This window comes from Nocardia brasiliensis NBRC 14402 (assembly GCF_000308475.2).
Lineage (GTDB): Bacteria > Actinomycetota > Actinomycetes > Mycobacteriales > Mycobacteriaceae > Nocardia > Nocardia brasiliensis.
The window spans coordinates 1-56900 of record NZ_BAFT02000057.1 but is presented as its reverse complement, the minus strand read 5'-3'; the positions used below and the strand labels follow the sequence as shown (position 1 = coordinate 56900).

Annotated in this window: 52 protein-coding genes, 2 pseudogenes and 1 riboswitch (1 of these 55 running past the window's edge); of the genes and pseudogenes, 24 read left to right on the top strand and 30 right to left on the bottom strand. The window is 68.2% G+C overall.

Features of this window, described 5'->3' with window-relative positions; all coding sequences use genetic code 11:
* From TY25_RS17455 to TY25_RS17435, 5 genes are all read right to left on the bottom strand, one after another.
* Positions 1-3613, bottom strand: partial view of a non-ribosomal peptide synthase/polyketide synthase gene (locus TY25_RS17455; RefSeq protein ID WP_042257582.1) — the 5' portion only. It extends 40166 nt beyond the left edge of the window; 3613 of the gene's 43779 nt are visible here — the first part of the coding sequence; the start codon lies at positions 3611-3613; its stop codon lies off the left edge, out of view.
* A 376-nt stretch (positions 3614-3989) separates the two neighbouring features.
* Entirely contained in the window at positions 3990-4739 is a 750-nt protein-coding gene (cobM, locus tag TY25_RS17450; protein ID WP_042257580.1) for a precorrin-4 C(11)-methyltransferase, read from the bottom strand.
* Positions 4740-4790: 51 nt separating this feature from the next.
* On the bottom strand, positions 4791-5216 hold the full coding sequence (locus TY25_RS17445; RefSeq protein WP_042257577.1) for a PPOX class F420-dependent oxidoreductase: 426 nt from the start codon (positions 5214-5216) through the stop codon (positions 4791-4793).
* A 71-nt stretch (positions 5217-5287) separates the two neighbouring features.
* Positions 5288-5905 (bottom strand): response regulator transcription factor, encoded by a 618-nt coding sequence (locus TY25_RS17440; protein ID WP_042257575.1) that lies wholly within the window; start codon positions 5903-5905, stop codon positions 5288-5290.
* On the bottom strand, positions 5902-7065 hold the full coding sequence (locus TY25_RS17435) for a sensor histidine kinase (RefSeq protein WP_042257574.1): 1164 nt from the start codon (positions 7063-7065) through the stop codon (positions 5902-5904). The genes TY25_RS17440 and TY25_RS17435 overlap by 4 nt, the downstream gene beginning before the upstream one ends.
* Positions 7066-7195: 130 nt before the next feature.
* Here TY25_RS17435 and TY25_RS17430 point away from each other — a divergent pair, with 130 nt between their 5' ends.
* From TY25_RS17430 to TY25_RS17420, 3 genes are read left to right on the top strand one after another with little or no spacing between them, the layout of a single operon-like run.
* Complete coding sequence (locus TY25_RS17430) at positions 7196-8254, top strand: ABC transporter permease (RefSeq protein WP_042257573.1); 1059 nt, start codon at positions 7196-7198, stop codon at positions 8252-8254.
* 21 nt (positions 8255-8275) lie between these two features.
* The gene (locus TY25_RS17425) at positions 8276-9037 is read left to right on the top strand and encodes an ABC transporter ATP-binding protein (RefSeq protein WP_042257572.1); all 762 of its coding nucleotides are present in this window, start codon (positions 8276-8278) and stop codon (positions 9035-9037) included.
* A 44-nt stretch (positions 9038-9081) separates the two neighbouring features.
* Positions 9082-9930, top strand: coding sequence for an RpnC/YadD family protein (locus tag TY25_RS17420; protein ID WP_042257571.1), 849 nt, complete (start codon positions 9082-9084; stop codon positions 9928-9930).
* A 28-nt stretch (positions 9931-9958) separates the two neighbouring features.
* Here the strand turns inward: TY25_RS17420 and TY25_RS17415 are convergent, their stop codons facing one another.
* Positions 9959-10873: a LysR family transcriptional regulator gene (locus tag TY25_RS17415; RefSeq protein ID WP_226887529.1), complete on the bottom strand. Its 915-nt coding sequence runs from the start codon at positions 10871-10873 to the stop codon at positions 9959-9961.
* Between the two features lie 214 nt (positions 10874-11087).
* Here TY25_RS17415 and TY25_RS17410 point away from each other — a divergent pair, with 214 nt between their 5' ends.
* Together TY25_RS17410 and TY25_RS17405 are read left to right on the top strand one after the other, a co-directional pair.
* Positions 11088-12479 (top strand): MFS transporter, encoded by a 1392-nt coding sequence (locus TY25_RS17410; protein WP_042257569.1) that lies wholly within the window; start codon positions 11088-11090, stop codon positions 12477-12479.
* A complete protein-coding gene (locus tag TY25_RS17405; RefSeq protein WP_042257567.1) occupies positions 12476-13222 on the top strand; it encodes a 3-hydroxybutyrate dehydrogenase in 747 nt (248 codons plus the stop codon). The genes TY25_RS17410 and TY25_RS17405 overlap by 4 nt, the downstream gene beginning before the upstream one ends.
* A 14-nt stretch (positions 13223-13236) precedes the next feature.
* On the opposite strand, the gene TY25_RS17400 is transcribed toward TY25_RS17405, so the two are convergent.
* Positions 13237-13845 carry an SACE_7040 family transcriptional regulator gene (locus TY25_RS17400; RefSeq protein WP_014988388.1) on the bottom strand — a complete coding sequence of 203 codons (609 nt, stop codon included), beginning with the start codon at positions 13843-13845 and terminating at the stop codon, positions 13237-13239.
* A 181-nt stretch (positions 13846-14026) separates the two neighbouring features.
* Here TY25_RS17400 and TY25_RS17395 point away from each other — a divergent pair, with 181 nt between their 5' ends.
* From TY25_RS17395 to TY25_RS17370, 6 genes are read left to right on the top strand one after another with little or no spacing between them, the layout of a single operon-like run.
* On the top strand, positions 14027-15625 hold the full coding sequence (locus TY25_RS17395; protein ID WP_042257564.1) for a carboxyl transferase domain-containing protein: 1599 nt from the start codon (positions 14027-14029) through the stop codon (positions 15623-15625).
* Between the two features lie 5 nt (positions 15626-15630).
* Positions 15631-17661 (top strand): ATP-binding protein, encoded by a 2031-nt coding sequence (locus TY25_RS17390; RefSeq protein WP_042257969.1) that lies wholly within the window; start codon positions 15631-15633, stop codon positions 17659-17661.
* The gene (locus TY25_RS17385; protein ID WP_042257562.1) at positions 17658-18818 is read left to right on the top strand and encodes an acyl-CoA dehydrogenase family protein; all 1161 of its coding nucleotides are present in this window, start codon (positions 17658-17660) and stop codon (positions 18816-18818) included. The genes TY25_RS17390 and TY25_RS17385 overlap by 4 nt, the downstream gene beginning before the upstream one ends.
* On the top strand, positions 18815-19315 hold the full coding sequence (locus TY25_RS17380; RefSeq protein WP_042257560.1) for a MaoC family dehydratase: 501 nt from the start codon (positions 18815-18817) through the stop codon (positions 19313-19315). The genes TY25_RS17385 and TY25_RS17380 overlap by 4 nt, the downstream gene beginning before the upstream one ends.
* Entirely contained in the window at positions 19312-20124 is an 813-nt protein-coding gene (locus TY25_RS17375; protein WP_042257559.1) for an HpcH/HpaI aldolase/citrate lyase family protein, read from the top strand. Before TY25_RS17380 ends, TY25_RS17375 begins: the two co-directional genes overlap by 4 nt.
* Before the next feature lie 30 nt (positions 20125-20154).
* Entirely contained in the window at positions 20155-22101 is a 1947-nt protein-coding gene (locus TY25_RS17370) for an acetoacetate--CoA ligase (RefSeq protein ID WP_042257558.1), read from the top strand.
* A 35-nt stretch (positions 22102-22136) separates the two neighbouring features.
* Here the strand turns inward: TY25_RS17370 and TY25_RS42735 are convergent, their stop codons facing one another.
* Positions 22137-22313: a hypothetical protein gene (locus TY25_RS42735; RefSeq protein WP_156055110.1), complete on the bottom strand. Its 177-nt coding sequence runs from the start codon at positions 22311-22313 to the stop codon at positions 22137-22139.
* Between the two features lie 233 nt (positions 22314-22546).
* A riboswitch (M-box (ykoK) riboswitch) is annotated at positions 22547-22716 on the bottom strand.
* A gap of 131 nt (positions 22717-22847) precedes the next feature.
* Here TY25_RS42735 and TY25_RS17365 point away from each other — a divergent pair.
* From TY25_RS17365 to TY25_RS17355, 3 genes are all read left to right on the top strand, one after another.
* Positions 22848-24188, top strand: a complete 1341-nt coding sequence (locus tag TY25_RS17365) for a cytochrome P450 (RefSeq protein ID WP_042257557.1) — start codon at positions 22848-22850, stop codon at positions 24186-24188.
* Positions 24189-24238: 50 nt separating this feature from the next.
* Positions 24239-25483 carry a TetR/AcrR family transcriptional regulator gene (locus TY25_RS17360; RefSeq protein ID WP_042257967.1) on the top strand — a complete coding sequence of 415 codons (1245 nt, stop codon included), beginning with the start codon at positions 24239-24241 and terminating at the stop codon, positions 25481-25483.
* Positions 25484-25630: 147 nt separating this feature from the next.
* Entirely contained in the window at positions 25631-26875 is a 1245-nt protein-coding gene (locus TY25_RS17355; protein WP_042257556.1) for a TetR/AcrR family transcriptional regulator, read from the top strand.
* Here the strand turns inward: TY25_RS17355 and TY25_RS17350 are convergent, their stop codons facing one another.
* Genes TY25_RS17350 through TY25_RS17300 form a run of 11 tightly spaced genes read right to left on the bottom strand, consistent with a single transcriptional unit; the run spans position 26876 to position 36427 of the window.
* A complete protein-coding gene (locus TY25_RS17350; protein ID WP_042257555.1) occupies positions 26876-27481 on the bottom strand; it encodes a hypothetical protein in 606 nt (201 codons plus the stop codon). It lies immediately after the preceding gene.
* An 11-nt stretch (positions 27482-27492) separates the two neighbouring features.
* Positions 27493-28671 (bottom strand): MCE family protein, encoded by a 1179-nt coding sequence (locus tag TY25_RS17345; RefSeq protein WP_042257552.1) that lies wholly within the window; start codon positions 28669-28671, stop codon positions 27493-27495.
* Complete coding sequence (locus TY25_RS17340; RefSeq protein WP_042257551.1) at positions 28668-29750, bottom strand: MCE family protein; 1083 nt, start codon at positions 29748-29750, stop codon at positions 28668-28670. The genes TY25_RS17345 and TY25_RS17340 overlap by 4 nt, the downstream gene beginning before the upstream one ends.
* Complete coding sequence (locus TY25_RS17335; protein WP_042257549.1) at positions 29747-30847, bottom strand: MCE family protein; 1101 nt, start codon at positions 30845-30847, stop codon at positions 29747-29749. The genes TY25_RS17340 and TY25_RS17335 overlap by 4 nt, the downstream gene beginning before the upstream one ends.
* Positions 30847-31872: an MCE family protein gene (locus TY25_RS17330; RefSeq protein ID WP_042257966.1), complete on the bottom strand. Its 1026-nt coding sequence runs from the start codon at positions 31870-31872 to the stop codon at positions 30847-30849. Before TY25_RS17330 ends, TY25_RS17335 begins: the two co-directional genes overlap by 1 nt.
* Positions 31869-32894, bottom strand: a complete 1026-nt coding sequence (locus TY25_RS17325) for an MCE family protein (protein ID WP_042257546.1) — start codon at positions 32892-32894, stop codon at positions 31869-31871. Before TY25_RS17325 ends, TY25_RS17330 begins: the two co-directional genes overlap by 4 nt.
* Complete coding sequence (locus TY25_RS17320) at positions 32894-34267, bottom strand: MlaD family protein (protein WP_042257543.1); 1374 nt, start codon at positions 34265-34267, stop codon at positions 32894-32896. The genes TY25_RS17325 and TY25_RS17320 overlap by 1 nt, the downstream gene beginning before the upstream one ends.
* Positions 34268-34275: 8 nt before the next feature.
* On the bottom strand, positions 34276-35139 hold the full coding sequence (locus tag TY25_RS17315) for an ABC transporter permease (protein ID WP_042257540.1): 864 nt from the start codon (positions 35137-35139) through the stop codon (positions 34276-34278).
* A gap of 1 nt (position 35140) precedes the next feature.
* Positions 35141-35995 carry an MlaE family ABC transporter permease gene (locus TY25_RS17310; protein WP_042257537.1) on the bottom strand — a complete coding sequence of 285 codons (855 nt, stop codon included), beginning with the start codon at positions 35993-35995 and terminating at the stop codon, positions 35141-35143.
* Between the two features lie 19 nt (positions 35996-36014).
* On the bottom strand, positions 36015-36203 hold the full coding sequence (locus TY25_RS17305; RefSeq protein ID WP_042257534.1) for a hypothetical protein: 189 nt from the start codon (positions 36201-36203) through the stop codon (positions 36015-36017).
* Positions 36203-36427 carry a hypothetical protein gene (locus TY25_RS17300; protein ID WP_042257531.1) on the bottom strand — a complete coding sequence of 75 codons (225 nt, stop codon included), beginning with the start codon at positions 36425-36427 and terminating at the stop codon, positions 36203-36205. The genes TY25_RS17305 and TY25_RS17300 overlap by 1 nt, the downstream gene beginning before the upstream one ends.
* Before the next feature lie 286 nt (positions 36428-36713).
* On the opposite strand from TY25_RS17300, the gene TY25_RS17295 reads away from it, so the two are divergent.
* Positions 36714-37622 (top strand): oxygenase MpaB family protein, encoded by a 909-nt coding sequence (locus tag TY25_RS17295; RefSeq protein ID WP_042257529.1) that lies wholly within the window; start codon positions 36714-36716, stop codon positions 37620-37622.
* A 64-nt stretch (positions 37623-37686) separates the two neighbouring features.
* On the opposite strand, the gene TY25_RS17290 is transcribed toward TY25_RS17295, so the two are convergent.
* On the bottom strand, positions 37687-38817 hold the full coding sequence (locus tag TY25_RS17290; protein WP_042257526.1) for a serine hydrolase domain-containing protein: 1131 nt from the start codon (positions 38815-38817) through the stop codon (positions 37687-37689).
* A 141-nt stretch (positions 38818-38958) separates the two neighbouring features.
* Between TY25_RS17290 and TY25_RS17285 the strand changes: the two genes are divergently transcribed.
* The 4 genes from TY25_RS17285 (at position 38959) to TY25_RS17270 (ending at position 43262) form a co-directional block, all read left to right on the top strand.
* Positions 38959-39780, top strand: coding sequence for a carboxymuconolactone decarboxylase family protein (locus TY25_RS17285; RefSeq protein ID WP_042257523.1), 822 nt, complete (start codon positions 38959-38961; stop codon positions 39778-39780).
* A 51-nt stretch (positions 39781-39831) separates the two neighbouring features.
* A complete protein-coding gene (locus TY25_RS17280; protein WP_042257520.1) occupies positions 39832-40527 on the top strand; it encodes a type 1 glutamine amidotransferase domain-containing protein in 696 nt (231 codons plus the stop codon).
* Positions 40528-40648: 121 nt separating this feature from the next.
* Positions 40649-41521: an aldo/keto reductase gene (locus tag TY25_RS17275; protein WP_042257517.1), complete on the top strand. Its 873-nt coding sequence runs from the start codon at positions 40649-40651 to the stop codon at positions 41519-41521.
* Positions 41522-41915: 394 nt separating this feature from the next.
* Positions 41916-43262 (top strand): helix-turn-helix domain-containing protein, encoded by a 1347-nt coding sequence (locus TY25_RS17270; RefSeq protein WP_042257515.1) that lies wholly within the window; start codon positions 41916-41918, stop codon positions 43260-43262.
* 17 nt (positions 43263-43279) lie between these two features.
* Here TY25_RS17270 and TY25_RS42730 read toward each other — a convergent pair whose 3' ends face one another.
* The 7 genes and pseudogenes from TY25_RS42730 to mftA form a co-directional block, all read right to left on the bottom strand.
* The gene (locus TY25_RS42730) at positions 43280-43441 is read right to left on the bottom strand and encodes a hypothetical protein (RefSeq protein ID WP_156055107.1); all 162 of its coding nucleotides are present in this window, start codon (positions 43439-43441) and stop codon (positions 43280-43282) included.
* 122 nt (positions 43442-43563) lie between these two features.
* Positions 43564-43782 (bottom strand): MbtH family protein, encoded by a 219-nt coding sequence (locus TY25_RS17265; protein ID WP_042257512.1) that lies wholly within the window; start codon positions 43780-43782, stop codon positions 43564-43566.
* Positions 43783-44445: 663 nt separating this feature from the next.
* Complete coding sequence (gene mftG / locus TY25_RS17260; RefSeq protein ID WP_042257508.1) at positions 44446-45912, bottom strand: mycofactocin dehydrogenase MftG; 1467 nt, start codon at positions 45910-45912, stop codon at positions 44446-44448.
* Between the two features lie 27 nt (positions 45913-45939).
* Positions 45940-47340, bottom strand: a complete 1401-nt coding sequence (gene mftF / locus TY25_RS17255; RefSeq protein ID WP_042257506.1) for a mycofactocin biosynthesis glycosyltransferase MftF — start codon at positions 47338-47340, stop codon at positions 45940-45942.
* Positions 47341-47570: 230 nt separating this feature from the next.
* A complete protein-coding gene (gene mftC, locus TY25_RS17250) occupies positions 47571-48881 on the bottom strand; it encodes a mycofactocin radical SAM maturase (RefSeq protein WP_370466210.1) in 1311 nt (436 codons plus the stop codon).
* A 48-nt stretch (positions 48882-48929) separates the two neighbouring features.
* Positions 48930-49127, bottom strand: a pseudogene (gene mftB, locus TY25_RS44085) (mycofactocin biosynthesis chaperone MftB); the annotation flags it as partial.
* Positions 49128-49141: 14 nt separating this feature from the next.
* Positions 49142-49216, bottom strand: a pseudogene (mftA, locus tag TY25_RS44675) (mycofactocin precursor MftA); the annotation flags it as partial.
* Between the two features lie 351 nt (positions 49217-49567).
* Here mftA and mftR2 point away from each other — a divergent pair.
* The gene (gene mftR2, locus TY25_RS17245; RefSeq protein ID WP_226887159.1) at positions 49568-50206 is read left to right on the top strand and encodes a mycofactocin system transcriptional regulator MftR2; all 639 of its coding nucleotides are present in this window, start codon (positions 49568-49570) and stop codon (positions 50204-50206) included.
* 58 nt (positions 50207-50264) lie between these two features.
* Positions 50265-51374 (top strand): ferredoxin--NADP reductase, encoded by a 1110-nt coding sequence (locus tag TY25_RS17240; protein WP_042257504.1) that lies wholly within the window; start codon positions 50265-50267, stop codon positions 51372-51374.
* Positions 51375-51378: 4 nt separating this feature from the next.
* Here TY25_RS17240 and TY25_RS17235 read toward each other — a convergent pair whose 3' ends face one another.
* The 3 genes from TY25_RS17235 to TY25_RS17225 form a co-directional block, all read right to left on the bottom strand.
* Complete coding sequence (locus TY25_RS17235; protein ID WP_042257959.1) at positions 51379-52128, bottom strand: DNA alkylation repair protein; 750 nt, start codon at positions 52126-52128, stop codon at positions 51379-51381.
* 16 nt (positions 52129-52144) lie between these two features.
* Positions 52145-52906, bottom strand: a complete 762-nt coding sequence (locus TY25_RS17230) for a glutamate racemase (protein WP_029901617.1) — start codon at positions 52904-52906, stop codon at positions 52145-52147.
* A 103-nt stretch (positions 52907-53009) separates the two neighbouring features.
* Positions 53010-54221 (bottom strand): NAD(P)/FAD-dependent oxidoreductase, encoded by a 1212-nt coding sequence (locus TY25_RS17225; protein WP_226887158.1) that lies wholly within the window; start codon positions 54219-54221, stop codon positions 53010-53012.
* A gap of 154 nt (positions 54222-54375) precedes the next feature.
* Between TY25_RS17225 and TY25_RS17220 the strand changes: the two genes are divergently transcribed.
* The 3 genes from TY25_RS17220 (at position 54376) to TY25_RS17210 (ending at position 56446) form a co-directional block, all read left to right on the top strand.
* A complete protein-coding gene (locus TY25_RS17220) occupies positions 54376-54735 on the top strand; it encodes an SPW repeat domain-containing protein (protein WP_042257498.1) in 360 nt (119 codons plus the stop codon).
* Positions 54736-54740: 5 nt separating this feature from the next.
* Positions 54741-55397 carry a TetR/AcrR family transcriptional regulator gene (locus TY25_RS17215; RefSeq protein ID WP_088607290.1) on the top strand — a complete coding sequence of 219 codons (657 nt, stop codon included), beginning with the start codon at positions 54741-54743 and terminating at the stop codon, positions 55395-55397.
* A 101-nt stretch (positions 55398-55498) separates the two neighbouring features.
* Positions 55499-56446: a hypothetical protein gene (locus tag TY25_RS17210; RefSeq protein WP_042257493.1), complete on the top strand. Its 948-nt coding sequence runs from the start codon at positions 55499-55501 to the stop codon at positions 56444-56446.
* Positions 56447-56900: the final 454 nt, after the last annotated feature.

Genomic DNA, 56900 nt, shown 5'->3' with positions numbered 1-56900 from the left:
CCGCGTAATCCGCGGCCCCGTTCTCGCGACCGCCGGTCACCGCGTACACCCGCACCCGGATCGGCAGCTCGCGCGAGACGTCGAAGCCGGTGGCGGCGAATCCGGTGAGCGCACCGTGCAATTCGGCTTCGTCGATCGGCTCGATCGCGATGCCGAGATCGACCTGGTCGACCGGCAGCACCTGCTGGTAGCCGCCGTCGCCGGACTCGGGGAAGATCGTGCGCAGCGACTGCTGGCGGTCCAGCACGTCGGTCAGCGCGGCGTGCAGCGCGTCCAGATCGACCTGGCCGCGCAACCGGACCACGAACGGCAGGTTGTAGGCCGGCACGGTCGAGTCGAACTGGTTGATGAACCACATCCGCTGCTGCGCCAGCGACAGCGGCACCCGGTCGGGCAGCTGCTGCGCGACCAGCGGCGGGCGCGCCCCCTCGGCGGGGGACGCGTTCTCCATGCGCAGCGCGATACCGGCGACGGTCGGGGTCTCGAACAGGGCGCGCACCCCGAGCTGGGTGCCGAACGCCGCGCCGATCCGCGACACCACCTGGGTCGCGACCAGCGAGTTGCCGCCCAGGTCGAAGAAGTTGTCGTCGATGCCGATGCGCTCCTGGCTGAGCACGTCGGCGAAGATGCCCGCGACGATCTGCTCGGCCTGGGTGCGCGGGGCCCGGAAGTCGGCAGCGTCGGCGCTGAACACCGGCTCCGGCAACGCTTTACGGTCCAGCTTGCCGCTGGTGTTGAGCGGGAAGGCGTCCAGCACCATGATCGAGGCGGGCACCATGTAACTGGGCAGCTTCTCGCCCGCGAACCGGGTGAGCTCGACCGGATCGATCGAATGTCCCGGCGCGGGAACGACATACGCGACCAGCTGCTGACCGGTGGCGGTGTCCATCACCAGCACGACGGCCTGGCTGACCGCGGGATGCGCGAGCAGATCGGTCTCGATCTCGCCGAGTTCGATGCGCTGGCCGCGGAACTTCACCTGGAAGTCGGTGCGGCCGATGTATTCCAGCGTGCCCGCGTCGTTCCAGCGCACCAGGTCACCGGTGCGGTACATGCGCTCACCGGTGGCCGAGAACGGGTTGGCGACGAAGCGGTCCGAGGTCAGGTCCGGGCGGCCGCGATACCCGCGCGCGAGCTGACGCCCGCCCAGGTACAGCTCGCCCGGCGCTCCGATGGCGGCCGGGCGCAGCCGCGAATCCAGCACGTAGACAGCGACATTCCACTCCGGGATGCCGATCGGCACGGTCACCGTGTCGGCGGCGGTCGCCTCCCAGTAGGTGACCGAAACCGCGGCCTCGGTCGGGCCGTACAGGTTGTGCAGCCCGGCGCGGGTGATCGCGCGGAAACCCGCGGCGGTTTCCGGCGGCAGCGCCTCGCCGATCACGAAAACCGCGCGCAGCGTGGCGCATTGCGCGGCGGTCGCGTGCGCGACGAACACGGTGAGCATGGACGGCACGAAGTCGGTCACGGTGACGCCGTGCCGCTCGATCATGTCCGCGACGTAAAGCGGATCACGATGCCCGTCCGGGCTCGCGATCACCAGCTTCGCGCCGACCAGCAGGGGCAGGAAGTACCCCCACAGCGACACGTCGAAGGTGGTGGCGGTCTTCTGCAGGTACACGTCGTCCGCGGTCAGCCGGTACTCGTCGAGCATCCACAGCTGCTGGTTGACGATCGCGTGATGGGTGACCGCGACGCCCTTCGGACGACCGGTCGAGCCCGAGGTGTAGATGACGTAGGCGGTGTTGCCGGGCCGCAGCGGGGCGAGCCGCTCCGCGTCGGTGATCGGCGCGGCCGAATACGCCGACACATCGAGGGTGTCGATCGGCACCTGCCGCACCGACTCCGGTAACTCGAGCTCGTCGGCGGTCAGCGTCAGCACACAGACCGGTGCCGCGCTGTCGAGGATGTAGGCGGTGCGATCGGCCGGATGATCCGGATCGATCGGCACGTACGCGCCACCGGCCTTCAGCACCGCGTGCATGCCGACGACCAGCTCCAGCGAGCGGCGCATACCCAGTGCGACAAGGGATTCCGGGCCGACGCCGTCGGCGATCAGGAAGCGCGCCAAACGGTTGACCCGCGCGTCGAACTCGGCGTAGGTCAGAGTGGCGCCCTCGAAATCGAGCGCGATGTTGTCCGGAGCCACCGGCATCTGTGCGTCGAGCAGCGCGGCCAGCGTGGTGTCGGGCACCTGTTGCTCGGCGTCGTTCCACTCGACGAGGGTCAGCTGCCGCTCGTCGTCGGTGGTCGACACCAGCGACCAGACCGGGGTGTCGGCCGCAGCGGCGAGGAACCGCTCGAAGAACTCGAGGAACCGCGAATGATGGCGGCGCGCTTCGGCTTCGGTGTAGAGGTTCGGGTTGGTCTCGAAGTCGATCCGCGCGCGGGCGCCCGCCTCGGACTGGTAGAAGTTGACGCCGAGATCCTCGATGCTGCCGGTGGACAGCACACTCATGGTGCCGACCATCGAGCCCATCCGGATCTGGTCCTGGAACAGCATGATGTTGACCCACGGACCGAAGAATTCCGTGGTCACCACGCCATCGCCCGCCGAATCACGGCGAATGTCCTCGTGCCGGTACCGCTGGTGGCGCAGCGTGCCCGCCACCGTCACGGCCACCTGCTGCAGCAGGTCGGCGACGGTGGTGTCGTAGCCGACCCGCAGGCGCAGCGGCACGATGTTGGACGACACACCACCGGAACGCCGCATCGCGGCGGTGGTGCGCGCGGTCACCGGCAGGCTCAGGATGACGTCCTCGGAGCCGGTCCACTGCGCGAGATAGGTGGCGAAACCGGCGAGCAACAGGCCTGCGGGCATCGAGTCATGGCGTGCCGCAGCGGCTTCGAACAGCGCGGTCTGCTCGTCCGAGAGCAGCGCGCTGGCGATGCCGTTGATCGCCGCGGGTTCGGCCGAGCGGCCGACCAGGCTGGTGCCTTCCTCCAGGCCCTTGACCTTCTCGGCCCAGTACTCCTTGTCCGAGACGAACCGGGTGCTGTCCCGGTACGCCATTTCCTGGTCGTAGAGCGTGCGCAGATCGGTGGCCTTGGCCGGCTTGATCTCCTCGCCGTTCACCATCGCCGTGTAGACCTCGGCGATGCGGTTCACGTTGGTCATGGCGGCGAAGCCGTCGAGCGAAATGTGGTGCGCGCGCAGGTACCAGTACCAGTGGTCGTCGGCCAGTTGCAGGCCGGCGATGCGCATCAACCGGTCCTCGGTGAGGTTCACCGGGCGGCTGTACTCGGCCCGCATCCACGCCATCGCGGCGGCGGCCGGATCTTCCTCGTCCCGCAGATCTACGTAGTAGACCTTGTCGTGGTCGGGAATGCTGTGGTCGACCCACTGGTACGGCTGACCGTCACGTTCGACGATGCGCAGGAAGCCGGACTCCAGCTCGGTCGAGGCGATGATCAGCGCTTCGCGCAACACCTCCAGATCGAGCACGCCGTGCAGATCGACGTACTGGGCGATGTTGATCGGCACCTGCGGGTCGACGTGCTGGGCATACCAGATACCCAGCTGCGCCGGGGACAGCGGGAAGTACTCGGCCGAACCAGCCTGGACCCGTTCGCCACCAGCTTCGCCGTTTCCGCCGAAATCCTGCCGGTCCAACCGTAACCTCGCTTCCGGAACACCACGCAAGCGCTCCCCGACGACACCCGGACAGGACGCACACCTATCCCAGCGTGGCGCCCGTGTCTCGGGGTTCAGTTCTCATATCAATCAGGCAAAAAAGCTCATTGGCACTATCTGTCGGCCAGGGTGACCTTGTTACATAGGCGCGACCGCGTCCTTTACCCACCCACCGGCACCGCCGGCAATCTCGCTGCAGATCACCGATCCAATCTACCGTCGTCACGCGCACCGAACCAACCAACCGCCATAGCCGACGAACATGATCACAGGCAGCGCCGTTGCGGCCGATCCGAGTACCTCGTGTTGTGGTCCTCACATCCTGCGCGACGCGTCGCGACCGGGCTGCGGCGGGTCAGCTCTGGCGGATCCGCGCCGGGTCGTAGAGGTGGGATTGCGCACATGACAGCGTCGCCGACAGCGCGCGCCCGACCAGGATCACCGCGGCCTGCCGCAGCCCCGCCGCCGCCACCTGATCGGCGATATCGGCGAGGGTGCCGCGCAGGACCAGTTGCTCAGGCTGACTGGCCCGGTAGACCACCGCGACCGGACAGTCCGCGCCGTAGTCGCCGACCAGCTCCGCGGCCAGCTCGCGAATCCGGGTGATGGCCAGGTGCAGCACAAGGGTGGCGCCCGTGGCGGCGAAACCGGACAGCGCCTCGGAAGCGGGCATCGCGGTCGACCGGGCCCGGGTACGGGTGAGCACCACCGACTGGACCACCTCGGGGACGGTGAGTTCGGCGCCGAGCAGGGCGGCCGCAGCGGCGTAGGCGGGCACGCCGGGCGTGACGTCCCAGGCGATACCGAGCTCGTCGAGGCGCCGGGTCTGCTCGGTCAGCGCCGAGTAGAGCGACGGGTCGCCCGAGCACAGCCGGGCCACGTCCTTGCCGGAATCGTTCGCCCGCACCAGGTGCGCGGTGATCTGGTCGAGGTCCAGGTGCTGGGTGTCGATCAGTTCCGCGCCGGGTGCGCAGTGGGTCAGCACTTCCGGATCCAGGTAGGTGCCCGCATAAAGGCACACCGGCGCGGCGCGCAGCAGGCCGACCGCGCGCACGGTGAGCAGATCGGCCGCGCCCGGCCCGGCGCCGATGAAGTGCACGGTCATGCCGGTGAGTTTAGGCAGGCGGCCGTGCGCCCGAGCCGGGGTGCCGGTGGGTCAGGCCGTGGCGTCGAAGTGGGCGATCACCTTGCTGGGCCGCAACCGGACGACGAGTTCGCCCGGCACGCCGTTGCGCTTGCCGAACTCCTCGGCCCGGTCCGCGCCCATGTACCGGCCGCCGATCTCGGTGGCGGTGCGCAGCAGTTCGTCCGGGTCTTCGGAGAGGGTGACGAAGCCGCGCAACTGCACCGACGGGTACGGCGGCGCCTCTGCGTCGACGACCACGGCGACCCGGCCGTCCCGCAGGAACGCCTTGCCCTTGCTCGTCGTCTTGCCGGTATTGAAGACCAGTTCGTCGCCCTCGAGCACGAACCAGACCGGTGTCACCATCGGGCTGCCGTCGGCGGCGACGAAGGCCACCTTGCCCGTCCGCGTGCCGTGCTGCAGGAACTCGCGCACCTCAGGATCGGAAAGTGATGCCATGGGCTCAGCCTATGGGCAGACCGCACCGGGCACGGCGCACCGCGGCGCGCATGTTGCCGACCGCCGCCGGATCAGATCGCCCCCTGTTCCCGGGCCCGCGCCACGGCCGAGGTCCGCGAGCGCACGCCGAGTTTGGCGTAGATGTGCACCAGATGGGATTTGACGGTGGTCTCGCTCAGGAACAGCTCCTTGGCGATCTCGCGGTTGGACCGGCCGTCGGCGACCAGGCGCAGCACCTCGATCTCGCGCGGGCTCAGTGTGGTGTCGGCGCGACGCACCCTGGTCATGAGCTTCGACGCCACCGCGGGCGACAGCACGCTCTCCCCCGCGGCGGCCGCGCGCACGGCGGCGAGCAGTTCCGCCGGCGGCGTGTCCTTCAGGATGTACCCGCAGGCACCCGCCTCGATGGCGCCCAGGATATCGGCGTCGGTGTCATAGTTGGTGACCACCAAGACATTCGGCGGCTGCGGGAGCGCGCGCAGTTCCGCGGTGGCGTCCGCGCCGGAACGGCCCTGGCCGAAGCTCAAGTCCATCAGCACCAGATCCACCGCGGTGGTCGCGCAGAACGCGACGGCCGCCTCGGCGGTGGGCACGTCGCCGACGACGGTGAGATCGTCGCCGCCGTCCAGCAGCGCGCGCAGGCCCGCGCGCACGATCGCGTGATCGTCGGCCAGCAGCAGGCGGATCATGGCCGGTCCGCCCAGAGCGGAAAGGCGACGGTCACCGCGGTGTGCCCCGGCTCCGACTCCACCGCCATGGTGCCGCCCTGCTGCTCCACGCGCGAGCGCATGGCGGCCAGGCCGAAGGAACCCGAGGGCGGCCGGTCGAGCACGTCGGCGGCGATGCCGACCCCGTCGTCCACGACGTCGAGCAGGACCTGCGCGTCGGCGTAGGTCAGCGTCAGGCGCAGCCGGGCCGCGTCGGCGTGGCGCACCACGTTCGCGACCGCGCCCTGCGCGATCCGCACCAGGGCCGCCTCGATCGGCATCGGCAGACGCTCGGGAGTGCCCTCCACCACCAGCCGGGCGGTGCGGGCCGGGGTGTTGGCGCGCAGGCAGATTCGCTCCAGAGCTTGGGCCAGTGACTGTCCCTCCAACGCGGCCGGGGTCAATTCGGCGATCAGCCTTCGGGTTTCGGCGAGGTTCTCGGCCGCGGTCTCGCGCGCCAAGACGATCTGTTGCAGCGCAGGGTGTTCCGGCGCCGCCTGCTCGGCGGCGTGCAGGAGCAACTGGATACTACTCAGCCCCTGCGCGACCGTGTCGTGGATTTCCTGGGCCAGCCGTTCCCGTTCGGCCAGCTTGCCCGCGGTGCGCTCCTGCTCCGCGAGAGTGACTCGGGTGCTGAGCAATTCGTCGATCAGGCGCTGCCGCTGCGCCGACTCGCGAAACAGTGCCTGATAACCCAGGCCGATACCGACCGCCACCGCCGCGCCGAAGATCGGACCGATCACCCCGGCCACCGACCAGCCGCGGTGCATACCGAAGCCGAGTACCGCGATCGCGGTCGACGCCGCGACGGCCACCAGACTCCACGGCCGGGGCAGCAGGTGCAGATAGAGGAAGAACAAGCCGAAAGCCAGGTAGCCCGCGTCGGGGGCGAGCACGACCAGGCCGAGCCACCACACGGTGAGCGCCGCCAGCCACAGCTGGATACCGCCCGGCCGTCCGTTCAACACCGCCCCCGCGAAGTAGGTCAGCAGGAACAGCGCGGTCAATGCCACCACGGGCAGCGGGTGCGAGGCGCCGGGCAGCAGCGCGCGGACCGCGACCACCACCGCCAGCGCCGTCACCAGCACATGCAGGCCGTACCGCAGCGCGGTGAAGACGGGCGTGAGCGGTGACGAGTGCACCCTGCCAGCTTATGTGCGGCTACCTCGGCGGCATCCATCGAAAGGTGTAAAACGGCACCCACCGTTCGATCGGGCGCCGTTCCTCCGCCGGTGCGATGGCGGCGGGCGCCGCGCGCGGAACAGTGAAATCATGTTCGTCGCACTCCGAGATCTGCGCGCCGCCCGCGGTCGCTTCCTGCTCATCACCCTGGTCGTCACGCTGGTGGCGTTGCTGGTGAGTTTCCTGAGCGGGCTCACCGCGGGGCTGGCGCACCAGAACATCTCGGCCGTGCAGTCGTTCCCCGGGGACATGGTGGTGTTCGCCGACACCGGCGGGCAGCCCTCGTTCGAAGCTTCGACGCTGAGCCGGGAACAGGTCGCGGCCTGGCAGTCCGCGGCGGGACCCGACGGCACGGTCGACCCCATCGGCATCAGTCACGGCAAGGTCGATCCCGGCGGGCGGCCAGCGACGCAGGTCGCGTTGTTCGGCACGCAGGGTACGGCTTTCGGCAATCGCTCCGCAACCGAAAACGGCAGCGTGGTGCTGAGCGCCGGCGCGGCCACGGAACTCGGTGCGGCGGCGGGCGATTCGGTCACCATCGATGGGCGCGCCTTCACCGTGCAGGCCGTCGCCGGGGACGACTGGTACAGCCACACGCCGGTGGTGTGGCTGACCCTCACCGATTGGCAGGCACTCGACCCGCGGGCGGGCGCGGCGACCGTGCTCGCGGTTTCCGGTGTGCCGGATATCGCGGCAGTGAACGCGGCCGCGCGCACCCAGACGACGAGTTCGTCCGGCGCGCTCTCGGCGCTCAGCGCCTACCAGGCCGAAAACGGTTCGCTGACATTGATGACGGTGCTGCTCTTCGTCATCTCGGCGCTGGTGATCGGCGCATTCTTCACCGTGTGGACGGTGCAGCGGATGCCCGACATCGCGACCCTGAAAGCACTCGGCGCGACCTCCGGTTCCCTCGTCCGCGACGCCCTCGCGCAAGCCGCGATCGTACTGAGCGCCGGAGTGGCGGTCGGTCTCGGAATCACGGTCACCGCAGCGGCTTTCCTCGGTGACGCGCTTCCGTTCGTCCTCAGCCCGGCCACCACGCTGCTGCCCGCGGCCGTGTTGATCGTGCTCGGTCTGCTCGGCGCCGCGTTCGCCCTGCGCTTCCTGTTCACCACCGACCCGTTGACCGCGCTCGGCGCGGCACGTTGAGCCACTGGAGTTTTCCCGATCATGAGTACCACCGCACTCACCGTCGACGACGTGACCCTCACCTACCCCGACGGCGCCGGTCGCCTCACCGCGCTGGACCGAGTGAGCCTGCACGTCGAAGGCGGCGACATCGCCGCGATCACCGGTCCCTCCGGCTCCGGAAAATCCAGCCTGCTCGCCGTCGTCTCCACCCTGATCCGTCCCGACTCCGGCCGCATCGAACTCCGAACCCACAGCGGCAGTGCTGATCTCGCCACCGCTGGCCGCCGCGAAGCCGCTGCGCTGCGCCGTTCGTCCATCGGCATCGTCTTCCAGCAGCCGAACCTGATCCCCGCCCTGACCGCCCTCGAACAACTAGAGGTGATGAGCCACCTAGGCCAACAGCTACACGTCTCCGCCCGTCGACGCCGCGAAACCCGATCCAGGGCAATGGAACTCCTTGATTCCGTCGGCCTCGCCGACCAGCACGCCAAACGCCCCGCCCAACTCTCCGGCGGTCAACGCCAACGCGTCAACATAGCCCGCGCCCTCATGAACACCCCCGCCCTCCTCGTGATCGACGAACCCACCAGCGCCCTCGACACCGAAAGAGGCTCCGCCATCATCGATCTCATCCTCGCCATCACGAAAACCCACAACACCGCAACCCTTCTCGTCACCCACGACCACACCCACCTCCCCCAAATGACCACCGTCCACCACATGACCGACGGCCACCTGACCCACACCCGGAACCGCGAAAACTGGAACGTTCCAAAGCAATTGGTTCCAAAAACAGCCTGAGACCAGCAGTTTTACAATCGTCGAATCAGTGATAGCTTTCGTGCATGCCCAGCCATCTGCACGAGCGCCTGGTCGACCTGTTCCGGCAACGCCCGCAACTGGCCGCCGAACTATTGACAACCGTGCTGGGCACCCAGCTACCCGAATACGACAATGCCCGTTTGGAATCCGGTGACTTTCCGGATATCAACCCCACCGAATATCGCGCGGATCTCGTGGTAGTGCTCGCGGAGGGAACCAGACCCTCCGTAGCGGTGGTTGTGGAAGTTCAGTTGCAACCCGACAAGGACAAGACGTGGAGTTGGCCGGTCTACCTGACGACGCTGCGTGCGCGACTCAAGTGCCCGACCGTCCTGCTCGTGCTCTGCCCGAACAAACGCACGGCAGCGTACTGCCGCAGACCCATCCCCGTCGCCCCGGACTTCACCCTCAAACCATTGGTGCTGAGCCCTGAAGACATCCCCGTGGTGACCGACCCGGCGACCGCGACGGCAAACCCCGAGTTGGCGGTTCTTTCCGCCATCGCGCATGGCGACCACCCCGACCATGAATCCATCCTTACCGTCCTGGCCACCTGCGTACTCCCCGCGGAGCGCGGGACGATGTACATTGACCTGGTAACGGGCCTTCTGCCCGCAGCCGCCCGACACTTCCTGGAGAGCGTCATGACCGCTGGCTACGAATACCAAAACGAGCTCATCCGGACCTATTTTTTCGAAGGCAAGGCCACCGGCGAGGCCAGTGCACTGCTGCGGATTCTGCGCCACCGCGGCTTCGAAATCAGCGACGCTCTAACTGCTCGAGTCGAGCAGCAGACCGACATCGCCCAACTCGACGTCTGGCTCGATCGTGCCCTCGATGCTGCCTCGCTCGACGAGGTATTCGCCGAGTAAGCCGTCGGCGGCGGCACGATGCCCCCGGCTATGCGCGCAGGCCGAGTAGGGCGTTGTGTTCGCGGTGGACCTTGGTGCGGAGGGTGTCGACGAAGGCGGCTACTTCGGGGCGGCGGAGAGTTTCGGGGCGGGCGACCAGCCAGTAGGCGAGGTTGACGGAGACGGTGTCGGCGAGGACACGGATCAGGTCGGGGTGGCGGTCGGCCATGAAACACGGGAGCAGGCCGAGGCCCGCGGCGGCCCGGGTGGCCTCGACGTGGACGAAAACGTTTGTAGAAGTGACGGATTCGCGCATGGCGGGGGCGAAGCTGGACGCCAGGTCCAGGTCGTCCACCTGCAGCATGGAATCGATGAAGTAGACGAGGGGGTGCGCGGCGAGGTCGTCGATGGTGGCCGGAGTGCCGTGCTCGCGCAGATAGTCCCGGGAACCATAGAGGCCCAGACAGTAGTCGGAGAGCCGAATGGCGGTGGCGCGATGCACCTGCGGCTCACCGACCACCACCTCGAGATCGAGCCCGGACCGCTGCGTCGAGGCCCGCCGGGTGGTCGCCACGATCTCGACGGTGATCTTGGGATGTTGCCGCTGCACCTCGGCGGCGGCCGGCGCGGCGAGATAGGCACTGAACCCATCGGTCGCCGAAATCCGCACCACCCCTTCCAACACTCGGACACCGCCCGCGTCCGCACCGAGTGACTTGACCGCCGACTCGACGACCTCGGCCGCCGCCAGTGCCTCCCGCCCGAGATCGGTGAGCTCCCAACCGCCCGCGGCCCGGGTCAGCACCCGCCCGCCCAGCGTGTGCTCGAGCGCGGCGATACGCCGGGAGATGGTGGTGTGGTTGATGCCGAGTTCCTCGGCAGCGGACACGAATCGCCCGGAGCGCCCGACCGCCAACAGCACCAGCAGGTCGTCGGCGCTGGGACGCCGTGCGGACCCGGCCATATTCACAGCCGCGCCTCGCCCACAAGCCACTGCGCCGCGCATGCGGCGGGCTGGAAGAAGATGCACGCGCCCATGTGTGCATTCTCGCAGATACGTACTGCACATCTAGTCATTGCGGACAAACCGATCTGCACTAATACTTCGTTGCAGCCGAGATTTGTGGGGGCCGTCACATCTAGATCCGAGTGTGGCCCCGGGCACGAAGGAGAGTTCGATGAGCGTGCGCAGTGCATTGTGGCCGACGGGCAACGACCCGGGCGGAGCACCGACCGGCCTGAGACGGGTGGTCGCCGCGTCCATGGCGGGCACGGTCGTCGAATGGTATGAGTTCTTCCTCTACGGCACCGCCGCGACACTGGTCTTCAGCAAGGTGTTCTTCGCGAAGGGCACCAGCGATCTGGACGCGATCCTCGCCGCGTTCGTCACCTACGCCGTCGGCTTCGCCGCTCGCCCGTTGGGCGGCATCGTCTTCGGGCATTTCGGCGACAAATACGGCCGCAAGAAACTGTTGCAGTTCAGCCTGATCCTGGTGGGCAGCGCGACCTTCCTGATGGGCTGTCTGCCGACCTTCGGCCAGATCGGCTACTGGGCCCCGGCGCTGCTGGTGATCCTGCGCTTCATCCAGGGTTTCGCGGTCGGCGGCGAATGGGGCGGCGCGGTGCTGCTTGTCGCCGAACACAGTCCGAGTCGCAGCCGCGGCTTCTGGGCGAGCTGGCCGCAGGCCGGGGTGCCGATGGGAAATCTGCTGGCGACCGTCGTGCTGCTGGCCTTGACCACCTGGCTGTCGGAGTCGGCGTTCCTGAGTTGGGGCTGGCGCGTGGCCTTCTGGCTGTCCGCGGTGGTGGTACTGGTCGGCTACTACATCCGCACCAAGGTCACCGACGCGCCCATTTTCGTTGCGGCACAGCAGGAAATGGAGCAGATCAAGGCCACCTCGCTGAGCGTGGTCGAGGTGCTGCAGCGGTATCCGCGCGGCGTGCTCACCGCGATGGGTCTGCGCTTCGGCGAGAACATCCTGTACTACCTGGTGGTCACCTTCACCATCACCTATCTCAAGGTGCAGGTGCACGTGGACACGAAGGTCATCCTGTGGTGGCTGCTCGCCGCGCACGCGATGCACTTCTTCGCCGTGCCGCTGGCGGGCCGGCTCTCGGACCACTTCGGCAGGCGCCCGGTGTATCTGGCCGGCGCGGTCACGGCGGGCACCTGGGGCTTCTTCGCCTTTCCGATGATGGACAGCGGGCACAACGCGGTCATCATGTCCGCGATCATCATCGGCCTGCTGTTCCACGCGCTGATGTACGCGGGCCAGCCCGCGATCATGGCCGAGATGTTTCCCACCCGGATGCGGTATTCCGGCGTCTCCCTGGGCTATCAGGTGACCTCGATCGTGGCGGGTTCGCTCGCGCCGATCATCGCGGTCCGGCTGCTCAACGAATACGACTCGGCGGTGCCGATCGCGATCTATCTGGCTGTCGCGGCGGCCATCACCGCGGTCGCCGTGTTCTTCGCCCGTGAAACGAAAGGATTGGACTTGGCCACCGTCGATCTCGCCGACGCCGAGTATCTGGCAACGCAGCCCACCGCCCCGGTGAACGCGAAATGACCGACCTGACAGGACGTTCCGCGCTGATCACGGGCGGCGCCAGCGGCATCGGCGCGGCCTGCGCCCGGGAGCTGGCCGCGCGGGGCGCCTTGGTCACCATCGCCGATATCGACGATGTCGGGGCCAAGTCGCTCGCCCGCGAGCTCGGCGGAAAACCTTGGGCCGTGGACCTACTCGACGTCGACGCCTTGACCTCGCTGACGCTCGAGGTGGACATCCTGGTGAACAACGCGGGCGTGCAGAGCATCAGCCCGATCGAGGATTTCGCGCCGCAGCAGTTCCGGAACCTGCTCACCTTGATGGTGGAGGCGCCGTTCCTGCTCATCCGGGCCGCGCTGCCGCACATGTACCGGCAGGGTTTCGGCCGGATCGTCAATATCTCGTCGGTGCACGGACTTCGAGCCTCGGAGTTCAAGTCCGCCTACGTGACGGCCAAGCACGGGCTGGAGGGCCTGTCCAAGGTCACCGCGCTCGAAGGCGGCAAACACGGCGTCACCAGCAACTGCGTCAACCCCGGCTATGTGCGAACTCCGCTGGTGGACAAGCAGATCGCCGATCAGGCCAAGGCGCACGGCATTCCGGAACAGCAGGTGCTGGAGAAGATCCTGCTCACCGAGAGCGCGATCAAACGCCTGGTGGAGCCGGCGGAGGTGGCCGCGCTGGTGGGCTGGCTCACCTCGGCGCACGCGGGCATGGTGACCGGCGCGTCCTACACCATGGACGGCGGGTGGAGCGCGCGATGACCGAGCGCCCCGCTCTAGCCCGGCTCGTCCTGCGTCAGGGCGGACAGCGCCATCCGGCGCAGGATGGGCCGGGCCCGGGCGGCGGTCGCCGTGCTCGCGCTGTGCGGGGTGGAGTTGATCAGGCCGAACGCGGCGTGCGCCTGTACGCGCGCCGTCTCTTCGGGTAGGCCGGGGTGCAGGTCACGCAGCACCGTGACCCAGATTTCCACGTACTGGCGCTGGGTGCGGCGCAGCTCGCGCCGGGCCGCGGCGGGCACGTTCTCCAGATCGCGATCCTGGATCCGGATGAGGTCGGCGTCGCCCAGCGCGAAGTCCAGGTGGAAGTCGACCAGGCCGGCCAGCGCGTCCGCCGCGGTCTCGGTGCGCGCCACCACCGCCTTGCCGCCGTCGAGCAGCCGCTGGCTGATCCCGACGAGCAGTTCCACCAGCAGCGCTTCTTTGTTGGGGAAATGGCGGTAGACGGCCGGACCGCTGATGCCGACCGCGGCGCCGAGGTCGTCCAGGCGCATGCCGAGGAAGCCGCGATCGGCGATGAGCCGGGCCCCGGCATCCAGCAGTTGTTGCCTGCGCTGCGCTTTCAGCTGTTCACGGCGGGTGAGCGTGCCATCGTCGATGCTGGTCACACGCACTCCTTTCGCCCTCTGTGCGGACACACGCGTGCGCGACTCGCAAGCGCTTCGGTGGACATCTCGGTTAACCAAGATTAACCTGGATTCCAGTTATCGGCGACTAACTGGCCCGCCCGTCACCCGACCACCGGCCGTCACCGAGTCGCTCCCAGACGCTGACCGACAGGATCACGTGATGACCGTTACCGAAGAGGCCGTCGACAACCGGGTCGCCCACAAGGCACTCGTCGACGACCTGGGCGCCCGGCTGGCGGCCGCCGCACTCGGCGGACCCGCCAAAGCGCGGGACCGCCATGTCGCGCGCGGCAAGCTGCTGCCGCGGCAACGGGTGGACCAGCTGCTCGACCCGGGCAGCCCGTTCCTGGAACTCTCGCCGCTCGCCGCGAGCGGGATGTACGGCGACGAGTCCCCGGGCGCGGGCATCATCACCGGGATCGGCCGGGTGTCCGGCCGCGAGTGCGTCATCGTGGCCAACGACGCCACCGTCAAGGGCGGCACCTACTACCCGATGACGGTGAAGAAGCACCTGCGCGCGCAGGAGATCGCGCTGCAGAACCAGCTGCCGTGCCTGTATCTGGTCGATTCCGGCGGCGCCTACCTGCCCGAACAGGACGAGGTGTTCCCCGACCGGGAGCATTTCGGGCGCATCTTCTACAACCAGGCGACCATGAGCGCCAAGGGCATTCCGCAGATCGCGGCGGTGCTCGGCTCGTGCACCGCGGGCGGCGCGTACGTGCCCGCGATGAGCGACGAGGCGGTGATCGTGCGCAACCAGGGCACGATCTTCCTCGGCGGTCCGCCGCTGGTGAAGGCCGCGACCGGCGAGGTGGTCACCGCGGAGGAACTCGGCGGCGGCGCACTGCATTCGCGCACCTCGGGGGTCACCGATCATCTGGCCGAGGACGATCAGGACGCGCTGCGCATCGTGCGCCGCATCGTCGCGACCCTCGGTCCGCGCCCCGCGAGTCCCTGGGCGGTGTTGCCGCCGGTGGAGCCCGCCGCGTCGCCGGAGGAGCTGTACGACGTGGTGCCGGTGGACCTGCGCACCCCGTACGACGTGCGCGAGGTGATCCACCGGCTCGTCGACGCGAATCCCGAGGGCGACAACGGCTTTCACGAGTTCAAGGCCGAATACGGCAAGACCTTGGTCACCGGCTTCGCGCACATTCACGGCCACCCGGTCGGCATCGTCGCCAACAACGGCGTGCTGTTCAGCGAATCCGCCATGAAGGGCGCGCATTTCATCGAACTGTGCGACAAGCGCAAGATCCCGCTGCTGTTCTTGCAGAACATCACCGGGTTCATGGTCGGCCGCGACTACGAGGCGGGCGGCATCGCCAAACACGGGGCCAAGATGGTCACCGCCGTCGCCTGTGCCCGGGTGCCGAAGCTGACGGTGGTGATCGGCGGTTCGTACGGCGCGGGCAACTATTCGATGTGCGGGCGGGCGTATTCGCCGCGCTTCCTGTGGATGTGGCCCAACGCCAGGATCTCGGTGATGGGTGGCGAGCAGGCCGCCTCGGTCCTGTCCACCGTGCGCGGCGACCAGCTCGACAGCTCGGGCCGGCCGTGGTCGGCGGCGGACGAGGAGGCGTTCAAGGCGCCGATCCGCGACCAATACGAACGACAGGGCAACCCCTACTACTCGACGGCCCGCCTCTGGGACGACGGCGTGATCGACCCCGCGGACACGAGAACCGTCCTCGGACTTGCCCTTTCGGTGTGCGCGCAAGCGCCGCTCGAACCCGTTTCCTACGGCGTATTCCGGATGTGACGACCATGCTGAACAAATCTCATCCCGTCGGATTCGACACCGTGCTCGTCGCCAACCGCGGCGAGATCGCGGTGCGGGTGATGCGCACGTTGCGCGCCATGGGCATTCGCTCGGTCGCGGTCTACAGCGATGCCGACGCCGACGCCAGGCACGTGCACGAGGCGGATACCGCGGTGCGCCTCGGCCCTGCCGCCGCGCGCGACAGCTACCTCGCGATCGACAAGGTGGTCGACGCCGCCGTCCGGACCGGCGCGCAAGCGGTGCATCCGGGCTACGGGTTCCTTTCCGAGAACGCGGCTTTCGCGGCGGCGCTCGCGCAGGCGGGCATCGTCTTCCTCGGTCCGCCCGCGCACGCGATCGAGGTGATGGGCGACAAGATCGCGGCCAAGAACACCGTGTCCGCGTTCAATGTCCCCGTCGTGCCCGGCATCGCCAGGCCGGGCCTGACCGACGCCGACCTGATCGAGGCGGCCGCCGAGATCGGTTACCCGGTGCTGGTGAAGCCGTCGGCCGGCGGCGGCGGCAAGGGCATGCGACTGGTGGAGGAACCCGCGCAGCTGCCCGACGCGCTGGTCAGCGCGCGCCGCGAAGCCGCGTCCGCGTTCGGCGACGACACGCTGTTCCTGGAGCGCTTCGTCACCCGCCCGCGCCATATCGAGGTGCAGGTCCTGGCCGACCAATTCGGCAACGTGCTGCACCTCGGCGAACGCGAATGCAGCCTGCAGCGCAGGCATCAGAAGGTGATCGAAGAGGCACCGTCCCCGCTGCTCGACGCGGCGACGCGGGCCAGAATCGGTGCTGCGGCATGCAATACCGCGCGCAGCGTCGACTATGTGGGCGCGGGCACCGTCGAATTCATCGTCTCCGCCGACCGGCCGGACGAGTTCTTCTTCATGGAGATGAACACCCGGCTGCAGGTGGAACACCCGGTGACCGAGCTGGTGACCGGTGTCGACCTGGTGGAATGTCAGGTGCGGGTGGCGGCCGGGCAGAAGCTCTCGGTCGAGCAGGACGAGATCCGGATGGTCGGGCACGCCATCGAGGCCAGGGTGTACGCCGAGGATCCCGCGCGCGGCTTTCTGCCCACCGGCGGCACGGTGCTCGACCTGTCCGAGCCCGAAGGGGCCGGGGTCCGGGTGGATTCGGGCCTGCGCACCGGGACGGTGGTCGGCAGCGACTACGACCCGATGCTCTCGAAGGTCATCGCGCACGGTGCCGATCGCGCTGCCGCCATCGCGAAACTCGATCGGGCACTGGGCGATACCGTGTTGCTCGGCGTCACCAGCAATATCGAGTTCCTGCGCTTCCTGCTCGCCGATCCGGATGTCGCGGCCGGGCAGCTGGATACCGGCCTGCTCGATCGCCGGGTGGCCGATTTCCGCGCCGCCGCAGTCGGCGACGAACTGTTCCTGGCCGCGGCGGCCTACCGCTGGCTGGGTCGCTGGCCGAGCGGTCCCAGCGATCCGTGGCAGGTACCGTCCGGCTGGCGGATCGGCACCGCCGCACCGACCGCGATCCGGCTGGCCGCCGGCGACCGGACCGAGCACGTGTATCTCTCCGGTCGTCCCGGTGCCGCGACCGGCCGCGTCGGTGAAGCCGAATCCGTCTCGGTGACAGCATCTTTCGCGGATTCGGTGCTGACACTCACCATGGCCGGGGTGCGGCACGAGTATCGCGTCGCGGAGCAGGACGGCCAGCTGTGGCTGGCGGGGCCCGCCGGCATCGCCGTGCTGCGCGAGGTGGCCGAGGCCAGTGTGCGGGGTGGCGCCGAACAGGTGGGCGACGCCGAAATACGCAGTCCCATGCCGGGTTCGGTGATCGCCGTGCCGGTCGCCGCCGGCGCCACCGTGGCCGCGGGCGCCACGGTGGTGATCGTCGAGGCGATGAAGATGGAGCACGCGCTCACCGCGCCGGTGGCGGGCACCGTCGAAATCCTGGTCGCGCCCGGCACTCAGGTGCGCCTCGATCAGCCGCTGGCCCGCATCCTCACAACTCCCGCGGAACTTCCCGCCGACCGAGAAGGAACCCGAGCATGACCGACTTCCTGTCCACCGGCGCCCTACCCGACGACTACCGCGACCTGGCCCTGACGGTGCGCGATTTCGCGCAGTCGGTGGTCGCGCCGGTGGCTGCCGAGCACGACGCGAACCACACCTTCCCCTACAAAGTGGTCGAGGGCATGGCCGAGATGGGCCTGTTCGGGCTGCCGTTCCCCGAGGAATACGGCGGCATGGGCGGCGACTACTTCGCGCTGTGCCTCGCCCTCGAGGAACTCGGCAAGATCGATCAGAGCGTCGCCATCACGCTGGAAGCCGGTGTGTCCCTGGGCGCGATGCCGATCTACCGCTTCGGTGACGACAAGCAGAAGCAGGAATGGTTGCCGCAGTTGACCAGTGGGCGCGCCCTCGCCGCGTTCGGGCTCACCGAGCCCGGCGCGGGCAGCGACGCGGGTGGCACCAGGACCACCGCGATCGCCGACGGCGGCGAATGGATCATCAACGGCAGCAAGCAGTTCATCACCAACTCCGGCACCGATATCACCCGCCTGGTGACCGTGACGGCGGTGACCGGGCAGACCGGCGGCAAGAAGGAGATCTCCACCATCCTCGTGCCCACCGACACCCCCGGATTCGTCGCCGAACCCGCGTACAACAAGGTCGGCTGGAACGCCTCGGACACCCATCCGCTGAGCTTCACCGACGTGCGGGTGCCGCAGGAGAACCTGCTCGGCGAGCGCGGCCGCGGCTACGCGAACTTCCTGCGCATCCTGGACGAGGGCCGCATCGCGATCGCGGCGCTCGCGGTCGGCGCGGCGCAGGGCTGCGTGGACGAGAGCGTGCGCTACGCCAAGGAGCGCGAGGCGTTCGGCCAGGCCATCGGCCGTAATCAGGCCATCGCGTTCAAGATCGGCCGGATGGAGGCCCGCGCACACACGGCGCGCACGGCCTACTATGACGCCGCGGCACTGATGCTGGCGGGCAAGCCGTTCAAGAAGGCGGCGTCCATCGCCAAACTGGTGGCCAGCGAGGCGGCCATGGACAACTCGCGCGACGCCACCCAGATCTTCGGCGGCTACGGCTTCATGAACGACTACCCGGTGGCCAGGCACTACCGGGACAGCAAGATCCTCGAAATCGGCGAGGGCACAACGGAGGTTCAGCTGATGCTGATCGGACGGGAGCTGGGACTGTGAGCGATGTCGACGGCCTGCGCCGGGTGGTCCAGACCGGCCTGTGGTTCGAGGAGCTCGAGACCGATGTGCGCTACGAGCACCGCCCCGGGCGCACCATGACCGAGACGGACAACGTCCTGTTCAGCACGCTGACCATGAATCCCCAAGGGCTGCACATCGATGCGGCCTACAGCGACGCCCAGGAGCCGTTCCATCAGCGCCTGGTGAACTCGCTGTTCACCCTCGGCACCATGGTCGGCCTCGCGGTGGCGCACCTGACCCAGGGCACCACCGTCGCCAATCTCGGCTTCTCCGAGGTGAAGTTCCCGGCGCCGCTGTTCCACGGCGACACCGTCTACGCCGAAACCATCGTGCTGGACAAGCGCCTGTCCAAGAGCAGGCCCGGCGAGGGCATCGTCACCTTCCGCCATATCGCGCGCAACCAGCACGGCACCGTCGTCGCCGAGGCCGTGCGCAACGCGATGATCCGCCTGCGTCCCGAGACGACCTCGGCATGAGCTGGCAGCTGCCCGGTCCCGCGTGGCTGTTCTGCCCGGCCGATCGCCCGGACCGATACGAAAAGGCCGCCGCGGCAGCCGATGTGGTGATCCTCGATCTCGAGGACGGCGTGGCCGCGGCGGACAAGACGGCGGCCCGCAAGGCTCTCGCCGAGACCTCGCTGGATCCCGAACGCACCGTCGTGCGGGTCAATGCCGCGGGCACCGACGATCTCGCGGCCGATCTCACGGCATTGGCAGGCACCGGGTATCGGCGCGTCATGCTGCCGAAATGCGAAGCCGCCGAACAGGTCACCGCGCTCGCCGAATACGAGGTGATCGTGCTGATCGAGTCGCCGCTCGGCGCGCTCACGGTCGAGCGTGCCGTCCAGGCGCCCAACGCGATCGGCGCGATGTGGGGCGCGGAGGACCTGGTCGCCGGGCTCGGCGGCAATTCGAGCAGGTACGCCGACGGCAGCTATCGCGAAGTGGCGCGCCATGTTCGATCGAGCACACTGCTCGCGGCCAAGGCGTACGGCAAGTTCGCGCTCGACTCGGTGTACCTGGATATCCGCGATCTCGACGGACTGCACGCAGAAGCGCTGGACGCGGTCGCGGTCGGCTTCGAGGCCAAGGTCGCCATCCATCCGAGCCAGCTCCCGGTGATCCGTGCGGCGTACACGCCGCCGGAGGCGGAATTGGCTTGGGCCCGGCGGGTACTCGACGAGGTGCCGAAGCACCGCGGGGTGTTCGCCTTCGAAGGCCGCATGGTCGATGCCCCCGTACTGCGGCACGCCGAACAGATCGTGCGGCGCGCCGGACGCGCCTGACCACCCGTTAGAACAGCCAGGAGGAATGCGGTGCAACCACAGTGGGTGCCGACCGAGCAGGACATCGCCGCGGCCAGGATCACCGACTTCGCGAAGTTCGCCGAGGGGCGCACCGATCGGAAGTTGCCGGACTACGCCACGCTGTGGCAGTGGTCGGTCGACGATCTGGCGGGCTTCTGGCACGCGGTGTGGGACTACTTCGAGCTCGGCCCGGTGGCGGGCGAGATCCTCGGTGACGCGGAAATGCCCGGTGCGCAATGGTTTCCGGGCACCCGGTTGAACTACGTGGACCAGGTGGTCCGTCAGTTCCGCACCGACCGGCCCGCCATCATCGCGGTCACCGAAGACGCACCTGCCCGCGAAGTCTCCTGGGTCGAGCTGATCGACGAGACCGCGGCGCTGGCGCGCACGCTGCGCGAACTCGGCGTCCAGCCCGGTGACCGGGTCGCGGGCTACCTCCCCAACATTCCGGAGGCGGTGATCGCGTTCCTGGCGACCGCCAGCATCGGCGCGGTGTGGAGCGCCTGCGGCCAGGACTACTCCCCCAAGGCGGCACTGGATCGGCTTGGCCAGCTCGAACCCACCGTCCTGATCACCGCGGACGGCTACCGATACGGCGGCAAGGCGCACGACAAGCGCGCCGACATCGCGGCGCTGCAAGCCGGTTTCGGCAAACTCAGCGCCACGATCGTGGTGTCCCGGCTCGGCCTCGACGTGCCCGACGCGACACCGTGGGACGCGGCCACCGCCGTCGACGAGTCGGTGCCCGCCGTGATCACCACGGAGCCGGTCGATTTCGAGCACCCGCTGTGGATCGTGTTCTCCTCCGGCACCACCGGCCTGCCCAAGGGCATCGTGCACGGGCACGGCGGGGTGCTGCTGGAACATCTGAAAGCCGTTGCGCTGCAATCCGATATCGGCCCCGACGACACCTTCTTCTGGTACACCAGCCCGAGCTGGATGATGTGGAACTTCCAGGTCGCGGGATTGCTGACGGGCGCGACCATCGTCTGCTACGACGGCAGTCCCACCGCCCCGGCGCCGGACGCGCTGTGGCGCATCGCCGCCGAGACCCGGACCACCGTGCTCGGTACCAGCCCGGGCTACGTGCTGGCCTGCATCAAGGCGGGGGCCACCCCCCGCACCGACCACGACCTGTCGGCATTGCGGTCGGTCGGCATCACCGGCGCCTCCCTGCCCACGTCCTCGGCGACCTGGCTGGGCGAGCACACCGGTGCGCACGTCCAGGTCAATTCGATCAGCGGTGGCACCGACGTGGTGTCGGCCTTCATCGGCGGCGTCCGGACCGTTCCGGCGTGGCCGGGTGAGCTGTCCGCGCGTTTCCTCGGCGTCGCGCTGGAGGCCTTCGACGGCCTCGGGCAACCGGTCCGCGACGAGGTCGGCGAGCTGGTCATCACCAAACCGATGCCGTCGATGCCGGTGCGCTTCTGGCACGACCCGGACGGAAAGCGTTATCACGACGCCTATTTCGACATGTATCCCGGGATCTGGCGACACGGCGACTGGATCACCATCACCGAGCGCGACAGCGTCGTGGTGCACGGCCGCTCCGATTCCACCCTCAATCGACACGGCATCCGGATGGGCAGCGCGGACATCTACCAGTCCGTCGAGCGGCTGCCCGAGATCGCCGAGGCGCTGGTGATCGGTGCCGAACAACCCGACGGCGGTTACTGGATGCCGTTGTTCGTGGTCCTCGCGCCCGGCGCGGAACTCACCGACGAGCTGAAGACCCGGATCAACAGCACCATCCGCACCGAGGTCTCGCCCCGGCATGTGCCCGACGAGATCCTGCTCGCCCCGGGCATTCCGCATACGCGCACCGGCAAGAAGCTCGAGGTGCCGATCAAGAAACTCTTCCAGGGCGCCGACGCCGCGCGGGTGGTGGAGCGCAGCGCGGTGGACGACCCGGCACTGCTCGACTGGTACGCGGCCGTCCGCCCCGCCACCGCGTAGCGGAGCGGACGGCCGGTGCCCCGTGGGCGCCCGTGCTACCGGTAGTACGGGTGCCCGCCCATGGAGGCGGTGAAGACGGCCGCGCGAAAGGCGCGCGCCTCGGCGAGGTTGCGTCGTTCTTCCGGGGTCAGGCGGTACTTGGCGCGCAGTCGCCCTGCGGCGTGCGCGACTGCGGTGAACGGGGTGAACTCACGGCGGAGCGCGATGGTCACGATGGTCTCTTTTCGTACGAGCGACCCACCGTCGCAACCGTTTTCGGGCGCGGCCGGGCCCTGCGCGAAAATGCTTGGGGCTCAGCCGATCACCCGGCGGCAGCGGGCCGGGAGCGAATGGGGTGCCGAAGTGGTACTCGGATACGGACTATCGCCGGACACTGTGTCGCTCACCTCCTTGCCGCCGTGACGCGCGCGCGTCGCTGATCTCGGGGTCAGGCACCACGCCGGAGGGGGCACCCCTCTCGTCAGAGCTTCGGCACTGCGCGACGTATCCCGATCCGGGAAGCCACCTGGGATCACCCCTTAGTCCGAAGCGATCTGTCCTGATCCTGGGCGTCTCTCGACGTCGTCGGATCAGTGGCCTGTGTTCGCGCAGGAGCCTCGCTTAACGAGGTGCTGACCAAGCCAGAATGGCCCTTCGGCGCAGCCGCGTCAAGTACGGTTGATTACCGATCAGGTCATGGACTCGACCACGCCGATCTCCTAGCGTGGCGAGGAGAAGTTCGCCCCGAATCCGCAGGAGGTGGCAGCGTGGCCGCACAGGATGTCCGCGAACGGGCCGAGACCGCCGGCTATCCGCCGGGGCCCCGGCTGCCCGCGTTCGTGCAGAGCGTGTTGTTCCAGACCGATCGGCAGCGTTTTCTGCCCGCCCTGGCCCGGCGTTACGGCGACGTCTTCACCATGCGGATCCCGCCGTTCGCGCGGCGGTTCGTGGTGTTCTCCCGGCCCGAGCACATCCGGGAGATCTTCGCGGGTGACCCGCGCGACCTGCACGCGGGCGAGGGCAATCAGATCCTCGGCCACATCATGGGCCCGCATTCGCTGTTGCTCACCGACGAGGAGGAGCACGCACGGGCCCGGCGGCTGCTGATGCCCGCCTTCAACGGCTCGGCGCTGCGCTCCTACCGCGACCTCGTCACCGAGCTGACGGTGGCCGAAATCGACCGGTGGACACCGGGATCCACGCTGATCACGCTGGACCGGATGAACGCGCTCACGCTCGAGGTGATCATGCGGGTGGTGTTCGGGGTGTCCGACGCGAGCACCCGCGCCGAGCTGGCGCCGCGGCTGAAACGCATCGTCGATCTCAATCCGCTGGTCTTCCTCGGCTTCAAGTCGGCGCTGCTCGGCCGGATCGGCCCGTGGCAGCGGTTCGCGCACAACGTGCACCAGGTCGACGCGCTGCTGTACGCGGAGATCGCGGCGCGCCGGCAAGCGCCCGACCTGGCACAACGCACCGATGTGCTGTCCCGGCTGCTGCACGCGGGGACCGATAACGACCAGGATCTCCCGCTCACCGACGCCGAGCTGCGCGACCAGCTGATCACGCTGCTGCTCGCCGGACACGAGACGACGGCCTCCGCCCTGGCCTGGGCGATGTACGAACTCGCGGCCCAGCCCGCCATCCAGGACGAGGCCGCCGAGGCCGCGCGGACCGGTGACGACAAGTTCCTCGAAGCCGTGCTGAAAGAGGCGATGCGCCGGCGCGTGATCATCAACGGCACCAACCGAAAACTCACCAGGGACATGACAATCGGCGGTCAGGCCCTGCCCGCGGGCACCGTGGTCTGCACGTCGATCCTGCTCGCGCATCGCAACACCGGCAACTATCCGGACGTCGAGACCTTCCGCCCGGATCGCTTTCTCGGCGGCGAGGTCGCGCCGAACACCTGGTTCCCCTTCGGCGGCGGCGCGCGCCGCTGCATCGGGGCCGGGTTTTCGCTGATGGAGGGCAGCACTGTGCTGCGCGAAACGCTCCTGCGCTATGTGCTGACCCGGCCCGCCGGCGCGGGGCCCGAGCGCGCCAAGACCCGCAACATCACCACGGTCCCGCGGGGCAAGGCTCGGCTGGTCCTCGTGCCGCGCGGGTGAGCACCGAGGCATGGCCTTTCCCACCAGCGCAGATCAGTACGATGTCCGACATGAGTGTCGACAATCGCCGTACGGCGCGTAAGGCGAGCACCGGCGACTCGGCACCCCGGGAGATCCGGCGCAGGCCGAAGAATCGCCGGGCGCAGATCGCCGCGGCCTCGGCCGCCGCGTTCGGCTCGCTGGGCTACCACGGCGTGAGCATGGAGGACATCGCCTCCGGTCTCGGCATCAGCTCGGCCGCGCTGTACCGCCATTACCCGAGCAAGTACGCGCTGTTCCGCGAGGAGTTGCTGCGGGTGGGCCGGGCGATGACCGAGTCGGTTCAGCTCCCCGAGGAGGCCGCTACCTGGCCGCCCGAGCAGCGCCTGCGCCAGGTGCTCGACTCGCTCATCGCCGTCACGATCGAGAACCGCACCGCCATCACCCTGGTGCGCTGGGAAGGACGCTATCTCGAACCGGAGGATCTGACCACGCTGAGCGATCAGCAGCTCACGGTGCTCGGCGCGCTCGGCGACCAGCTCGCCGAACTGCGCCCGGAGCTGACCGAGGACGACACCCGGGTGCTGCGCATGGCGCTGCTCAGCACGATCACCAGCATTGCGGATCACCATGCCACGCTGCCGATGAAATCTCTTGCCCGGCTGTTGAGTTCGGCCTGCCGGCCGATCGTCGGACTGACCCTGCCCGCCGTGCGGCCGGCCGAACCGCAGCCGGTGGTGGAGATCCCGGATTCGTTCAAACACGAACTGCTGCTACGCAAAGCGGTGGAGTTGTTCCACGAGCGCGGCTACCCGAATGTCAGCGTGGAGGACATCGCCACGGCGGCGGGATTGTCCGCGGCCTCGGCGGTGTATCGGTTCTACCGCGGCAAGAGCGATCTGCTCGCCGCCGCGTTTCGCCGTGCCGCGGAACGGGTTTCGGGTGCGGTCGGCCCGGCGGTGGCGACCGCCGCCAGCCCGGAGGGCGCGCTGACCGCTCTGATCGATCAGTACGTGGCCGGGTCGTTCGCCGAGCGCGCGCTGACCTACGTGTACTTCACGGAGTTCCAGCATGTGCCGGCAGAGGAACGCACGGTGCTGCGCAACATCCAGCGGCTCAGCGTCGAAGAGTGGGCCCGGCTGTTGCGCGAGGTGCGCCCGGAGTTGTCGCCCGCCGAGGCGCGCTTCCTGATCCACGCCGCGTTCGCCCTGGTGGTCGATCTCGGACGGGCGTTCGGCAACGAGCCCATGGCGGCTCAGGAGCGGGTGCGACTGCTGATGCAGGTGGTTCTGTTCGGGCGCCCCGCGACCGCATGAGCCGCTGCCCAGCGGACCAACCGGTCGCATAAGTTAACGGAAATTCTGGACGGTCTGCGATACGTATCCCTAGGTGAAGTCCCGAAAATCCGCGTTCATTGTGATCTTCTGTTCAGATTCGTCATCGGGTTCGGCTACCATCGCGGCATGGGTGCCCAAGAACGCCGCGCTGCGGACAAGGCGGCCGACGGGACGCCGACGCGAGCGATCCGGCGCAGACCCCGCGATCGCCGCGCACAGATCGCGGCGGTCTCCGCCGAGGCGTTCGGATCGCTCGGCTATCACGGCGTGAGCATGGAGGACATCGCCTCCCGGCTCGACATCAGCTCCGCCGCGCTGTATCGCCACTACCCCAGCAAATACGCGCTGTTCCGCGAGGAAGCGCTGCGACTCGGCACGCTCAGCGCGACCGCGGTGCAACTGCCCGACACCGCACGGCAGCTGTCCGCCACCGCCCGGCTCGAGCAGGTCATCGACGCGCTGATCGCCTCGTCGATCACGAACCGGCGCAGCGCCGCGTTGCTGCGCTGGCAGCGCCGCTACCTCGAGGACGAGGACGCCGCGATCCTCGATGACCAACTGGCCCTGGTGAATTCGCGGTTGAAGGCCCTGATCGCGGCGACCAGGCCAGAACTCGGCAAGCCCGACAGCGCGGTGCTGTCCGCCGCCGTCCTGAGCGCGCTCAGCAGCATCGGCGATCACCACGTGTCGCTGCCGGCGCGCGCGTTGCACGCCCTGCTCGGCACCGCCTGCCGGGCGATCGCGGCATGCACGCTGCCCGAGATCACCGATCAGCAGCAACCCGCTGCGGCAGTGGAGATTCCACTCACCTTCAAGCACGAGTTGCTGCTCGTCCGCGCCGTCGAGTTGTTCCACGAACGCGGGTACCCGAACGTCAGCGTGGAGGACATCGCCACCGCCGCCGGCTTGCCCGCGTCGTCGGCGGTATACCGCTTCTACCGCGGCAAGGGCGATATCCTCGCGGCTGCGTTCCGCCGTGCCGCGGAACGGGTTTCGGCCGCGATCGGCCCGGCCGTCGCCGCGGCGGACAGTCCACGACAGGCGCTGACAACGCTGATCGAGCTGTACGTCGCGGGATCGTTCGCCGAACGCGAGCTGACCTTCGTGTACTACGCCGAGATCAGCAATGTGCCCGCGGACGAGCGGACGGTGCTGCGCAACATCCAGCGACTCAACGTCGAGGAATGGGCGAAGTTGCTCGTCGGTCTGCGTCCCGAGCTGTCGCCCGCCGAAGCACGGCTGCTGGTGCACACGGCGCTGGCGCTGGTGGTCGATCTGGGTCAGCGCTTCGGCTCCGACGACCCGTGCTGCTCGCAGCAGCGGGTCGGGCAATTGATGCGAGTCGTCTTGTTCGGCAACGAATCCGGCTGACTACGGCCGCGCCGGTGGCGGGGCCAACGGCGAGTTGACGTTGTTCACCAGCCAGTGCCCGTCGACCTTTTCCAGGCGCATGACCATGGACAGCTGACCCGGCGCGGGCTTGCCCTGCGTGCCCATGCTGGTGATGGTCTGCCCGATCACCACGATCGCCTCGGCGGAGTTCTCGTCGCCGGTCTTGACCGCGCACTGCACGTCGTTCACCTTGGACACGACCTCGCCCTGTGTCAGCACCTCGCGCAATTCCCTGCTGGTGCTGTCGAATTGCTTCTTCCAGTCACCGGTCGCCCCGGCCAGCACCGCCGCGAAATACGGGTCGAGCTGTTTGGCGTCGTAGTCCGCGAGGACCGGGGCGTAGGCACACGCGGCGGCCCGCGCGTCGGCGTTGGCCTCGAGCACGGCCTTGTTGCCCCGGTTCTGGACGAAGAAGACGACGCTCGAAACAACCGCGGCACAGAGCAGTACCGCCGCCGTCAGCTCGAGGGCGAGCCGCCCGGACCGGCCGAACCGCCGTCGTTTCGGCTCGGCAGCCATCGCCTCGGTCGAAACCTCCTCGGGCGTAACAGCACTCGACTCTTCAGCCGTATCGCTATCGGACATCGGTTGAGCTCCTATCTCCCAGGTGCCGGACGGGACAGCTCGTCACCGGTGACGCCGGGAGGCGGACCCGAGCCGTTGTCCGGCACATTCGGTCGTGGCGCGTTCGCGGAGCCGCGAACCTGCAACGCCGGGTTGTCGGTGGTGCAGTAGTTGTAGAGCCGCACCCTGGTGTCCACGGTCTTCGTCGTCGGGACCACCGGCACGGTGCCGTAGTCACAGCTCGGCCGGGGCCACGGGTCGATCAGGGTGTGATAGGCGTTGTCGTGGGCGGGCACACCGATCGCCGCGGACCCCGCGCGCAGCGCGGGGAACAGCGCGGCGATGGCGGGCGCGCGCAGCTTGGCCGCCTTGGTGATCGCGACGAAGTTGGTGACCAGGTTGGTCACCGGATCCTCGGTATCGCGCACGATGCCGCCGAGCGTGGCGAGCTGACCCGGTCCGAGCTCGAGGAACTTGCGCACCTCGGCGTCGGCGGCGCTGAGCTGCTGGAACAGCGCGCTGGACCCGGTGGTGAGGGTGCTCAGGTCGGGTTGCGCGTGCGATGTCGTCTCCGCGATCACCTGCAGGTTCTCGATGAGCTGCCTGGTCTGCGGTAGTAGATCCGTGAGCCCGGCCATCGCCCGGCTGATCCCGGAGATCATGTTGCGCAACCGATCCGGTCCGCCGGCCAGCGCCTTGTCCAGTTCATCGACGATCACGTTCAAGCGCGCCGGGTTCAGGCCGCCGATCAGTCCGCTCATGCTCGACAGCACCGACTGCACCGTCACCGGAACGGTGGTCCGCGCCCGGTCGACCACCGCGCCGTCGCCGAGATAAGGTCCGCTGTCGGTATCGGGCCGGAAGTCGAGATACTGCTCCCCGGCCGCGGACAGCCGGCCCACGGCCACCGTGCCGCCGACCGGAATCCGTGCGCCCTTGTCGATTTCGGCGATCGCGGCGACGCCGTCACCCGAGATGCGCACCTCGGCGACCCGGCCGACCCGGACACCGCGGAAGCTGACATCGTTGTTCGCCGCGAGCCCGCCGGAGTTCTGCAACTCCACCCGCACCGTATAGGTGTTCGGCAGCAGGTTGATGCGCAGCACCGCCGCCCCGAGGTAGGCGGCACCGACCAGCAGCACCAGGACCAAGCCGAGATTGGCCACCGCGATGCGATGGCGAACCAGCCACTGCCACAACGGAATGGTCATCGCGTACCGCCTTGCAGCCGGCCGAGCACCTTCTCCAGCACCTGGGCCAGACTGCCGATGAAGGCGGGTACGTCACCTAGTTCGGGTGCCCGGCTGCCCTTCGGGTCGGTCAGTGCGCCGACGCTCAGGTACGAGACGGTGGCCGCGACGGCCAGCGTCGGACCGTCCAGGCTGGCCATGACCGAGGGATAGACCGCGTGCAGTCCGTCCAGCGTGCCCGCGAGATCGTCGCCCATCTGCGCGAATCCGGACATCAGCCGCTGGATGCTGTCGAACAGGGTGAGGAAATCCGGGCCGGTGGTGTCGGTGAAGTCACCGAGCGCGGCCATGGTCACCGAGATCTTCGCCGTGAGATCGGCGATGGCCTTGTTGTTCTCGGCCACCAGTCCGATCAGTGGCGGGAACGTATCCGCGGCAGCGCCCAATTCCTGCTTGCGCCTGGCCAATTCGCCGGTCAGCGTGGACATGCCGGTCAGCACGCTGTCGACGTCGGCGGTGCGCCGGTTGAGGGCGCTCAGCACGTCGGTCAGCTCGGTGATCAGATGCGACAGTTCCGGGGCGCGGCCGCCGAACATGGAGTTCATCTCGCTGGTGATCCGGGCGGCCTGGTTGAGTCCACCACCGTTGAGCAGCAATGAAATCGACATCATCAGCTGCTCGACCGAGGCACCGGTCGCAGTGTGCTCGGGCGCGATGGTGTCGCCCGGGCGCAGCAGTTCGGCGCTGTCCTGCTTCGACGGCAAAGTCATCGCGACGAACATGTCGCCGAGCGGGGTGGCCTGCCGCAACTCGGCGGTGGTACCGCGCGGCAGCTGAATGTCCTGGCGGATCTGCATTTCCACGTCGGCCAGGAAGTTGGTGGTGCTGATCGCGGAGACCATGCCGATATCGGTGCCGCCGATCTTGACGTGCGCGTTCGCGGGCAGATTCAGCGCGTCCCGGAATATCGCGTGCAGGGTGTAGCCGGGACCGCCGATGCCGGGCTTGGGCAACGGCACGTTGTCCACCGTCACCGCACAGCCCGCGCTGCCCGCGAGCACGCCCGCCGCCGCCAGCGCGGCCAGCGCCCGCCTGCTCATTTCGTGAGTCCCAGCAGCGCGGCGGTGAGCCCGAAGTCCGGGCCGAAGTCCTGGATCTTGCCGGTGCGACAGCCATCCAGGCGCATCTGCACCCGCTCGCAGAACACCGACAGCGCCTCACCGTCGAGCACCGCCTTGTCCAAAAGGCCGTGCAGCCGCAGCGCCTGGTGTTCTTTGCTGGTCGCGTTGTCCAGATTCTGGAAGAACAGCGGTGTGACGTCGGCGATCTCGGTGACCGAGCGGGCGTTGGCGCGCATCTGCCCGGTGAGCGCGGTGAACCGGGTCAGCGCGCCGAGCAATTGTTCCCGGTTCGCGCCGACCACGGTGGAGGTGTTGGTGACGAAGTCGTTCAGCTGGGTCAGTACCGCCTGCAGACCCGGCGCCTGCGCGCCCATCAACTCGACCAGCTCGGTCAGCCGCCCGCTGAAATCCCGCACCGTCTGGTCGTTCTCAGCGATGATCTGGGTGATCTCGTTGAGTTTCACGATGGTGTTGGAGATCTGGTCGCCGTTGGCCAGGCTGACCTCGAAGGCGGCCGACATCGCGTCCAGCGTCTGCCGCAGTTTGTCGCCGTTGCCGTCCAGCAGCGGGAACAGCACCCGGCTCGCCATCGGCCCGGTCTCGTTGTCCCCCTTCAGCGCCTTGCCGAGCTGGTCGAAATTGTCCAGGATGCGGTCGAGTTCGACCGGGGTCCTGGTGTGCTCGAGCGGGATGTGCGCCCCGTCGGCCAGCACCGGTCCGCTGCCTTCGTACGCGGGGGCCAGCTCGACGTGGCGGTTGGTGATCAGCTGCGGGGAGACCAGCGCCGCAATGGCATCCGCGGGCACCTTGACGTTCTTGTCGATGGACATGGTGACCTCGACATAGCTGCCCCGCGCGGTCACCGTGTCGACCCGGCCGACCGGAACACCGAGAATCGCGACGTCGTTACCCGCGTAGAGGCCGGCCACGTTCTCGAAATCGGCGCTGATCCGCAGATGTTCGCCGAGATACTGGTCCGGTAGCCCGGACAGGCTGTCCGGCAGCAGCGAGCAACCGGACGCGATCGCGGCGATCCAGCACAGCACCGCCGTTTTGCCGAAAGTACTCATTTTCATCAGTTACACCCCTGTACCGCACCGGCGAAGCACAGCCAGTTGTCCGGGAAGACCCACGGCGCCCACACGTCGCCGTAGGGGCCGTTGCCGAGCGCATTGTTGAACTGCCGCAGGGCGACCGGCATGATTTCGTAGAGCGAGTCGAGGTTGTCCCGGTTCTTCTCCAAGCCCTCGGACATGGTGTTCAGGCTCTGGATCAGCGGGCCGAGTTGATCGTTGTTCTCCAGCCCCATCTCCTGCAGCAGCCGCGAGAGCTCGGCGACGTTGTCCAGCAAGGACTTCAGCAGTTGCTGGCGCTGCGCCACCGCATTGCCGATCGCCTCGCCCCGGGTGAGCAACAGCAGCACGCTGTTGCGGTTGTCCGAAACCAGCTGTGCCACCTGGTCCATGCTCTTCAGCAGCACATCGACCTCGTCGCGGCGATCGTTGATCACCTTGGCGAGCGCGCCGATGCTGTTCAACGCCTCGACGGTGAGCTGCGGCGAATCGCCCATCTGCCGGGTGAGCAGGTCGAGCGACTGGCGCAGCTTGTCCGGATCGATCCGCTCGATGCGCTCGAACGACGACTTGTACACCGGATCACGGATGACCTTGCCGAGGTTGTACGGCACCGTGGTGTTGGCGATCGGGATCCGGTTGCCCGGCAGTCCTTTTCCGTTTCCAGGCACCAGCTCGACATGCAACTTGCCGAGGATGGTCGTCATCTTGATCGCCGCGCGCGCATCGGGACCGAGCCGGATATCGCTGCGCACCCGCAGATCCACCACGACCTTCGCGCCGTCGAGCCGCACCGCGCGCACCGAACCGACCTCGATGCCGGAGACGTCCACCGACGCGCCCGCGCGCAACCCGGCCGCCTGCGCGAACTCGGCCTGAATCGTCCGGTCCCCCAGTCTGGCCTGGGACAACGCGCTGGAGCCGACGAGCAGCAGGAGCACCGATCCGGCGGCGAGCAAGCCCAGCCACAGCAGCCGATTGCGGGGTAGCCGGACGCGTCCGGCCATCCTGCGGATCCGGTTCCTCATCGGCACACCTCCGATTGCGAATTACCGCCGACCTGGGAGAACAGCCCCGGCGGCAGCAGCACGCCCCAGAGCGACACGTCCAATCGGCAAATGTAGGCATTGCCGTAGGCGCCATAGCTGGTGAATCTGGCAACGCCGTTGAGCAGGTCCGGCAGTTCGACGGCCGCCTGATCCAGCGAGGCCCCGTTGAGTAGCAGCAGCGCCACACCGCTGGTCGCATCACGCTGTGCCCGAGCCATATTCGGCTTCACCTGGCCGATCAGCTGGACCAGCGAGTCGGTCGAGGTGGCCACCTGCTGCACGGAACTCTTCAGCGATTCGCCTTGCGCGTAGAGCGACTCGACCAGCGAACGTGCCTGCGTGATCAGGGTTTCCAGTTCACCGCTGCGGTGCGCGAGGCCGGCGATGACGCTGCTCAGATTGCTGATCACGTCACCGAGGATCTGATCCCGCTGCCCGAAGGTACCCGCCAGCTCGGCGGCCTGGGTGATCAGCGCGCTCAGTGACACGTTGTTGCCCTGCAGCGCTTGAATCATGGTCTCCGACAACGCGTTGATCTGATCCGGTTGCAGCACGCTGAACAGCGGCTCGAACCCGGACAGCAGCCCGGACACGTCGAACGACGGTTCGGTGCGCTCCAGCGGGATGGCCGACCCGCTCGGCACCGTTTGCCCCGCGTCGGCGCCGGGCACGAGCGCGACGTAGCGCTGACCGATCAAATTCTGGTAGCGCACCAGGGCTTTCGTCGTAGTGGTCAGTCGCTGCCGCCGCTGGATGCGGAACTCGACGCGCGCCCGGTAGTCGCCGTCGAAGTCGATCGCGTCCACCCGGCCGACCCGCACGCCCGCCATCCGGATGTCGTCCCCGACCCGCAGGCCGAGCACATCGGAGAACGTCGCGGAATAGGAATCGGTATCGCCGGAGACCGAGCGCTGCAGTGTGGACCAGATGGTGTAGGTGAGCACGACAGCGAGAACAGCGAAGAGGCTGAAGCCGATCAGCGCCTTGCCCGAGCGTCTCATCATCGGCCGCCCCCGTTCACCGGATACATCGCCCCACCGGCCAGTAGCGGGGTCAACAGCAGGTACTGCGCGGCATTCGGCTTACCGCCGACGATCGCCGCCACCGCTTCCGTGCCCCGTAACCCCCCGGGGTCGGCGGTCTCCGGCGCACCGTCTTTGGCCGCGGCCGGCGCGGTGAGACCCGGAATCATGGGCAGCCCAGGGATCGCAGGGAGGGCGGGCAGGGCGGGCAGCACCGGCTTCGGCCCGGCCGCGCCCAGCCAGCCCGGCTGCTGCTGTGCCGGAAATTCCTGCGGGGGCGCGACTTCCGGGATCGACGCACCGCCGCAACGCGGCCCGGACATGGTGCCGTACCGCGGGCAATCCGCGGCGGTGTACTGCTGGAACGGCGTGAACGACACGTCCATCTTCCACACCATCTGACGACTCGGCCCGAACGAGAAGACCGAACGCAGCTTCTGCAGCGAGACATTGAAATTGGCCGCCGTCTCCGGCAGCGCCGACGGGTCCTCGGCCAGACTGCCGAACAGTTCACCGACCCCGGAGACCACCTCCTTGCCCGCGTCGGGATTGCGCGCGAACAGCGAATTCACCGAATCGACCGCGCCGCCCGCGTCGGTCAGCAAGGCGACGAGCTGCTCCCGCCGTTCGGTGAGCGTGCGGGCGGTGGTCACCGAATCCGACAGCACGCCCACCAGATCGGGCGCCGAGACGCTCAGCGCGGTGGCCGCCCGGCCGAGATCGCCGAGCAGGTTGCCGACGCCGGGAACGGCGTGCACCTCGGTGAGCCAGCGGTCCAACCGCTCGATGGTCGAGCCGGGCACCCGCGCGGCCGGATCGAGCGCGTCGGCGAGCGTGGCGAGTACTCGGCCCAGCTTCTCCGGCTGGATGTGGTCGAGCACGTCGCGCAGCACGCTGAGCGTGGTCTGCAACTGGACCGTGCCCTCGCTGGTGTCCTCCGGGATTTCCGCCCCCGCCCGCAAGGTCGCGGTGCCGCGGCCGTTGTCCACCAGCTCGATCGCTGTCACGCCGAAGATATTGCTGGGGATCACCCGCGCGGTGACCTGAGCCGGAATCATCCCGGCGACAGCGGGTTTCAAGTCGAGTTCGGCGCGCTGACGCTCGCCCTTCGCGACGACCTGCACCTCGGCGACCGATCCGACGATCATGCCGCGGAACTTCACGTCGGCGTGCGCGGGCAGGCCGTCCCCGGTGCTGGTGAGCAACGCGACGACGCCCACCTTGTCCTCGAACCGGCCGGTGTAGCGCAGCCCGAGCAGGTACAGCAGCAACAACACGATGGCGGTCAGCGCGAGGCCGGCGAGCGAGAGCTGCCGCGCGCTCGGGCCGCGTCCACTGGGGTCGATGAGCATCGCGGCCCCTATCCCGAGATCCGGAACCCAGGGTCGATACCCCAGATAGCCAGTGTCAGAAACAGATTCGCGAACACCATGACGACGATGACCATCTTGATGGCCCGGCCCGCCGCGTGTCCGACGCCTTCCGGGCCGCCGGTGGCGACATAGCCGTAGTAGCACTGCAGGAACGTCGAGATCAGCACGAACACCATCACTTTGAGCACCGAGAAGAACACGTCGGCACCGTTGAGGAACTGGAAGAAGTAGTGGTCGTAGGTACCCGCCGAGGTGCCGCCGAGAAACAGCACCGACAGCTTCGTCATCAGATACGCGACCGCGAGGCCGACGCTGTACAGCGGGACGATGGTCAAGGTCGCCGCGATCATCCGCGTGCTCACCAGATACGGAAGTGGGCGGATCGCAATGGATTCCAGTGCGTCGATCTCCTCGGAGATGCGCATCGCGCCCAGTTGTGCGGTGAAGCGGCAGCCCGCCTGGATGGCGAAGGCCAGCGTCGCCAGGATCGGCCCGATCTCGCGGGTGGTGGCGAACCCGGAGATGGCGCCGGTGAGCGGGTTCATCGTGAGCAGGTTCAGCGCCGTGTAGGACTCCATCCCGACCGTGATGCCGCCGAAGCCGCACAGGATGACGACCACGCCGACCGTGCCGCCGCCGACGATGAGCGAACCGTTGCCCCAGCCCACGTCGGCGGTGAGCCGCAGCACCTCTTTGCGATAGTGCTTCAGCGCGAACGGAATCGCCGCGATCGCCGCGACGAACGTGATGGCCTGATGCCCGGCCCGCTGATTGGCCCGCACCGGCCCCTGCGCGGCCGCGCCGAGCAGCCGCAGCGGTCGCAGCGCCGGCGGGGTGTACCGCGAACCCATCTCAGAGCACCTTCGCCGGGAACAGCGTGTTGTACACCTGGGTGATGATGATGTTGGTCGCGAACAGCATCAGCGCCGAATTGACCACGGCCGCGTTCACCGAGTTCGCGACCCCGCCGGGGCCGCCCTTCGTGTGCAGCCCGATATCGCAGGCGATGATCGCGGTGAGCGCCCCGAAAATAGCGGCCTTCACCAGGGCGACGATCAGATCGTTCGCGACGGCGAAGGAGGCGAAGGTGCTGATGAACGAGCCCGACGTGCCGCCCTGCGCATAGACGTTGAACAGATAGCCGGTGGCGAAGCCGACAAACACGACGAACCCGCACAGCAGCATGCTGACCAGTACCGCGGCCGCGAGTCGCGGGGCGACCAGCCTGCGGATCGGATCGACGCCCATCACCCGCATCGCGTCGATCTCCTCCCGGATGGTGCGTGAGCCGAGATCCGCGCAGATGGCCGAGCCGACCGCGCCGGCGATCATCAGCGACGTGACCAGCGGCGCACCCTGCCGGATGATGCCGAGACCGCTGACCGCGCCGATGAACGTGGTCGCCCCGACCTGACTCACCAACGCGCCCAATTGGATCGAGACCACGACGGCCACCGGGATCGCGACGAAGACCGTCGGCGCCGCGGACACGTTGGCCATGAACGCGCACTGCTTGACGAATTCCTGGAACGGGAAGCGCCGGGCCGCCAGCGCACGGACCATCTCGACGACGGCGTCGCGACCGAGCCGCACCTGCCTGCCGAGGGTTTCCAGCGACCGTTGCGGGTGGCGCTGCCACAGGCCACGCAGGTCGTCGACGGCCTTTTCCAGATCGGTCCGGTCGGGCGGTCGTTCGGTGATGGTCACAAGATTTGCCTTTCCGGCCTCATGCGGTACCGCTCAGCTGCCGCTCGAGCAGGACGAGAAGAAAGCCGAGCACCGCGATGCCCGCCGCGACGGAGCTGAGCACGGCGAGCCAGAGCCCGAAGCGCAGCACCGGATTCACCCGCCGGCGTCCGCCGAGAATCTGCACGGCCTGCACCAGCACATCGATCAGCCAAACCAAGATCATCATCAGGTCATGCACACATTCGAGAAGGTGAGCACGGGCCAGCACACGATCGAGCCCAGGAACGAGACGATGACGTCGATGCCGTGCATATTTCGTAGCTGGCTGGTGTGCGTGAGCGTCCAGACGACGCCGATCAGCCCGTAGGGGACGGCGAGAATGATCAGGGTCCCGAGGAACTCCGAGACCTTCATCTCGTAGCTGAACAGCCGATCCAGCTTCTCGAGCATGCGTGTCCTTTCGCGTGCCGACCGAACGTCACCGGCCCCACACGAGCGCCCGCAGAGATCCGCCGTTGGATGTGGCCGGCCGCCGTGCGGTCCGGTATGGGCGGCTATGTTACGCACGATTCCGGACTCAATGGAAGGGTTTGACGAAGATTGTCAGCCGGTTCCGAAACGGATAATTGCACGCACATCGGTACGTTGACGATAGGCGGTGCGCGACTTAAGTTATCTGTAGTTCACAGATTATTACCGGGACGCCGAGTCGATCCAGCCTTGGGAAGGACTCCCTATGACCGCCGCCGCCCACTCCCCCGATCAGCACGATGTCGCCCCGCTGCCGAAAGAACGCACCAGAATCCCGATCGGCTCCGCGCATCGACCGGTCCGCAAACGCCCGATCACGCTGACCGACGCACTGGACTTCTGGTCCTTCGCCGGGGCAGCGGCCAATGTAGCGATGCAGATGGCACGGCCGGGCGTAGGGTACGGCGTCGCCGAGAGCAAGGTCGAATCCGGGGCGCTGATGCGACATCCGTGGAAGCGGGCCAGGACCACCACGCAATACCTCGCCGTGGCGATCCTCGGCACGGAAGCGGAGCGGCTCGCGTATCGCGAGGCGGTGAATGTCGCGCATCGGCAGGTACATTCGGCCCCGGGCGCCGCGGTGAAGTACAACGCGTTCGACCGTGATCTCCAATTATGGGTCGCCGCATGCCTTTACATCGGGTTTGAGGACACCTATCAGCTGCTGCAGGGCCGCATGAACGACGAGCAGGCCGAGGCGTTCTATGCCACGTCGTCGACCCTCGGCACCACGTTGCAGGTGACCGAGGAGATGTGGCCCGCCACCCGAGCCGATTTCGATCGGTACTGGAACGAAGCCTGCGGCCGGGTCGCGATCGACGAGTTCGTCCGGAGCTACCTGGACGACCTGCTCGAGCTGCGCATGATCCACTGGTATCTGCGGCTGCCGTTCCGGAACCTGTTGAAATTCTTGACCATCGGCTTCCTCGCCCCGGTTTTCCGTGAACAGCTCCGCGTCGAGTGGACCGCCGCCGATCAACGCCGGTTCGAGCACCTGTTCGTCTTCGTCGCCTTCGTCAACAGATTCATCCCGCGCTTCGTCCGGCACGGTGGGACCCACGCCCTAATGGCCGACGTGCGGCGCCGAATCCACAAGCACAAGAACCTGATCTGAGCGTGACACCGTCGTCCGGGCGGCGCACCACCCGGACGACGGAGACCCCTCGATCAGGCAGGATTCATGGGCAGAGCCCGTCGCTGAGCAGGTCGATGAAATCGGTGTCGGACTTCGGCGCCTTGTTGAGGGTGTAGGTCACGGCCCGGCCGTCCGGGGTCGCGCCGGACAGCGTCAGGAAGCCGTAGATACCACCGGTGTGCCCGACATATTCCGCGCCGCAAGGCAATCGGGTCGACCCGAGGCCGAGTCCGTAGGACATGTCGATGGTCTCGTCGCCCATCGGCACACCGGCCCGCATCTGCTGTAGTTCGGCGGCAGGCACCACCTTTCCGGCCAGCAGCGCAAGGAAGAAGCGGTTCAGGTCGGTGCCGGTGGACACCATCGCGCCGGCCGACCACGGCACCGACGGTTCGATGCGGGACACCTCGGTGACCACGCCGTCGATCTCGGCGTAGCCCTTCGGATGCGGACCGCGGATATCCCGCTCCGCGGGGCCGGGCAGGTAGGTGTCCGACAGCTCCAGCGGTACCAGGATCCGCCGCTGCAGCTCTTCGACATACGGTGCGCCCGTGACCTTTTCGATGAGCATCCCGGCGACGATGTAGTTGGTGTTGCTGTACTCGTAGCGGGCGCCGGGCGCGAAATCGGCGGGCATGGTGAGTGCGATCGCGATCTCCTCGGCCGCGGTCATGGTGCGGTTCTCCAGCGCCGCCCGGTACTCGTCGATGCGGGGATCCTTGGTGAGTTCGGGTAGCCCGCTCTGATGACGCAGGACCTGGCGTACCGTGATCGCTCGGCCATCGATGCCCGGTCCGGTCAGCAAGCCCGGCAGGTAGGTGTCGATCGGCTCGTCCAGCCGGACCTTGCCCTCCGCGACCAGTTGCAGAATCACCGCGCTGGTGAAGGTTTTCGTGATACTGCCGATTCGGGTGCGCTGCAGCGGCTCGGCGGGCATCGTCGCGTGCGTCGAGGTGTCGGACTCGCCGCTGGTGAGCACCGCGGTCTTACCGTCGCCGGTGACGGTCGCGATCACGCCGACGCCGCCCGCCTCGACGATTTTGTCGATGTTCTCCTGCACGGCACGAACCCTGTTGTCCGACAGTCGTTCCACCGGGCTCGGCGACGATTCCGACGAGCACCCGGCAAGCAGTCCGGCAGCGGCGAGGGCGGCGGCGAGCGGTGCGAAGCGCATACCCGCAACGGTAGGTAGGCAACCGGTGCACGCACATCCGGGACGAACCCGGAGATCACCCCTGAGGCCCGGTCACCTTCGAGGATGAGAAGCACTGCCAGGACTTGCGTTGGAGCGCACTCCAACTTCTACAGTCCTCCCATGACCACGATCCAACAGCCCACCGGGGACAGCGACCGTTTCGAGCGCGGCTTGGCGCTGCTCAAAGAGATCGGCGGGCCCGACGGTCCCGCGGTACTGGAGAGCCTGGGCGATATCGCCCCCGACCTGGGCCGGCTCACCGTGGAGTTCGGCTACGGCGATATCCTGTCCCGCCCCGGCTTGACCCTGCGCGAACGCGAGTTGACCACGGTCGGCGCCCTGGCCGCACTCGGGCACGTCGCACCGCAACTGCGCTGGCACATCAACGGTGCGCTCAATGTCGGCTGCACCCGCACCGAGATCGTCGAGGTGTTGATCCACGCCAGCGTCTACGCGGGATTCCCGGCCGCGTTGAACGGTCTCACCGCCGCGAAAGAGGTCTTCGCCGCCCGCACCGATCTACCCGACGAGCCCACCCCGGAACCGGCGCCCACCGGCGCGCGGTTCGAGCGGGGCAGCGCCGCGCTGTCCGAGATCGACGGCCGGGCCGGCGAGCAGGTCGTCGCCGCGTTGCAGGACATCGCCCCGGACTTCGCCCGCCTGCTCGTCGAGTTCTCCTTCGGCGATATCTACGCCCGGCCCGGACTCGACCTCAAGACCCGCGAAATGGTGACCGTGGCGATGTGCACCGCGCTCGGCGTCGCGCCCCAACTCGGGGTGCACATCCACGGCCTGCTCAACGTCGGCGGCAGCGAGCAGGAGGTGGTCGAGGTCCTGACCCAGATGGTGGGCTACGCCGGCTTCCCAGCCGCACTGAACGGAATCGCGGTGGCGCGCACGGTCTTCGCCGAGCGCCGTAGCCATCGAAATGCCGATGCCTGATATCGGCGATCCCATTGGCCACCTTCCGTACCCGTACCTAGGGTCGAAGACATGGCGAAAATACTGTTCGTACTGACCGGTGCCGACCACTGGACCCTGGCCGACGGCACCCTGCACCCCACCGGCTTCTGGGCCGAGGAGTTCGCGGTGCCCTACGAAGCGGCCAAAGCGGCCGGCCACGAGATCGTGGTCGCCACGCCCGGGGGTCTCGTGCCACCGGTGGACAAGGGCAGCCTGGCCGCCGAGTACAACGGCGGACAGGACATCGCCGACAAACGGGCCGAAACACTCGCGAACGCCGTCGAATTGCAGCGGCCCGCCGATCTCGCCCAGGTCGACCTCGCCGACTACGCCGCGGTCTACTACCCGGGCGGGCACGGGCCGATGGAAGACCTCGCGGTGAACCGCGAATCCGGCGAACTCCTCACCGCCGCACTGCGATCCGGCAAACCGCTCGCGGTGGTCTGCCACGGTCCGGCCGCCCTGCTCGCCGCCACGAACGCCGACGGAACCAACGCCTTCGCCGGCTACACCCTCACCGGATTCACCAATGCCGAGGAGCGGCAGGGCGGTCTGGCCGACAAGGCCAAGTGGCTGCTACAGGACCGGCTCGTCGAACTCGGCGCGAACTTCCAGGAGGGCGAGCCGTGGGCGCCGAAGGTCGTGGTGGACCGCAACCTGATCACCGGCCAGAATCCGGCGTCGTCCGCGCCGGTCGCCGCGGAGCTGCTGAACAAGCTGGCCTGAGCGGCCACGGGAATCGTCGGCGGGGTCGAGACGTTGGTCGCGATAGTGACGTCGTCACGTCTGGTCCGCAGTAAGGCTCGTCCGCTTTCGCGTAATTCCACTTCGGAAGGAACCGCATCATATGAGCACCGACCTCAACGCCCGGCCCGCCGCCGCGTCCGGGACCTTCGCGATCGGCGCAGACCTGCCCGTCCATCGGCTCGGTTTCGGCGCCATGCAACTGACCGGGCCGGGCGTCTGGGGTGATCCCGCCGATCCCGACGAGGCGGTGCGGGTGCTGCGCCGGGTCGTCGAACTAGGCGTGAACTTCATCGACACCGCCGACTCCTACGGCCCGTTCGTCAGCGAGCAGCTCATCCGGAAGGCCTTGCACCCGTATCCCGACGACCTCGTGATCGCCACCAAGGGCGGCTTCACCCGCAGCGGCCCCGGCGATTGGCGGGCCGTCGGCCGGCCCGAATACCTGCGCCAGCAAACCGAACTCAGCCTGCGCCACCTCGGCCTGGACCGGATCGACCTCTACCAGCTGCATCGGATCGATCCGCAGGTACCGCTGGCCGACCAGCTCGGCGAGCTGGCGCTGCTGCAGCAGGAGGGCAAGATTCGGCACATCGGCCTGTCCCAGGTGAGCGTCGCGCAGCTGGCGCAAGCGCGTGAGATCGCCACCATAGTGTCGGTGCAGAACCTCTACAACCTGTCCAACCGCACCGACGAGGACGTTCTGGACTACGCGGAACGCGAGAACATCGCGTTCATCCCTTGGTACCCGATCGCCACCGGCACGCTGGCCGCGCCCGGCGGTCCGCTCGATGCCATCGCCGCGGAGCACGGCGCCACGCCCGCGCAACTGGCGCTGGCCTGGCTGCTGCGCCGCTCGCCGGTGCTGTTGCCGATCCCGGGGACGTCCAGGGTCGCGCACGCCGAGGAGAACACCGCGGCCGCGGGTATCACCCTGACCGACAAAGAATTCGAAAGTCTCGCCGCGGCGGTCTGAGTCACCATCGCGCGAGTTCCCCGAAACTGGACAGTCCCACCGGAGACTGTCCAGTTTTATTTCTCGGGGCCCGGCGATTGCCGGGACTGCTTTGCGCGCACCATAATTCCCCGTGATACCGGGGGAAATGCGGCATTGTTCACCTCCACGCAATGTCGGTGCACCCGGCACCGAAGGCGCCAACCGGAATCACGCTCGACACGGATGGATCAGGCCGTGCCGGGACCGCGCGCTGGATTCCGGAATGCCGGCGCCCTCGTGAGGGTTTGGGCAGAACCCCGGCGCCGGGTGCGTGATTCAGCGTGCACGTTGCGATTCGGTGGATAACAGTCCCGAATGCGGTAATTGCGGGTAGTTTCCGTTTGTATCAGCCTGGTGCGAGGAAGCGGGACCTATGGTTGAGATCGACTGGACGGGCGAGGATGTCCGTGCGCTTCGCGCCGCGATGCGGCGAAGCCGGTACGAATTCGCGCGTCTGGTGGGCGTCACCCCGCGCACCGTTGTCCTGTGGGAAAACGGCCGGACGAATCGGATGCATGCCGCCAGCCAGCGTCTGCTGGACAAGGTCGTGTCCGATGCCGATCCGGCCGTCGTCGCGCGCTTCGAGCGGACTGTCACGGCAGGTCGGGGCTCCGGCTTCGACCTCGCGGACTCCGACCCGGCGCCCGATCCGCACACCCAGCTCGGTAGGGACATCGGGCTCGACAAGGAAGTCGAGGATGACGACGTGAGAAGGCGAGAGTTATTGGCCTGCATCGGCGTGGGCCTGACCGGCCGGGCCGCCGAGTTGATCGCGAGCGAGCCGGAGAAGATGCTGGCCACCCTGGATGCCGGGTCGATGAGCGAGCGACGGCTCGGCTTGCTCGAGCACTCGGTCGAAGAACTCGGCAAACGCGTGGTGCATCTACCGCCGCACGAACTGCTGCACCCCACGCTGGAGCAGTTCCGCACGGTCCGTGGCGCGCTCGCCCAGCGACAGGCGACCCATCATCAGGTCCGGCTGGTTCGCACGGCGGGACGGCTCGCCAACGTGGTCGGCGAAATCCTGTTCAACGAAGGACATTTCGGACAAGCCCGGATGTGGTACGGCACGGCGATCCATGCCGCACAGGACATCGGCGACCGCTACTCGGAGGATATCGCGCTGGCCGGTCTCGCGTATCTGCCGACCTACAGCGACAAACCGAAGGAAGTCCTGAACCTGCTCGGCGGGCGGCTCGACGATAATCCGGCACACGGGCCCGCGGCGGCCTGGCTGTGGGGAATGGCGGCCCGCGCGCACGCCAGCCTCGGAAATGCCGACCAGTTCGCGCGGTGCATCGAGAAATCTGCCCGCGCATTGGAAGATATTGACCAGCAAGAACTTACGGTCGGAATCTTTTCTTATCGCCCGGAGAAACTCGCCTTCTATCAGGCGATCGGCAACGCACGACTCGGCCGCGCCGGCGAAACCGCGAAAGCCGCGGCCCGCGCCCTCACCCTGTACGACCCGCGAGAAACAATGGAGCCCGCGCTGGTTCGCTTCGAGCACGCCACCGCGTTGCTGACCGCGGGCGAGATCGACGAAGCGTGTTCCATTGCGACACAAGCGATCACCGGGAACAACACCTATATCGGATTGACTGTCACCAAGCGCGCCAAGCAGTTCGACACCGCGCTGACCGGCTTTCGCGGGCGCGCGGTCACGGGCTGGCGCCAGCACGCCCGGTCGGTGCTCGAGGCATCCCGAACCAGGGCCTGACGAACCCTCCCGGGCCGTTATGTATTCGTTGCATCCTGCGGGCGGGCGCGGTGCATGACACCGGTGAGCCAACCGCTGATCTGTTGTGTCTGCGCGGGTGTCGGGCGGCCGGACTCCCAGCGACGGGCGGCTGCGATCAACGTCTCCGGCAGCGTGGGGTTGATCCGTTGATTCGTCATACGTACATGATGCACTGGGGCGCAGCAGAGTACGAGTAGGGGGCGAGGTGCGTCGACCGGCAGGGGGGATGGGAGCCGACGCACCCCGCCAATATGGGTGGTTTTTCGGGTTCGGCGCTACCTCAGGAGGTTTCGCCGGACCCGGCTTCGATGAGCGACTTGGGACGCATATCGGTCCAATGGGTTTCGACGTAGTGCAGGCACGCTTTGCGGGCCGCCGCCCCGTAGGCGATCGTCCAGCCGCCCGGTACGGCGGCGAAAACGGGCCATAACGAGTGCTCGCCATCGGCATTGATCAAGACGTAGAACTGGGCGTCGTCGTTGTCGAAGGGGTTGTTCATCGGTTTCCTAGCTTCCTGGTCGGGTCAGGGTTTTCGGGGGTCAGGTGCCACGGCGCGGTCCCGCTGGGTGGTGCGGGCGCGATCGCGCCGAAACGAAAAAAGCGCCACGATCCGCGGGGCTTCGCGTCGCGCGCGGAGGTGCGCGGCAGACGAGCGTGGCCCGGATGGGCGGAACTGTGACGAGTGCGACGAAGTGGTGTGACGGCCGGCGGCCGGAATCCCCGCCGGTGCCGAACCTTCCCTGAGTCCGGCACCGGCGAAGCCTGACGCAGCTGCCCGCCTTCGGCGTCGGAGAACCGTCGATCCGGTTCGGCCGCTGCTTGGTTCAGCCTACTGGGGGTGACCGACATTTCCGGCGGTTCGGGACACATGCCGGTGCGGATCGGGCCGGGTGGCGGAGTCGGGAACGGTAGCCGCGCCGAACGGCACTGGGCCGGACCGGTTGTGGTGAGCTGTACCCCCGACGGATACAGCTCACCGGGCATGCCGCAACCCCACTCCGCATATAGCACCAGAGCCTCCTCGAGCGGCAAAACAACAGCTGGCCGATGCCCCTGCGGGCAGGCATGGCGAACATTAACGCCTGCCCCAATAAATGGGGGCGTTTTCCTTTAAACACCGGGTCGGTCGACCAGTTCGCTACGTCGCGGGCCGGATCTCGTCTCAGGTGGTGAGATGAGTCGCGGCGTGTTCGGCGATCATCACCACCGTCGCCTGCGGCCCGCGACCCAGCGGCACGGGGACGACGGACAGGTCGACGATCGCCAGACCGGTGACGCCGTGCACCCGGCAGCGCTCGTCCACGACCGCGCGCTCGTCGAGCGGCGGGCCCATGCGGCAGGTGCCCGACAGGTGTTGCGAGGTCGCCAGGTTCGCGCGCAGCCAGGCGTCGGCCTGCGCGGGCGATCGGGGCCTCGGGTCGGTACGCGGTTGCGCCGACATGCGATGCAGCAGGTCCATCGCGATATCGACCGCGGTGCGCAGCCGGGCCCGATCGCGCTCCGCACGCAGATGACCGAGCCGGATGTCCGGCGGGGTCGCCGGGTCGGCCGCACGCAGCCGCACCGAGCCCGCGGACTCCGGTCGCATCAGCGCCACCCCGAGACGATAGGTGCCGGGCGTGAAAGCGACCGTGTAAGGCCGGAATTCGAGGTCGTCCAAGGCCAGCGCATATTCCAAGGCGACGGCCGCCCGCGCCGGTGCGGCCAGGCGATATTCGAGGCCGATTTCAGGATGGTCGGTGCACCAGGCGCCGACCGGTGCCGGATGCACCACCGGAATTCCCGACGCCCGAAGCTGTTCGGGATCGCCGACACCCGAACGCAGCAGCAGCGCCGCGGTTTCGATGGCCCCCGCGCTGAGCACGATCCGATCGGCCCACACCGTTTCGATCCGACCGGCACGCAGCACTTCGACGCCGACCGCCCGGGTACCGCGAAAAACAATGCGAAGCGCCGAAGTATCACCGTGCACGGTGAGATTCGGCCGAGTCAGCGCAGGCAACAGATAAGCGAGCGCGGTACTGGTGCGCACCCCGTCGGCGATATTGCACGGCACCCGCCCCACGCCGTCGGTGGTGTCGGCGGGCGCGTTCAAATCGGAAAGCAGCGGAAATCCCGCGACCACACAGGCGTTGGCGAATTCCTCGCTCAGCGGTACCGGATCGGCGCTGCGCCGCACCGGAATCGGGCCGGCACGGCCGTGCCAGCGCCGGTCACCGAAATCCAGATCGTGTTCCGAGCGGCGATACGCGGGCAGCACCGCGTCGAAGGACCAGGTATTCGCGCCATTCAGTACCTGGCGCCACGCCGCGAAATCCGCGGGCGCGGCGCGCACGAAATAGCTGCCGTTCACCGCGCTCGAACCGCCGATCGCCCTGCCGCGCACAATGTTTCCGGTCTGCTCGGCGCCGTCCGCCGCGGCCAGCGAAATCGGATAGCGCCACAGCCACGGGGTATCCGCCTCGAGCGGCAGCCGCGTGGCGTCGCGCAATCGCGCCGGCACCTCGGCGGGTGCGCGCCACACCGGGCCCGCCTCGAGCAGCCGCACGGTGTGGTCCGGGTGCTCGCTCAGCCGCGCGGCGAGCACACAGCCCGCCGTGCCGCCGCCGACGATCAGCGTCTCGGTCATCCGCCGTCCGATCGACCCGTCGGCGAATCAGTGCGACGGCGCAGTGGGTTTCAGCGATTCCGGGCTGCGGGCACGGAAGGCGCCGACCCAGAGCCCGGTGCCGTAGGCGATATCGTCGAGCCGCTTGTAGGCCACATAGCGCACCGGATCGAGGCCGCCGGCGTCGCGATGGGTGAACCAGTCGGCCAGGCCGTCCGCGACCGCCATGGTGATCGCGATGCGCCGAATTCGCCTGGAGGCCACCATCGCCAGCAGCGTCACCGGCCAGTAGTGCCGGCACATCGCCGAGGCCAGCCGCCACAGCCCGGCGAAGAAGCCGCGCGAGAGGTAGATCGCGGCGATCCGGGTCGGGTTGTCCAGCTCGGCGAACACCCGGCGTAGTCGCACCAGCGCGGTCGCCAGGGTGACCAGCCCGCCGAGCAGGCCCCACTTGGACTTGGTGGCGAAGAGGAAGGCCGCCAGCATGGTCCACGACGGCAGCGACAGCGGCGAGACCATCCCCGGGTGCCGCTCACCGAGCGGCGCGGCGCCCGTGCCGTAGAACATCTTTCGGCCGAACCAGGCACGGAAGGACACCCGGTGGTCGTGCGCGACATGGGCGGCGGGCTCATAGCGCAGGCGCCAGCCCGCCTGCTCCAGCCGCCAGCACAGGTCGACATCCTCGGCGACCTGCATCGACTCGTCGAAGCCGTCCTGCGCGAGCAAGGCGCGGCGGCGCACCAGCAGCGCGGCGCTCGGCACGTAGGACACCAGCCCGTGCGACTGCACGGCCGCCTCACGCCTGCCCAGATCCAACGAGGAGCGGGTGTGCTCGTAGCGGGCCAGTGCGTTGGACTCCGGGTCCAGCGCGACGATCCGCGGGGCCACCAGCGCCACCTCCGGATCGCTGAAGTGCCCGAGCATCACCTCGAGCCAACCGCTGCGCGGCACCACGTCGGAATCCAGAAAGGCGACGAAGTCGGTTGTCGCGGCCTTCAATCCGGCATTGCGCGCGGCCGCCGGACCCTGCCGCTGATCGTGGCGCAGCACGGTGACCCGGCAGCGGGTGCCCCGATCGCGCGGGATGTGCACCGGCTGGTCCGAGCCGTCGTCGACCACGATGACGTTGTGGCCGCGCAGCGCCGCGAGCAGCCGGGCCAGCCCGTCGGGGTTGTTGTACAGCGGCACAATGACGGTGACGTCCTCGGGCGAGGGCAGCAGACGCGGACGCGGGTTCGCGACACCGGAGTCGAGCAGCCGTCTGGCAACGGTCGCGGACTTCGGCCCGGTCACCTCGAGGTACCCGTCGCCGATCATCTCGGCGGCCTCCGGGGCAAGACGCAGCAACCGGGCGGGAGAACCGCCGATCAGCACTCGTCCTCCGGAGTATGCGCGTACCCGTGGATCAATCCGCACCCCGAATCCGTCGGGCAGGCGATCATGGCGCATTCCTGGCATGCTAGGCGGAGATTCGCGAACAAGCATCATCAGTCCGGTTAAAAGGACAGAATTCCGCACGAATCGGGCCCGCCGACGCGCCGCGACGGATATCGCCGACAAAGTTGGCGCGGCGCATTTCACACGATTCCAGCATTCGGCAACGAGACGGCAATCGGCCGGTCGAAACCGGAACTCGACCGCCGCGCGTTCGGCAGCACACGACTGGCAATTGCCCTCGCTTAAGCCAGCGGACTCTCGTCACAGGCGCGCGCCGGGCGCCGTTCAGGTGAAAATCCGCTCGGGCGCGTCACCGACAGGGTCAACGGCACGGGCGCGGGTTTGCGTGCGCCGGTGCGTGGTGTCACGCGCCGCGAGTGGTCGACCGAGGAGCGCGGGATCAGCCGCGCCGGGTCGGCCAGCGCCGCCTCGCCGTACCCCTGGACGCATTCCGGGTCCGGTCCGTCGGCGGGCAGACCGGTGAAGAACTTGGCCGCCATGCAGCCGCCGCGGCACGAGTCGTAGTGACTGCACGACGCGCAGGCACCGCCGCCGCTGGGCGCACGCAACTCCGCGAACAGCTCGGACTCCTGCCACACGGTGCGAAAACCGCCGTCCGCCACCACGTTTCCGGCATGGAATCGGTCATGGATGGCGAACGGGCAGGCGTACACGTCGCCGAGCGGGTCGACCAGGCAGACCACCCGTCCGGCCCCGCACAGGTTCAGCCCGGGCAGCGCCTGACCGAACGCGGACAGGTGGAAGAACGAGTCGCCGGTGAGCACGCCCTCGCCGTTGCGCAGCAGCCAGTCGTAGAGCACCCGCTGCTGCTCCTGGGTCGGATGCAGCTCGTCCCACACGTCCGCGCCGCGGCCGGACGGCCGCAGCCTGGTCAATCGCAAAGTCGCGCCGTATTTTTCGGCGATCGCCCGGAACTCGTCGAGCTGACCGATGTTGTGCCTGGTCGCCACGACGGACAGCTTCGCGTCGCGGAAACCGGCCGCGGCGAGGTTCTCCAGCGCGCGGATGGCCATCGCGTACGAACCCGGCCCGCGCACCGCGTCGTTCACCGCCGCATCCGCGCCGTCTAGTGAAATCTGTACGTCGACATAGTCACTCGCGGCCAGCCGGGCGGCCACCGCGGGCGTGATCCGAACTCCGTTGGTGGAGAACTTCACGCCGACGTGGTGCGCGGTCGCGTAGTCGACCAGTTCCCAGAAGTCCGGGCGCACCGTGGGTTCGCCGCCACCGATGTTCACGTAGAACACCTGCATGCGCTCGAACTCGTCGATCAGCGCCTTGCACTGTTCGGTGCTGAGCTCGCGCGGATCGCGCCGGCCGGACGAGGACAGGCAGTGCACACAGGACAGGTTGCAGGCGTAGGTCAGTTCCCAGGTGAGGCAAATCGGCGCCGCCAGACCGGATTCGAACCGATCTACCAGCGGTACCGCCGCGTCGGACGGCGGGACCACCCCCGCCGTCGACGGTGCCGCGCTCACAGCAGCGGCGGCGGCGGGCGCCCGCGTAGCAGCGGCGGACGCCTCGATGATCATCTCCGAATCGACCAGCTGTGTCAGCGCTTTCACATACTGCGCGGAATTCTCCGCCGAGATGCCCGCGGCGCCCAGCGCCGCCCGCGCGGACTGATGTGCGGGCAGCGACCGCACGATCTCGACGATCCGCGGACTCTTCAGGAAGGAGAGTTTGCGGGTGCCGAAATGGTAGAGCAAAGCACCGAACGGTTCCGGGCGCAGCGCCACCCTGGGGTGCAGCTGCCATCGGTCGTCGAGATCGAACATGGTCGTTCCGCCTGTCAGTAGACGCCGCACATACCGTCGATGGAGACCTCTTCGATGAGGCTCTCCTCGACCAGCGGTGCGGTGTCCTCGCGCGGTTCGGTGGTGCCGACCGTGCCCGAGTGGTCGGTCTCGGCGTGTCCGTTGGCTCCGTATTCCGGCATGTCTACCTCCGAGCAAGCGTCCGGTGGCTACCCGATGTAGCCCCCGTCACACGATAACGTCATTCGCTGACAAAATGGAACACGTTCTTGTGTGCGACTTCGCCGCCGCCGGCAGAACGGCCTGCCCGCGCCCGCGTCGATCGGCCGGAGTCGGTCGTCACCATTGCGCCGGAGTCACCCGCACACCGACCCGGGCGCGGCCGCGCCCTCTAGACTTCGGAGAGAAAGCAGCTGAACAGGACGGGACGGGCGACAGGCGCCCGCGGTGGTAGAGGTGGCATGGGAGTCGGACGAATGCAGGCGAGCGGGGGCGGCAACACTCTGTCGGAGTCCGAGATCGTCGAGGCCGCGCTGCGAGTGGTCCGCGAAGACGGCGTGGAGAAACTGTCGATGCGACGGCTCTCCCGTGAACTCGGAGTTTCCCCGATGGCGCCGTATTACTACGTCGCGGACAAACGCGAGCTGCTCGACCTGGTCGCCACCGCCGCGCTCACCGGAGTGCGCACGCCGCCAGCCGAATCCGGCCCGTGGCAGATCCGGCTGCGCGATCTCATCGACCAGATCGACGAGAAGCTGCGCAAGCACCCCGGCCTGGGCGACGTGCTGATCGAGCAGATGCTCGGCAAACAGCTCGACCTGATCGCCGCCATCATGGAGATCCTGTTCGAGGCGGGCTTCAACGACCGCAATGTGCTGGCCGCCTATGCCACCATTCACACCTACCTGTTCGGCCGCAGCCGAGTGAACCCCCGCGACCGCGCGCCGCTGTCGGATGTCGCACTCCCGAATGCCGTCGAACGTGCCACCAAGTACATGGCCGACCTGCGCGGGAAGTACGCCTACGACTTCGGCATGGAGGTGCTGATCGCCGGACTGGAGGCCCAGCTTGTCCGGCAGCCGACGTCCGACGTACGATAAAACTGAAACACGTTCTAGTTTTGGCGCCGAGTAGCGCTGGGTAGTCGAGAGGACGAATATGGATGCAGCATCGCGGAGCGATCCTGTGGGGGGTGGCGGTCGGGCGACGGGTGGGCCAACCGTCGAGGTTCCGCACGGCTCACGTTCGGTCGTGCTGCGGGTAGCAGCGGTCATCACGGAAACGCCCGATACCTGTTCGCTGGTCTTCGACGTGCCCGACGAACTCGCCGAGCGGTTCCGCTACCACCCCGGCCAGTTCCTCACCCTGCGCATCCCCAGCGACCTGACCGGCTCGGTGGCGCGGTGCTATTCCCTGGCCAGTTCGCCGTTCACCGACGACCGCCCGAAGGTCACCGTCAAGCGGACCGCCGGCGGCTACGGCTCGAACTGGGTGTGCGACAACGTGAAAGCGGGCGACTCGCTCGAACTGCTGCCGCCCTCAGGTGTTTTCACGCCGAAGGATCTCGACGCGGACCTGCTGCTGTTCGGTGCGGGCAGCGGCATCACACCGGTGATGTCGATCCTGAAATCGGCGCTCGCGCGGGGCAGCGGCCGAATTGTGCTGGTGTACGCCAACCGTGACCACGACTCGGTGATCTTCGCCGACGAACTGCGCGACCTGGCCGACAAACATCCGCAGCGCCTGACCGTGATCCACTGGCTCGAGCACCTGCAGGGCCTGCCGACCGCCGACGCGCTGGCCACCCTGGCCTCGCCCTACCAGAGCTTCGAAGCGTTCATGTGCGGGCCGAAACCGTTCATGGACCGGGTGCACGACGCGCTCGCCCAGCTCGGCGTGCCGCGCTCGCGCACGCACGCCGAAGTGTTCAATTCCCTTGCGGGCGACCCGTTCGCGGACCAGGCGCCGGTCGAGGTGTCCGACGCGGAAGCGGCCGAGGCCGCCACGGTCGAGGTGGAACTCGACGGCGAGGTGCACGAGCTGTCCTGGCCGCGCAAGCAGACCCTGGTGGACATCATGCTGGCCAAGGGCCTCGACGTGCCGTATTCCTGCCAGGAGGGCGAATGCGGGTCGTGCGCGTGCACGGTGCTAGAGGGCAAGGTCGAGATGGACAACGCCGAGATCCTCGACCCCGAGGACATCGAGAACGGCTATATCCTCGGCTGCCAGGCACATCCGGTGACCGATCACCTGAAGATCCAGTTCTGATCGCTCAGCGCGCGCGATAGTGCGCGCGCACCGCGGGATCGAGATGTTCGGTCGCGTAGCTGAGCGCGGTGCGACCTAGATCGGCGGCATGCTTGTCCAGGAAGCCGGTGAGCAGGCGCTGATCGATCCGCTTGCCCACCTCGCGCAGCATCCAGCCGAGGGCCTTCTGAATGAGGTCGCGGCGATCGTCGAGCAGCCGCTCGGACAGCGCGAATGTGGTTGTGGCGTCCCCGGATTTGATGAAGGCGAAGGTCGACAGCAGCGCGACCCGCCGCTCCCACAACGAGTCCGCGGCGGCCAATTCGAACAGCAGCTCACGTGGTTTGTCCAGCAGCCACGGACCGATGATGTTCTCGGCGGACACGTCGACCAGATCCCAGTTGTTCACCCGGCCCCGGCGCACGGCGGCCAGATAGCGGTCCACCATTTCCGCGCGCGCCGCGTCGTCGAAGGTGCGCGGCTTGGACGCCTTGGCGAACCGGGCATTGAGCACGACCAACCCGGCGAGACGGTCCTCGTGCACGGGACTGTCCAGCAGGAGGTCGATCTCGTCGAGGGGTAGTGCCGCAAAGCGTTTCGCGACACCGCGGGTCGCCGGGACGCGTACGCCGACGAACATGTCGCCCTCGCCGTACTCACCGGGGCCGGTCTTGAAGAACCGTTGCAGATGGATCGCATCGGCGGGATCGGCGATCTCCCGCAGCGCGGCCTGCACCGCGGCCGCGGTCTGCGCGCCTTCGGTCGTCGCGGACACCTCCCGGCGGGTCACATCAACCCTGGGCGCCCAGAATGCGGCCGGATTCGAAAGCCGCGGCGCTGGCGGGCAACTCGCCGGGTCGGCCGCTGTTGCGGACCAGCACCGCGCCGTTGCCCGGCGTCGGGCGACCGAGGGCGTCCATACGCCGGATGGTCTGCGCGGCAACGGCTTGCGCGCTGTCGAAGAGCCGGACGCCGTCGGGCAGCGCGGCGACGATGGCATCGATCACCAGCGGATAGTGCGTACAGCCGAGCACGACGCCTTCGACGTCGTCGGGGGTCTCCGCGACCGCCCGCGCGATGGACTCGCGCGCACCGACCAGGTCACCGCGGTCGATCGCATCGGCCAGACCATGGCAGGCCACCCCGACCACGTCGGCGTTGCCGCCGAACTTCGCGATCAGATCCGCCTGATACCGGCTGGCGGTGGTCGCCGCGGTGGCCCACACCGCCACCGAGCGGCAGACGGCCGCGGCCGGTTTGATCGCGGGCACGGTGCCGATCACCGGCACATCGGGGCCGACCTCCGCGCGCACATGCTCCAGGGCGGTGACGCTGGCCGTGTTGCACGGGATGACGATGACTTCGGCGCCCAGCTCGATCGACATCCCGGCAGCCCGGACCACGCGGTCGATCGTCCATTGCTCCGGTTTCGGCCCCCACGGCGCGCCGTCCGGGTCCAATTGCAGCAGCAGATCCACGTCCGGCCGCAGCTTGCGCAGCCAAGCGGATGTGGGCAGCAAGCCGAGACCCGAATCGATGAGCGCGACGATCACATCGACAACCGTATTACAGGGCCCGGACGCGGTGCCCACGACGGCGGCTCGAGCGGCAGGCAGGCACCGGCCCCCGGCGCTCGGCCGCACCACGCGACCGCACTCAGCTCGGCGTGAGCAACTCCGAAACCGGTGCGCCCGCAGCGATCTTCGCCCTGGTCTTCATGACCTGTGCGGTAGTACCCGCGCCGACCACGCCGGTCAGCCTGCCGTCTCTGGAGTAGTAGGCGAGGAACTTGCGGCCGTCGTCGACGGCCACGTCGACATCGTCGGTCGCGGCCGGCGTGCCGAGCGCCTGGATCTTCACGTCGTACTGGTCGCTCCAGAAGTACGGCACCCGGGCCGCGGTCGGCGCAGCGGCGCCGAGCAGCGCGCAGGCGACCAGCCGCGCCTGCTCGCCCGCGTTGGTCCAGTGTTCGATCCGCTTGCGGTGTCCGGCCTCCTGCTGCCAGGCGGCGACGTCGCCGACCGCCCAGACCCCCTCGGCCGAGGTGCGCCCCACCTCGTCGGCCAGCACCCCGCCGCCCGCCGCCGGATCGGCGAGCGCGATGCCGGATTCGGCCAGCCACTCCGTCACCGGACGCGAGCCGACCCCGATCACCACCAGATCGGCGGCCACCTCCGTGCCGTCGGACAAGATCGCGCCGCGCACCCGGTCGTCTGCCGCGAGCAGCGTGTGCAGCCCCACCCCGCAGCGCAGGTCGACGCCCTCGGCGCGGTGCATCCGGGCCACCAACTCGCCGACCCGCTCGCCGAGCACACCGGCCAGCGGGGCCGGCTGCGGCTCTACCAACACCACCGCGAGGCCGCGGACCCGGAAACTGGCCGCCAGCTCGCAGCCGATGAAACCCGCGCCGATCACGAGCGCCGTTGTCGCCGTCGCCAATTCGCTACGTAAAGCGAGAGCGTCGGCGTGGCCGCGCAGCACGTGCACACCGGTCAGGTCGGGCAGACCGGGCAGACGGCGCGGACGCAGGCCGGTGGCGATGATCAACTGGGCGTAGTCGAGGGCCGTACCGTCGGCGAGACGCACCTGCCGCGCCGCGGTGTCCAGGCCGACGGCCTCGATGCCGAGCCGCACATCGATCTGTTTCTCGGTGTAGAACTCGTCGGGGCGCAGCGTGGTGTCGTCGGTTTCGCCGCGGACGAACTGCTTGGACAGCGGCGGCCGGTCATAGGGCAGGCGCGGTTCGTCGCCCAGCAGGACGAGCGCACCCTCGTATCCGGTACGGCGCAATTCCTCGGCGGTGCGCAGGCCGGCCAGGCCGGCGCCCACGATCACGATCGGCGCGGTGTCTGTTGCTGAAGGTGCCACGCAGCTCACCCTAACGGTTGCTTGGTGCGCTGCCGGAGTGAGCCCGATCACTCGGCAATCGCGGTGCAATCGTAGCCGTTCCGATATTGATCGGGCGGTCAATCAGGTCTATACCCAGAGGTAGGACATAATCCTGAGCCCTAGGAGGCACACCATGTTCACCGAAAGCCGCGCACAGGACTTCCTGGCCGTAGTGCTGGGCGTCTTCGCCGCGCTCTCACCCCTGTGGCTGGAAACCACCGACAAAGCGATGTGGTCGCTGATCGTGCTCGGGGTGCTCATCGCACTCACCGGGCTGGCGCAGATGTACCGGCCCGCCCTCGGCGCGAACGCCGACTACGCGATGGGCCTGTTCGGCGTGCTGCTGTTCATTTCCCCGTGGGCCATGGACTTCAGCGATTACCGCGGCGCATCCTGGACCGCATGGGTAGTCGGGGTAGTGACGGCGGTGGTCGCGGTAGCGGCGCTGCCGACGGTGTCGGGACGTCTGCACAGCATGGCGCCACACCACTGATGCAGATGCCGAAACCCGGTCGGCGGGCCACCCGCCGACCGGGCAAGGAATCCGCCGCCGGGCGTCGCCGCAGCGCGAAAGTGGACGGCGACGCCCGGCAACTCATCCTGGACTCGGCCGAGCAGCTCTTCGCCGAACAGGGCTTCGACGCCACCGCGACGGCGGCCATCGCCGGTGCCGCGGGCGTGCCGAAAGGTCTTGTCTTCTATTACTTCCCGACCAAGGATTCGATCCTGTCGACCCTGATGGCCGAGCGCGTCCCCGCCCACCCGATCGAAGATATCGGCACCGTGGTGGCGCCCGGCGATCCCGCGGCCAGCCTGGTCGCGCTGGACGCGGCGTTGAACCTGCGCGACCACCACTCCTCGGTGCTGCGGGTGATCATGTGGCGGGAGGCCGACACCCACCCCGACGTGCGGCGCCAATTGCGCCGTCTGCGTGATCAATTGCTCGATGTCACCGCACGAGTGCTACAGGCCAGCGCACCCACCCCGGTGCGGCCCGGCACCCTGCGCGCCTGCGCCGCCGCGTGGGTCTCGGCCATGTTCGCCATCGCCAGCACCGATCGGCTGCACGCCCTCGACGGCGTGCCCCTTCCCACCGCCGACGAGTTGCTCAACGTCGCCCAGGTCGTCGCCGCCGGGATGACCCAGCTCGGCTGAGTTCGCGAAGTGGGGATCGAAAGTTATGCACAGGGTGCGTGTTATCCCCAATTGGGGAGCGACGGGTGGTTTCCGGGAGCCGGGTGGTTCACGATCGCGGTATGGATGCACCGCAACTGATCTCGCGGCAGCAGGCGCTGGCGGCGGGGATCTCCGATAGTGAACTGCGCAGGCGTTGCCTGGACGGGTCGTGGTGGCGGGTGCGGTCCGGGCGCTACGTCAACGCGCCCGAGCCGGGGCTCACACCGGCGGGGCGCCATCTGGTGCTCGCGCTCGCGACCTGCGAGGCGATGTCGGAAGACGCTGTCGCCAGCCACTGTTCGGCCGTGGTGCTGCACGGCGTCCCGTGCTGGTCGATCCCGCTGGACCGCGTGCACCTGACCCGCAACCGGATCAACGGCGGACGCGTCACCAACCAGTTGGTGGTCCATTCGGCACAGCTGACGCCGGACGAGATCACCATCGTCAACGGACTCCAGGTGACCACCGCACCGCGGACGGTGATCGACATCGCCCGTTCGGCAAGTTTCGAGCAGGCTGTAGTCATCGGGGACAACGCGCTGCACCAGGGACTCACCACGGCGGAGGAACTGCAGGAGTACCTTTCCCGCGCCCGACATCGCCGGGGTGCTCGACGGGCCGCCCACACCATCGACTTTCTCGACGGCCGCAGTGGAAGTATCGCGGAGTCGCGGAGTCGCGTGGCTTTCCGGGAAGGCGGACTGCCTGCGCCCGAGTTGCAGGCCCGGGTTTTCACCGACGACGAAGTGTGCGTGGGCCGGGTGGACTTCCTGTTTCCCGAACTGGGGGTGATCGGGGAGTTCGACGGAAAGATGCAGTGTCAGAGCGCGTTACGAACGCATGGACAGGTGGTGGTCGCCGAAAAGAACCGGGCAGACCGACTCCGGGCGCTCGGGTGGATGGTGGTGCGGTGGACTTGGCATGACCTCGCAGACCCGGCGCATCTGGCGCGTCGCATTCGTGCAGCGGGCCGGGCGGCTGCCTACGGTCGCCGGGCTGGCCACTGGATGCCCACGCCGCGGATCTGAGCGCAGGGGTTCCCGCACCCCTTCCGTGCTCCCGCACCCCTTCCGTGCTCCCGCACCCCGACTCGCCGGGAGACACGCCGGGGTCAGGATCGGAAAGGGTGCGGGAACAGGCGTGACCTCGCAGAACCGGCGCTCCTGGCGCGCCGCATCCGGGCAGCGAGCAGGGCGGCTGCCTACGGCCGCCGGATCGTCCACTGGATGCCTACGTCGCGGGGCGGGCGGCGCGGGCGGGGTTCCCGCACTCTTTCCGTGTTCCCGCACCCCGACTCGCCGGGGGACACACCGGGGTCAGGATCGGAAAGGGTGCGGGAACAGGCATGACGTCGCAGAACCGGCGTACCTGGCGCGTCACATCCGGGCCACGAGCAGGGAGGCTGCCTACGGCCGCCGGATCGGCCAGTTCCCCGCACTCTTTCCGTCTTCCCGCACCCCGACTCGCCGGGGGACACACCGG

Excerpts from the sequence above, each read along its gene's own strand:
- cobM (WP_042257580.1), bottom strand. The coding sequence starts at position 4,739 with ATGACCGTGCACTTCATCGGCGCCGGGCCGGGCGCGGCCGATCTGCTC.
- TY25_RS17445 (WP_042257577.1), bottom strand. The coding sequence starts at position 5,216 with ATGGCATCACTTTCCGATCCTGAGGTGCGCGAGTTCCTGCAGCACGGC.
- TY25_RS17440 (WP_042257575.1), bottom strand. The coding sequence starts at position 5,905 with ATGATCCGCCTGCTGCTGGCCGACGATCACGCGATCGTGCGCGCGGGC.
- TY25_RS17430 (WP_042257573.1), top strand. The coding sequence starts at position 7,196 with ATGTTCGTCGCACTCCGAGATCTGCGCGCCGCCCGCGGTCGCTTCCTG.
- TY25_RS17425 (WP_042257572.1), top strand. The coding sequence starts at position 8,276 with ATGAGTACCACCGCACTCACCGTCGACGACGTGACCCTCACCTACCCC.
- TY25_RS17420 (WP_042257571.1), top strand. The coding sequence starts at position 9,082 with ATGCCCAGCCATCTGCACGAGCGCCTGGTCGACCTGTTCCGGCAACGC.
- TY25_RS17415 (WP_226887529.1), bottom strand. The coding sequence starts at position 10,873 with ATGGCCGGGTCCGCACGGCGTCCCAGCGCCGACGACCTGCTGGTGCTG.
- TY25_RS17410 (WP_042257569.1), top strand. The coding sequence starts at position 11,088 with ATGAGCGTGCGCAGTGCATTGTGGCCGACGGGCAACGACCCGGGCGGA.
- TY25_RS17405 (WP_042257567.1), top strand. The coding sequence starts at position 12,476 with ATGACCGACCTGACAGGACGTTCCGCGCTGATCACGGGCGGCGCCAGC.
- TY25_RS17395 (WP_042257564.1), top strand. The coding sequence starts at position 14,027 with ATGACCGTTACCGAAGAGGCCGTCGACAACCGGGTCGCCCACAAGGCA.
- TY25_RS17390 (WP_042257969.1), top strand. The coding sequence starts at position 15,631 with ATGCTGAACAAATCTCATCCCGTCGGATTCGACACCGTGCTCGTCGCC.
- TY25_RS17385 (WP_042257562.1), top strand. The coding sequence starts at position 17,658 with ATGACCGACTTCCTGTCCACCGGCGCCCTACCCGACGACTACCGCGAC.
- TY25_RS17375 (WP_042257559.1), top strand. The coding sequence starts at position 19,312 with ATGAGCTGGCAGCTGCCCGGTCCCGCGTGGCTGTTCTGCCCGGCCGAT.
- TY25_RS17360 (WP_042257967.1), top strand. The coding sequence starts at position 24,239 with ATGAGTGTCGACAATCGCCGTACGGCGCGTAAGGCGAGCACCGGCGAC.
- TY25_RS17355 (WP_042257556.1), top strand. The coding sequence starts at position 25,631 with ATGGGTGCCCAAGAACGCCGCGCTGCGGACAAGGCGGCCGACGGGACG.
- TY25_RS17350 (WP_042257555.1), bottom strand. The coding sequence starts at position 27,481 with ATGTCCGATAGCGATACGGCTGAAGAGTCGAGTGCTGTTACGCCCGAG.
- TY25_RS17345 (WP_042257552.1), bottom strand. The coding sequence starts at position 28,671 with ATGACCATTCCGTTGTGGCAGTGGCTGGTTCGCCATCGCATCGCGGTG.
- TY25_RS17340 (WP_042257551.1), bottom strand. The coding sequence starts at position 29,750 with ATGAGCAGGCGGGCGCTGGCCGCGCTGGCGGCGGCGGGCGTGCTCGCG.
- TY25_RS17335 (WP_042257549.1), bottom strand. The coding sequence starts at position 30,847 with ATGAAAATGAGTACTTTCGGCAAAACGGCGGTGCTGTGCTGGATCGCC.
- TY25_RS17330 (WP_042257966.1), bottom strand. The coding sequence starts at position 31,872 with ATGAGGAACCGGATCCGCAGGATGGCCGGACGCGTCCGGCTACCCCGC.
- TY25_RS17325 (WP_042257546.1), bottom strand. The coding sequence starts at position 32,894 with ATGAGACGCTCGGGCAAGGCGCTGATCGGCTTCAGCCTCTTCGCTGTT.
- TY25_RS17320 (WP_042257543.1), bottom strand. The coding sequence starts at position 34,267 with ATGCTCATCGACCCCAGTGGACGCGGCCCGAGCGCGCGGCAGCTCTCG.
- TY25_RS17315 (WP_042257540.1), bottom strand. The coding sequence starts at position 35,139 with ATGGGTTCGCGGTACACCCCGCCGGCGCTGCGACCGCTGCGGCTGCTC.
- TY25_RS17305 (WP_042257534.1), bottom strand. The coding sequence starts at position 36,203 with ATGATGATCTTGGTTTGGCTGATCGATGTGCTGGTGCAGGCCGTGCAG.
- TY25_RS17300 (WP_042257531.1), bottom strand. The coding sequence starts at position 36,427 with ATGCTCGAGAAGCTGGATCGGCTGTTCAGCTACGAGATGAAGGTCTCG.
- TY25_RS17295 (WP_042257529.1), top strand. The coding sequence starts at position 36,714 with ATGACCGCCGCCGCCCACTCCCCCGATCAGCACGATGTCGCCCCGCTG.
- TY25_RS17290 (WP_042257526.1), bottom strand. The coding sequence starts at position 38,817 with ATGCGCTTCGCACCGCTCGCCGCCGCCCTCGCCGCTGCCGGACTGCTT.
- TY25_RS17285 (WP_042257523.1), top strand. The coding sequence starts at position 38,959 with ATGACCACGATCCAACAGCCCACCGGGGACAGCGACCGTTTCGAGCGC.
- TY25_RS17280 (WP_042257520.1), top strand. The coding sequence starts at position 39,832 with ATGGCGAAAATACTGTTCGTACTGACCGGTGCCGACCACTGGACCCTG.
- TY25_RS17275 (WP_042257517.1), top strand. The coding sequence starts at position 40,649 with ATGAGCACCGACCTCAACGCCCGGCCCGCCGCCGCGTCCGGGACCTTC.
- TY25_RS17270 (WP_042257515.1), top strand. The coding sequence starts at position 41,916 with ATGGTTGAGATCGACTGGACGGGCGAGGATGTCCGTGCGCTTCGCGCC.
- TY25_RS42730 (WP_156055107.1), bottom strand. The coding sequence starts at position 43,441 with ATGACGAATCAACGGATCAACCCCACGCTGCCGGAGACGTTGATCGCA.
- TY25_RS17265 (WP_042257512.1), bottom strand. The coding sequence starts at position 43,782 with ATGAACAACCCCTTCGACAACGACGACGCCCAGTTCTACGTCTTGATC.
- mftG (WP_042257508.1), bottom strand. The coding sequence starts at position 45,912 with ATGACCGAGACGCTGATCGTCGGCGGCGGCACGGCGGGCTGTGTGCTC.
- mftF (WP_042257506.1), bottom strand. The coding sequence starts at position 47,340 with ATGCGCCATGATCGCCTGCCCGACGGATTCGGGGTGCGGATTGATCCA.
- mftC (WP_370466210.1), bottom strand. The coding sequence starts at position 48,881 with ATGATCATCGAGGCGTCCGCCGCTGCTACGCGGGCGCCCGCCGCCGCC.
- mftR2 (WP_226887159.1), top strand. The coding sequence starts at position 49,568 with ATGGGAGTCGGACGAATGCAGGCGAGCGGGGGCGGCAACACTCTGTCG.
- TY25_RS17240 (WP_042257504.1), top strand. The coding sequence starts at position 50,265 with ATGGATGCAGCATCGCGGAGCGATCCTGTGGGGGGTGGCGGTCGGGCG.
- TY25_RS17220 (WP_042257498.1), top strand. The coding sequence starts at position 54,376 with ATGTTCACCGAAAGCCGCGCACAGGACTTCCTGGCCGTAGTGCTGGGC.
- TY25_RS17215 (WP_088607290.1), top strand. The coding sequence starts at position 54,741 with ATGCCGAAACCCGGTCGGCGGGCCACCCGCCGACCGGGCAAGGAATCC.
- TY25_RS17210 (WP_042257493.1), top strand. The coding sequence starts at position 55,499 with ATGGATGCACCGCAACTGATCTCGCGGCAGCAGGCGCTGGCGGCGGGG.